Source organism: Pseudarthrobacter leeuwenhoeki, assembly GCF_055412885.1.
On record NZ_JBVAYY010000004.1, the window covers coordinates 169,307 to 225,076 of the forward strand.

General features: G+C 69.2%; 54 protein-coding genes (2 of these 54 only partly in view). 38 read left to right on the forward strand and 16 right to left on the reverse strand.

Translation table 11 applies throughout. The annotated features are described in order from the left end of the window. The 3 genes from miaB to dapF form a co-directional block, all read left to right on the forward strand. On the forward strand, positions 1–223 hold the 3' end of the coding sequence (miaB, locus tag ACZYX4_RS05070) for a tRNA (N6-isopentenyl adenosine(37)-C2)-methylthiotransferase MiaB (protein ID WP_463874176.1). 1,358 nt of this gene lie to the left of the window's left edge; only the last 223 of its 1,581 coding nucleotides appear in the window; the start codon falls outside the window, past its left edge; the stop codon is at positions 221–223. 144 nt (positions 224–367) lie between these two features. After that, on the forward strand, positions 368–1,261 hold the full coding sequence (gene miaA / locus ACZYX4_RS05075) for a tRNA (adenosine(37)-N6)-dimethylallyltransferase MiaA (protein WP_463874266.1): 894 nt from the start codon (positions 368–370) through the stop codon (positions 1,259–1,261). A gap of 127 nt (positions 1,262–1,388) precedes the next feature. Beyond that, entirely contained in the window at positions 1,389–2,345 is a 957-nt protein-coding gene (gene dapF / locus ACZYX4_RS05080) for a diaminopimelate epimerase (protein WP_463874177.1), read from the forward strand. Here dapF and ACZYX4_RS05085 read toward each other — a convergent pair. Next, the gene (locus tag ACZYX4_RS05085; protein WP_463874179.1) at positions 2,326–2,940 is read right to left on the reverse strand and encodes a class I SAM-dependent methyltransferase; all 615 of its coding nucleotides are present in this window, start codon (positions 2,938–2,940) and stop codon (positions 2,326–2,328) included. The genes dapF and ACZYX4_RS05085 overlap by 20 nt on opposite strands. A gap of 501 nt (positions 2,941–3,441) precedes the next feature. Between ACZYX4_RS05085 and hflX the strand changes: the two genes are divergently transcribed. Beyond that, the gene (hflX, locus tag ACZYX4_RS05090) at positions 3,442–5,010 is read left to right on the forward strand and encodes a GTPase HflX (protein ID WP_463874180.1); all 1,569 of its coding nucleotides are present in this window, start codon (positions 3,442–3,444) and stop codon (positions 5,008–5,010) included. Next, on the forward strand, positions 5,003–7,192 hold the full coding sequence (locus tag ACZYX4_RS05095; protein WP_463874181.1) for an ATP-dependent DNA helicase: 2,190 nt from the start codon (positions 5,003–5,005) through the stop codon (positions 7,190–7,192). Before hflX ends, ACZYX4_RS05095 begins: the two co-directional genes overlap by 8 nt. A 79-nt stretch (positions 7,193–7,271) precedes the next feature. Here ACZYX4_RS05095 and lexA read toward each other — a convergent pair whose 3' ends face one another. Continuing rightward, a complete protein-coding gene (gene lexA / locus ACZYX4_RS05100) occupies positions 7,272–8,021 on the reverse strand; it encodes a transcriptional repressor LexA (protein WP_463874182.1) in 750 nt (249 codons plus the stop codon). Between the two features lie 341 nt (positions 8,022–8,362). Between lexA and ACZYX4_RS05105 the strand changes: the two genes are divergently transcribed. From ACZYX4_RS05105 to ACZYX4_RS05140, 8 genes are all read left to right on the forward strand, one after another. Beyond that, positions 8,363–8,908: a LysM peptidoglycan-binding domain-containing protein gene (locus ACZYX4_RS05105; protein ID WP_463874183.1), complete on the forward strand. Its 546-nt coding sequence runs from the start codon at positions 8,363–8,365 to the stop codon at positions 8,906–8,908. Between the two features lie 56 nt (positions 8,909–8,964). Beyond that, on the forward strand, positions 8,965–10,083 hold the full coding sequence (locus ACZYX4_RS05110) for a histidinol-phosphate transaminase (protein ID WP_463874185.1): 1,119 nt from the start codon (positions 8,965–8,967) through the stop codon (positions 10,081–10,083). Between the two features lie 65 nt (positions 10,084–10,148). Next, a complete protein-coding gene (gene hisB, locus ACZYX4_RS05115; RefSeq protein WP_463874187.1) occupies positions 10,149–10,775 on the forward strand; it encodes an imidazoleglycerol-phosphate dehydratase HisB in 627 nt (208 codons plus the stop codon). After that, entirely contained in the window at positions 10,772–11,566 is a 795-nt protein-coding gene (gene hisH, locus ACZYX4_RS05120; protein ID WP_463874188.1) for an imidazole glycerol phosphate synthase subunit HisH, read from the forward strand. The genes hisB and hisH overlap by 4 nt, the downstream gene beginning before the upstream one ends. Next, the gene (locus tag ACZYX4_RS05125) at positions 11,567–11,725 is read left to right on the forward strand and encodes a hypothetical protein (protein WP_463874190.1); all 159 of its coding nucleotides are present in this window, start codon (positions 11,567–11,569) and stop codon (positions 11,723–11,725) included. A 70-nt stretch (positions 11,726–11,795) separates the two neighbouring features. Then, a complete protein-coding gene (priA, locus tag ACZYX4_RS05130; RefSeq protein ID WP_463874192.1) occupies positions 11,796–12,542 on the forward strand; it encodes a bifunctional 1-(5-phosphoribosyl)-5-((5-phosphoribosylamino)methylideneamino)imidazole-4-carboxamide isomerase/phosphoribosylanthranilate isomerase PriA in 747 nt (248 codons plus the stop codon). A gap of 12 nt (positions 12,543–12,554) precedes the next feature. Further along, the gene (locus ACZYX4_RS05135; RefSeq protein ID WP_463874194.1) at positions 12,555–13,454 is read left to right on the forward strand and encodes an SseB family protein; all 900 of its coding nucleotides are present in this window, start codon (positions 12,555–12,557) and stop codon (positions 13,452–13,454) included. A 60-nt stretch (positions 13,455–13,514) separates the two neighbouring features. Then, a complete protein-coding gene (locus ACZYX4_RS05140; protein ID WP_463874195.1) occupies positions 13,515–14,837 on the forward strand; it encodes an MFS transporter in 1,323 nt (440 codons plus the stop codon). A gap of 183 nt (positions 14,838–15,020) precedes the next feature. On the opposite strand, the gene ACZYX4_RS05145 is transcribed toward ACZYX4_RS05140, so the two are convergent. Beyond that, complete coding sequence (locus ACZYX4_RS05145; protein WP_463874197.1) at positions 15,021–15,407, reverse strand: DUF1844 domain-containing protein; 387 nt, start codon at positions 15,405–15,407, stop codon at positions 15,021–15,023. Between the two features lie 459 nt (positions 15,408–15,866). Here ACZYX4_RS05145 and infC point away from each other — a divergent pair, with 459 nt between their 5' ends. The 4 genes from infC to ACZYX4_RS05165 all read left to right on the forward strand — a co-directional run bounded on the left by infC (position 15,867) and on the right by ACZYX4_RS05165 (position 18,859). Next, a complete protein-coding gene (gene infC / locus ACZYX4_RS05150; protein ID WP_463874198.1) occupies positions 15,867–16,964 on the forward strand; it encodes a translation initiation factor IF-3 in 1,098 nt (365 codons plus the stop codon). Between the two features lie 115 nt (positions 16,965–17,079). Continuing rightward, positions 17,080–17,274: a 50S ribosomal protein L35 gene (rpmI, locus tag ACZYX4_RS05155; RefSeq protein WP_009358635.1), complete on the forward strand. Its 195-nt coding sequence runs from the start codon at positions 17,080–17,082 to the stop codon at positions 17,272–17,274. A gap of 119 nt (positions 17,275–17,393) precedes the next feature. Then, positions 17,394–17,879, forward strand: coding sequence for a 50S ribosomal protein L20 (gene rplT / locus ACZYX4_RS05160; protein ID WP_463874200.1), 486 nt, complete (start codon positions 17,394–17,396; stop codon positions 17,877–17,879). Positions 17,880–17,944: 65 nt separating this feature from the next. After that, on the forward strand, positions 17,945–18,859 hold the full coding sequence (locus ACZYX4_RS05165; RefSeq protein ID WP_463874201.1) for a TrmH family RNA methyltransferase: 915 nt from the start codon (positions 17,945–17,947) through the stop codon (positions 18,857–18,859). A gap of 95 nt (positions 18,860–18,954) precedes the next feature. Here ACZYX4_RS05165 and ACZYX4_RS05170 read toward each other — a convergent pair whose 3' ends face one another. Beyond that, a complete protein-coding gene (locus tag ACZYX4_RS05170) occupies positions 18,955–19,221 on the reverse strand; it encodes a GlsB/YeaQ/YmgE family stress response membrane protein (RefSeq protein ID WP_463874203.1) in 267 nt (88 codons plus the stop codon). Between the two features lie 270 nt (positions 19,222–19,491). Here ACZYX4_RS05170 and ACZYX4_RS05175 point away from each other — a divergent pair, with 270 nt between their 5' ends. Beyond that, positions 19,492–20,412, forward strand: coding sequence for a cation diffusion facilitator family transporter (locus ACZYX4_RS05175; RefSeq protein WP_463874205.1), 921 nt, complete (start codon positions 19,492–19,494; stop codon positions 20,410–20,412). A gap of 76 nt (positions 20,413–20,488) precedes the next feature. On the opposite strand, the gene ACZYX4_RS05180 is transcribed toward ACZYX4_RS05175, so the two are convergent. Further along, complete coding sequence (locus ACZYX4_RS05180; protein WP_463874207.1) at positions 20,489–21,697, reverse strand: MFS transporter; 1,209 nt, start codon at positions 21,695–21,697, stop codon at positions 20,489–20,491. Positions 21,698–21,881: 184 nt separating this feature from the next. On the opposite strand from ACZYX4_RS05180, the gene ACZYX4_RS05185 reads away from it, so the two are divergent. The 4 genes from ACZYX4_RS05185 (at position 21,882) to ACZYX4_RS05200 (ending at position 25,256) form a co-directional block, all read left to right on the forward strand. Further along, on the forward strand, positions 21,882–22,337 hold the full coding sequence (locus ACZYX4_RS05185; RefSeq protein ID WP_463874208.1) for a (deoxy)nucleoside triphosphate pyrophosphohydrolase: 456 nt from the start codon (positions 21,882–21,884) through the stop codon (positions 22,335–22,337). Positions 22,338–22,423: 86 nt separating this feature from the next. Continuing rightward, positions 22,424–23,569, forward strand: coding sequence for a Re/Si-specific NAD(P)(+) transhydrogenase subunit alpha (locus ACZYX4_RS05190; protein WP_463874210.1), 1,146 nt, complete (start codon positions 22,424–22,426; stop codon positions 23,567–23,569). After that, entirely contained in the window at positions 23,569–23,886 is a 318-nt protein-coding gene (locus tag ACZYX4_RS05195) for an NAD(P) transhydrogenase subunit alpha part 2 (protein WP_463874268.1), read from the forward strand. Before ACZYX4_RS05190 ends, ACZYX4_RS05195 begins: the two co-directional genes overlap by 1 nt. Further along, positions 23,883–25,256 carry an NAD(P)(+) transhydrogenase (Re/Si-specific) subunit beta gene (locus ACZYX4_RS05200; protein ID WP_463874211.1) on the forward strand — a complete coding sequence of 458 codons (1,374 nt, stop codon included), beginning with the start codon at positions 23,883–23,885 and terminating at the stop codon, positions 25,254–25,256. The genes ACZYX4_RS05195 and ACZYX4_RS05200 overlap by 4 nt, the downstream gene beginning before the upstream one ends. 20 nt (positions 25,257–25,276) lie before the next feature. Here ACZYX4_RS05200 and ACZYX4_RS05205 read toward each other — a convergent pair whose 3' ends face one another. The 3 genes from ACZYX4_RS05205 to ACZYX4_RS05215 all read right to left on the reverse strand — a co-directional run bounded on the left by ACZYX4_RS05205 (position 25,277) and on the right by ACZYX4_RS05215 (position 27,331). Further along, on the reverse strand, positions 25,277–26,467 hold the full coding sequence (locus ACZYX4_RS05205) for an Rv2578c family radical SAM protein (RefSeq protein WP_463874213.1): 1,191 nt from the start codon (positions 26,465–26,467) through the stop codon (positions 25,277–25,279). Positions 26,468–26,558: 91 nt separating this feature from the next. Then, on the reverse strand, positions 26,559–26,765 hold the full coding sequence (locus ACZYX4_RS05210; RefSeq protein WP_463874216.1) for a hypothetical protein: 207 nt from the start codon (positions 26,763–26,765) through the stop codon (positions 26,559–26,561). Next, on the reverse strand, positions 26,747–27,331 hold the full coding sequence (locus ACZYX4_RS05215; RefSeq protein WP_463874217.1) for a hypothetical protein: 585 nt from the start codon (positions 27,329–27,331) through the stop codon (positions 26,747–26,749). Before ACZYX4_RS05215 ends, ACZYX4_RS05210 begins: the two co-directional genes overlap by 19 nt. 141 nt (positions 27,332–27,472) lie before the next feature. Between ACZYX4_RS05215 and pcp the strand changes: the two genes are divergently transcribed. Continuing rightward, positions 27,473–28,114, forward strand: coding sequence for a pyroglutamyl-peptidase I (gene pcp / locus ACZYX4_RS05220; RefSeq protein WP_463874219.1), 642 nt, complete (start codon positions 27,473–27,475; stop codon positions 28,112–28,114). A 29-nt stretch (positions 28,115–28,143) separates the two neighbouring features. Here pcp and ACZYX4_RS05225 read toward each other — a convergent pair whose 3' ends face one another. After that, a complete protein-coding gene (locus ACZYX4_RS05225; RefSeq protein WP_463874221.1) occupies positions 28,144–28,782 on the reverse strand; it encodes an SIMPL domain-containing protein in 639 nt (212 codons plus the stop codon). A gap of 1 nt (position 28,783) precedes the next feature. Then, the gene (locus ACZYX4_RS05230; RefSeq protein ID WP_463874223.1) at positions 28,784–29,245 is read right to left on the reverse strand and encodes a hypothetical protein; all 462 of its coding nucleotides are present in this window, start codon (positions 29,243–29,245) and stop codon (positions 28,784–28,786) included. 262 nt (positions 29,246–29,507) lie between these two features. Between ACZYX4_RS05230 and ACZYX4_RS05235 the strand changes: the two genes are divergently transcribed. From ACZYX4_RS05235 to ACZYX4_RS05255, 5 genes are all read left to right on the forward strand, one after another. Continuing rightward, positions 29,508–29,858, forward strand: a complete 351-nt coding sequence (locus ACZYX4_RS05235; RefSeq protein WP_463874224.1) for a cytoplasmic protein — start codon at positions 29,508–29,510, stop codon at positions 29,856–29,858. Between the two features lie 232 nt (positions 29,859–30,090). Then, positions 30,091–31,152: a phenylalanine--tRNA ligase subunit alpha gene (pheS, locus tag ACZYX4_RS05240; protein WP_463874225.1), complete on the forward strand. Its 1,062-nt coding sequence runs from the start codon at positions 30,091–30,093 to the stop codon at positions 31,150–31,152. A gap of 2 nt (positions 31,153–31,154) precedes the next feature. Next, positions 31,155–33,698, forward strand: coding sequence for a phenylalanine--tRNA ligase subunit beta (gene pheT / locus ACZYX4_RS05245; RefSeq protein WP_463874226.1), 2,544 nt, complete (start codon positions 31,155–31,157; stop codon positions 33,696–33,698). Between the two features lie 203 nt (positions 33,699–33,901). Next, positions 33,902–34,393, forward strand: coding sequence for a 4'-phosphopantetheinyl transferase family protein (locus tag ACZYX4_RS05250; protein ID WP_463874227.1), 492 nt, complete (start codon positions 33,902–33,904; stop codon positions 34,391–34,393). A gap of 77 nt (positions 34,394–34,470) precedes the next feature. Then, positions 34,471–36,030 (forward strand): HNH endonuclease signature motif containing protein, encoded by a 1,560-nt coding sequence (locus ACZYX4_RS05255; protein WP_463874228.1) that lies wholly within the window; start codon positions 34,471–34,473, stop codon positions 36,028–36,030. Positions 36,031–36,131: 101 nt separating this feature from the next. On the opposite strand, the gene ACZYX4_RS05260 is transcribed toward ACZYX4_RS05255, so the two are convergent. From ACZYX4_RS05260 to ACZYX4_RS05275, 4 genes are all read right to left on the reverse strand, one after another. Continuing rightward, positions 36,132–37,517, reverse strand: a complete 1,386-nt coding sequence (locus tag ACZYX4_RS05260) for a M1 family metallopeptidase (protein ID WP_463874230.1) — start codon at positions 37,515–37,517, stop codon at positions 36,132–36,134. A gap of 45 nt (positions 37,518–37,562) precedes the next feature. Continuing rightward, entirely contained in the window at positions 37,563–41,534 is a 3,972-nt protein-coding gene (locus ACZYX4_RS05265; protein WP_463874231.1) for a Pls/PosA family non-ribosomal peptide synthetase, read from the reverse strand. Positions 41,535–41,661: 127 nt separating this feature from the next. After that, positions 41,662–42,624, reverse strand: coding sequence for a quinone oxidoreductase family protein (locus tag ACZYX4_RS05270; RefSeq protein ID WP_463874233.1), 963 nt, complete (start codon positions 42,622–42,624; stop codon positions 41,662–41,664). A gap of 248 nt (positions 42,625–42,872) precedes the next feature. Next, positions 42,873–43,964 (reverse strand): fatty acid desaturase family protein, encoded by a 1,092-nt coding sequence (locus tag ACZYX4_RS05275; protein WP_463874235.1) that lies wholly within the window; start codon positions 43,962–43,964, stop codon positions 42,873–42,875. Between the two features lie 255 nt (positions 43,965–44,219). Here ACZYX4_RS05275 and argC point away from each other — a divergent pair, with 255 nt between their 5' ends. From argC to ACZYX4_RS05325, 10 genes are all read left to right on the forward strand, one after another. Further along, entirely contained in the window at positions 44,220–45,251 is a 1,032-nt protein-coding gene (gene argC / locus ACZYX4_RS05280) for an N-acetyl-gamma-glutamyl-phosphate reductase (RefSeq protein ID WP_463874237.1), read from the forward strand. After that, complete coding sequence (argJ, locus tag ACZYX4_RS05285; protein WP_463874238.1) at positions 45,248–46,414, forward strand: bifunctional glutamate N-acetyltransferase/amino-acid acetyltransferase ArgJ; 1,167 nt, start codon at positions 45,248–45,250, stop codon at positions 46,412–46,414. The genes argC and argJ overlap by 4 nt, the downstream gene beginning before the upstream one ends. Positions 46,415–46,439: 25 nt before the next feature. Further along, positions 46,440–47,396, forward strand: a complete 957-nt coding sequence (gene argB, locus ACZYX4_RS05290; protein WP_463874239.1) for an acetylglutamate kinase — start codon at positions 46,440–46,442, stop codon at positions 47,394–47,396. Next, positions 47,393–48,676, forward strand: coding sequence for an acetylornithine transaminase (locus ACZYX4_RS05295; protein ID WP_463874241.1), 1,284 nt, complete (start codon positions 47,393–47,395; stop codon positions 48,674–48,676). Before argB ends, ACZYX4_RS05295 begins: the two co-directional genes overlap by 4 nt. Continuing rightward, the gene (gene argF / locus ACZYX4_RS05300; protein ID WP_463874242.1) at positions 48,673–49,662 is read left to right on the forward strand and encodes an ornithine carbamoyltransferase; all 990 of its coding nucleotides are present in this window, start codon (positions 48,673–48,675) and stop codon (positions 49,660–49,662) included. The genes ACZYX4_RS05295 and argF overlap by 4 nt, the downstream gene beginning before the upstream one ends. After that, positions 49,662–50,195, forward strand: coding sequence for an arginine repressor (locus tag ACZYX4_RS05305; protein ID WP_463874244.1), 534 nt, complete (start codon positions 49,662–49,664; stop codon positions 50,193–50,195). Before argF ends, ACZYX4_RS05305 begins: the two co-directional genes overlap by 1 nt. 105 nt (positions 50,196–50,300) lie before the next feature. Beyond that, on the forward strand, positions 50,301–51,506 hold the full coding sequence (locus tag ACZYX4_RS05310; protein WP_463874246.1) for an argininosuccinate synthase: 1,206 nt from the start codon (positions 50,301–50,303) through the stop codon (positions 51,504–51,506). A gap of 26 nt (positions 51,507–51,532) precedes the next feature. Continuing rightward, the gene (argH, locus tag ACZYX4_RS05315) at positions 51,533–52,996 is read left to right on the forward strand and encodes an argininosuccinate lyase (RefSeq protein ID WP_463874248.1); all 1,464 of its coding nucleotides are present in this window, start codon (positions 51,533–51,535) and stop codon (positions 52,994–52,996) included. Between the two features lie 77 nt (positions 52,997–53,073). Beyond that, positions 53,074–53,604 carry a pyridoxine/pyridoxamine 5'-phosphate oxidase gene (locus ACZYX4_RS05320; RefSeq protein WP_463874250.1) on the forward strand — a complete coding sequence of 177 codons (531 nt, stop codon included), beginning with the start codon at positions 53,074–53,076 and terminating at the stop codon, positions 53,602–53,604. Positions 53,605–53,654: 50 nt separating this feature from the next. After that, positions 53,655–54,395 (forward strand): maleylpyruvate isomerase family mycothiol-dependent enzyme, encoded by a 741-nt coding sequence (locus ACZYX4_RS05325; RefSeq protein WP_463874251.1) that lies wholly within the window; start codon positions 53,655–53,657, stop codon positions 54,393–54,395. A gap of 76 nt (positions 54,396–54,471) precedes the next feature. Here the strand turns inward: ACZYX4_RS05325 and ACZYX4_RS05330 are convergent, their stop codons facing one another. Further along, entirely contained in the window at positions 54,472–54,984 is a 513-nt protein-coding gene (locus ACZYX4_RS05330; protein WP_463874253.1) for a methylated-DNA--[protein]-cysteine S-methyltransferase, read from the reverse strand. Then, positions 54,981–55,770: the 3' portion of a DNA-3-methyladenine glycosylase 2 family protein gene (locus ACZYX4_RS05335; RefSeq protein ID WP_463874254.1), read on the reverse strand. The gene runs 743 nt beyond the window's last position; 790 of the gene's 1,533 nt are visible here — the last part of the coding sequence; its start codon lies beyond the right edge, outside the window; the stop codon is at positions 54,981–54,983. Before ACZYX4_RS05335 ends, ACZYX4_RS05330 begins: the two co-directional genes overlap by 4 nt.

Here is a 55,770-nt window from a genome sequence, read left to right on the forward strand (position 1 = left end):
CCGCCCCGGCGACCTCGTCACCGTGACCATCACCGAAGCCGCGGCGTTCCACCTCGTGGCCGACCCGGCGTCGGCGGACGACTACAGCCTTCGCCGCTCTCAGGCCGGGGACGCCTGGGACAGGTCCCAGGCGGACTCCTGCGGCGCACCCGTTCCGGGATCCGCCGCCGGCACATCAGGAGTGTCCCTGGGCATGCCCACCCTTCCCGTCCGCGGCCGCTAGTCCGTGGCGGATCCGCAGGACGCCCCGGCGGGCAACGCGCAGGCCGCGGAGGACACTGCAGCCCAGGCCGGCATAGCCAAGGACAGTGCAGCCCAGGCCGGCGCAGCCAAGGACAGTGCAGCCCAGGCCGGCGCAGGACCGGCTTTGCCGGTGATCGCCGTCGTCGGACCCACCGGATCCGGCAAGTCCGACCTTGCCGTCTCGCTGGCGCTGGAGCTCGACGGCGAGGTCATCAACGCGGACTCCATGCAGTTCTACCGCGGCATGGACATCGGTACCGCCAAGATCACCCGGGCCGAGCGCAGGGGAGTGCCGCACCACCTCCTGGACATCCTGGACGTGACCGAGGACGCGAGCGTCTCGGACTTCCAGCAACAGGCCCGTGCGCTCATTGCCGACATCCATGCCCGCGGCAAACGCGCCATCCTGGCCGGAGGCTCCGGGCTCTACGTCCGCGCCGCCCTGGACGTGCTGGAATTCCCGGGCACGGATCCGGCCATCCGGCGCCGGCTCGAGGCGGAACTGGAAACCGGCGGAGCGGCGCCGCTGCGGGCGCGGCTGGAAAGCGTGGACCCGGTCTCGGCCGGCCGGCTCGGCGATGCGCGCCGGATCATCCGCGCCCTCGAAGTGTACGAGCTCACCGGGAGGCCCTTCAGCTCGTTCATGCCCACCCGCGAGTACGTCCGGCCCGCGGTGCAGATCGGGCTTGAGGTGGACCGCGGGCAGCTCCGGGAACGGCTCGCCCTCCGGGTCCACACCATGGTGGACAGCGGGCTGGTGGAGGAAATCCGGACGCTTGACGCCGCCGGACTCCGGCTCGGCCGGACGGCACCGCGCGCCCTGGGCTACGCCCAGTTCCTCAAGGTCCTCGACGGCGACTCCGACGCGGCGCAGGCTGCGGAGGAGACCATCGTGGCGACCCGGCAGTTCGCCCGCCGCCAGCTGACCTGGTTCCGGGCCGACCCCCGGATCCACTGGCTCGACTGGCAGGACCCGGACCTCGTGGCCAAGGCCGCCGCCCTCTGCCCGGCAGGCTGAACGTCCCGCGTCAGTCCCGCGTCAGTCCCGCGTCAGTCCCGCGTCAGTCCCGCGTCAGTCCCGCACCAAGAGGGTGGTTGCCGGGGCGGTCCGCCGGCGGACCGGACCGGAACGGTAACCTTGGAGCATGAACGAAACCCTGGCCGTGGCCGCTGACCGCAACTCCACCGGTGACACTGCAGCCCTGAGCGGACTCAAGTTTTCCAAAGGCCACGGGACGGGCAACGACTTTGTGCTCCTGGCGGACCCCAACGGCACCCTGGCAGTGACGCCGGAGCAGGTTGCGGCACTCTGTGACCGGCACCGCGGCATCGGTGGCGACGGACTGATCCGGGCCGTTCCGTCCCGGCTGCTCGCGGAGGGCCAGGAGCTGCTGACGCAGCACCCGGACGCCGAATGGTTCATGGACTACCGCAATGGCGACGGCTCGCTCTCGGAGATGTGCGGCAATGGCGTCCGGGTCTTCGTGCACTTCCTGATCGCCGAGGGCCTTCTCGATCTGCCCGCCGGCGAATCGCTGACCATCGGCACCCGGGGCGGCGCCAAAACGATCGTCCGCACCGCGGCCGGCTACGCCGTCGACATGGGCCCCTGGGAGTTCATCTTCCCGGGCGAGGCCACCGGACGGGCCATGGATTCGCTGGTCAGCGCGACGGGGCTCGAGGTGCCGCGGCCCGCCCTGTCCGTCAGCATGGGGAACCCGCATACCGTCGTGGCGCTGGCCGAACTGGCCGAGCTGGAAGCCACGCAGCTGTTCACGGCACCCCACGTGGATCCCGTGCCGCCCCGCGGCACCAACGTCGAGTTCGTCGTTCCGTCCGAGCCGCTGGTCCACGACGGCGTCGGAACCATCACCATGCGCGTGCATGAGCGGGGAGTGGGGGAAACGCAGTCCTGCGGCACCGGAGCCTGCGCGGCCGCCGTCGCAATCCGCCACTGGGCCGGCCAGGGCGCCCCGGACGTGTGGAACGTCCACGTCCCGGGCGGCACCGTCGGAGTGAAGTTCTTCCTCGGCGCGGAGGGCCACGAGCACGTGGAGCTCAGCGGCCCTGCGGTGATCGTCGCTAGTGGGACGCTTTCCTGACCCGAAGGATGCGAAACGACTTCGAGGTGCTCTCGCGCGTCACCGCAAAGCTGCTGTCCAGCTCCGCGGCCAGCCAGCGCTGCAGGGAATCCGAGCCCAGGTTCTTCTGCACCACCAGCCATGCGGAGCCGCCGGGCGCCAGCCGCGGCAGCCACAGCAGCAGCAGGGCATGAAGCTCGTCCTTGCCGACCCGGATGGGCGGGTTGGACCAGATCGTGTCGAAGCGGAGCCCGGGGTCGACGGCGCCGGGCGTGCTGGCCGTGACATTGCGCAGCCCCAGCAGCGCGGCGTTTTCGTTGGTCAGGCTCACGCACCGCTCGTTGACGTCCACGGCGTAGACCTGGGCGTGCGGTGCCCGCAGGGCCAGGGTCAGCGCGATCGGACCCCAGCCGCAGCCGATGTCCAGCAGCGTTCCCTGCGGGGCCGGGGCGGGAGCCTCGGCCAGCAGCACGGCCGTGCCCTTGTCGATGTTGTCCGGGCTGAAGATGCCCGAGGACGTCTGCAGGTGCCGGGTTTCACCGGCAAGCTCCACGGTCAGTGGCTTGCGGGTGAACGGCCCGGCCGGCTGGGCGCTGAAATAGTGTGCAGACTCCATAACTGCCCAGATTAGTTGGCCCCCGGCCCGTAGGCGAAACCGCGGCATCGGGCCGGAGGCAGCTGGACCGTCTGCTAGTGTTAAATGCATGTTCTTGAACTTCAAATAGCCGGCGCGGGTTAAGTCTGGCACGGGTTAAATCCGGCACTGGTTAAATCCGGCCCGTCCCCGTCCCCGCAGCGACGCAGGTAGCTACCTTCCGCTCAGTGCGCCCCCCGCGATGATCCTGCCAAGGACCCCGCCGCCGGTGCCCGGTCCGCGTGGAGTCCGGCAGTGCTCATGGAGCCGGGCCGGGCGGAAAGCTCCTCCCCTCGAGGCCAACCACGCCTGTCTCCTCTCCTTCCCGCCGCTCCCACGCGGAGCCCACACTGTCCCGGCACCGCTTGCCGCGGGCACTCCAGGAGCCCCCCTTTGACGAATAGTCGTCAGCCCAGCGCGAATACCGCCCCCGACACCACCGATCGGCACTATTCTGGAACTGCCGAACCTCTGAAGGAGACCATGACCAGTCAGCCCAACACCGGACCCGATTCAGCAGCCCAGGACATGAGTCCTGCGGAAATCCAGGCTGTCATCGACCGGATCCTCTCCAAGGACACCCCTGCCCGGAAGGCAGCCCCGGCTGCCGGCGAGCCCACGTCGGTGCTCGGCAAAGCGCAGGCGATCTCCCGGAAGGACGAGGAACACAGCAACTACGACGGCGACCAGCAGGACCTCGAGGAACGGCACGCCCTGCGCCGTACCGCCGGGCTGTCCACCGAACTCGAAGACGTCACCGAAGTCGAATACCGGCAGTTGCGCCTCGAGCGCGTCGTACTGGCCGGCCTCTGGACCGAAGGCACCCTCGCCGACGCCGAGAACTCGCTCCGAGAACTCGCCGCCCTCGCCGAGACCGCCGGCTCGGAGGTCCTCGACGGGATTGTGCAGCGCCGCGCCAAGCCCGACCCCGGAACCTTCCTCGGCTCCGGCAAGGCCCAGGAGCTCAAGGACATCGTGATGTCCACCGGCGCCGACACTGTCGTCGTCGACGCCGAACTGGCACCGTCCCAGCGCCGCAGCCTCGAAGACATCGTCAAGGTCAAGGTCATCGACCGCACGGCCCTGATCCTGGACATCTTCGCCCAGCACGCCAAGAGCCGCGAGGGCAAGGCCCAGGTGGAACTGGCCCAGCTCGAATACCTGCTCCCGCGCCTGCGCGGTTGGGGTGACTCGATGTCCCGCCAGGCCGGTGGCCAGGTGGGCGGTGCCGGTGCCGGCATGGGCTCGCGCGGTCCCGGTGAAACCAAGATCGAACTGGACCGCCGCCGGATCCGCACCCGGATGGCCAAACTGCGCCGGGAAATCGCCGCGATGAAGCCGGCCCGGGAAACCAAACGCGCCAACCGCCGTCGTAATTCCGTGCCGTCCGTTGCAATCGCCGGGTACACCAACGCCGGCAAGTCCTCGCTGCTGAACCGGCTGACCGACGCCGGTGTCCTGGTCGAGAACGCCCTGTTCGCCACGCTGGACCCGACGGTCCGCAAGGCTGAAACCTCGGACGGGCTGGGCTACACCCTGGCCGATACCGTGGGATTCGTGAGGTCGCTCCCCACCCAGCTCGTGGAGGCTTTCCGCTCCACCCTGGAGGAAGTCGCGGACGCGGATCTGATCCTGCACGTCGTGGACGTCTCCCACCCGGATCCGGAAGGCCAGATCGCCGCCGTCCGCAAGGTGTTCAGCGAAGTCGACGCCCGCAAGGTGCCGGAAATCATCGTCCTGAACAAGGCCGACGCCGCGGATCCCTTCGTGATCGAACGGCTCAAGCAGCGCGAACCGCGCCACGTGGTGGTGTCGGCACGCACCGGCGAGGGCATCCCGGAACTGCTCAAGGCCATCAGTGAAGGCATCCCGCGGCCCAGCGTGAAGCTCGAACTGATGATCCCGTACAACCGGGGGGACCTGCTCAGCAAGCTGCACGAGACCGACGCCGAGATCCTCAGCCTCGACCACGAGGAAGCGGGCACCCGCGCCGTCGTGATGGTCCGCGAAGGATTCGCCGCTGAACTGGATTCGTTCATCAGCAATGACTAAGGCAGCGGTGACCGGGGCGGACACCGGCGCGGGCGATCCGGCGGGGGCGGCCCCCGCAACGGAGGATCCCGCAACAGCGGATCCCGCAGGGACGAACGCTGCAGGGACCGAAGCCGCCGGAAAAAACCCGGCAGGAACACGCGGCCCGGCCGGCGGGGAGTTCGTCATCGAACTGCTCGACCGTGCCGTCGCCGGCATGGGCGGCCAGAGCCGGGACGGCCAGCACGAGATGGCCCGGCAGGTGGCGCACGCGATTGACAGCGGCGACCACCTGCTGGTCCAGGCCGGCACCGGAACCGGCAAGTCCCTCGCGTACCTGATCCCGCTGATCGCCCATTCGCTCGTCAGCGACAAGCCCACCCTGGTCTCCACGGCCACGCTGGCCCTGCAGACCCAGATCGTCGGCCGGGACCTGCCCCGGCTGCTGAAGGCCATCACCCCGGCGCTGGAACGGCCCGTCAAAATCGCGCTGGTGAAGGGCCGCTCCAACTATGTGTGCCGCCACAAGCTCGACGGCGGCTTCCCCTCCGAGGAGCCCTCCGAAGGCCAGCTCTTCTCACTCGGCGAGGACACGTCCGTGCCGCATTTCGCCGCGGCGATGGGCGGCCCGTCGTCGCAGCTCGGCAAGGAAGTCGTCCGGCTGCGCGACTGGGCCGAGGATACCGTGACGGGTGACCGGGACGAACTCCTGCCCGGGGTCACGGACCGTGCCTGGCGGCAGGTGTCCGTCACCTCCATGGAGTGTCTGGGCGCGCAGAAGTGCCCCCTCGCGGCCGAATGCTTCAGCGAACTGGCCCGGCAGAACGCCGCGGACGCCGACGTCGTCGTCACCAACCACGCCATGCTGGCCGTCAGCGCCTTCGAAGGCCTTGCGGTCCTGCCCGAATACGACGTTGTGGTGGTCGATGAAGCCCACGAGCTCCAGGACCGTGTGACGGGCGCCGTGTCCGGTCAGCTCTCCGTCGCGATGGTGCACGTCGCCGCGTCCGGGGCCCGGAAAAACACGGGCATCACCGTGGACGCCCTGAACAACGCCGCATCCAACCTCGAACTTGCCATTGAAGGGGTCCCCAGCGGACTCATGCCCAACGGCCTGAACAGCGAACAACTGGACTGTGTGGACCAGTTGCGGGACGCCTGCCGTGCGGCGCTCTCCGACTCCAAGGGGGACAGCGCCAACACCGCAGACGGCGGGCGCCAGCTCGCGCGCTCCCGCCTCATGGTGATCCTGGAGCTCTGCGAACGGCTGCTCGCCGCCCGCGAAAACCGCGAGGTGGTCTGGTTTTCCCGCAACAGCACCTTCGACCCGCAGCAGGGGTACTCCCAGCCCGACGAGTCCGCGCCGGCCCTGATCAACATCGCCCCGCTCAGCGTCGCCGGGCGGCTTCGCGAGGGCCTGTTCGCGGACCACACCGTCATCCTGACCTCGGCGACCCTGGCGATCGGGTCCGCCTTCGAACCGGCCGCCGGCGGCCTGGGCCTGGTCGGACCGGGTGCCCCGAGCTGGACCGGGGTCGACGTCGGCTCGCCCTTCGAATATCCGAAACAGGGCATCCTCTACGTTGCCCGGCATCTGCCCAAACCCGGCCGCGGCACGTCACCGGAGGCCCTCGACGAGCTGGAGAAGCTGATCCGGGCCTCCGGCGGCGGGGCCCTGTGCCTGTTCTCCTCCCGGCGCGCCGCCGAGGACGCCGCTGAGGCCATGCGGCCGCGGCTGGACATGAGCATCCTTTGCCAGGGGGATTCGACCATGACCGCGCTGGTGAAGCAGTTTGCCGACGAACCGGACACCTGCCTCTTCGGAACCATGTCGCTGTGGCAGGGTGTCGACGTGCCGGGGGCCTCGTGCCGCCTCGTGGTGATCGACAGGATTCCGTTCCCGCGGCCCGACGATCCGCTGATGACCGCACGGTCCCGTGCGGTGGCCCAGGCCGGCGGCAACGGGTTCATGAGCGTCTCCGCGACCCACGCCGCCATCCGCCTGGCCCAGGGCGCCGGCCGGCTGATCCGCACGACGACGGACAGGGGAGTGGTGGCAGTGCTGGACTCACGGCTCTCCACCGAGCGCTACGGGGGATTCCTCCGCGCCGCCCTGCCGCCGTTCTGGCCCACCACGGACCCAGCGGTCGCCCTTGCTGCCCTGGAGCGGCTGGCGAAGGAACCCGGGCAGCCGGCCACGTAGTCCTTCAGGGAACGGACAGGGCCCCGTCCGTTGCCGGCGGGGCCCTGTTCGCAGCTGGTGACGTGCCGCCTGACCGGCTCTAGAGGGAGCGCAGCACCGAGACGACTTTGCCCATGATGACCGCGTGGTCGCCGAGGATGGGCTCGTACTGGGTGTTCTGCGGCAGCAGCCAGGTGTGGCCGTCGCGCTGGCGGAACGTCTTGACCGTCGCCTCGTCGTCCAGCAGTGCGGCGACGATGTCACCGTTGATAGCGTCGCCCTGCTGGCGCACCACCACCCAGTCACCGTCGCAGATGGCGGCGTCGATCATCGAGTCCCCCGAGACCTTGAGCATAAAGAGCTCGCCGTGGCCCACGAGCTGGCGGGGCAGCGGCATCACGTCCTCGACGACCTGGTCGGCCAGGATCGGCCCGCCGGCGGCGATGCGGCCCACCAGCGGCACCATGGCGGTGTCGGTGGCGCTGGCCAGTTCGGACACGGACAATCCGCCGACAGTGCGCAGGCCGCCGGGCTTCCCGGCCCCAGGGGCCTTCGTGCTTGCCTCGTCGAGGGTCAGCGGCATCAGCACCTCCATGGCGCGGGGACGCTTGGGGTCGCGCCGCAGGTAGCCCAGCTTCTCCAGCTGTGAGAGCTGGTGGGTGACGCTGGAGAGGCTGGCCAGGCCAACGGTGTCACCGATCTCGCGCATGGACGGCGGATAGCCGTTGTCCGTGACCGAGCGCTGAATGGTTTCCAGGATCTTCTTTTGCCGGACGGTGAGGCTCTTGGGTGGCCGGGCTGCCTGCGGGCCCCGCTGGGTGGCCCTGCCGCCAGTGGCTTGTGCTGCCATGTTCGCCAACGCCTTTCCGTTCCGCCCGGCCGCCGTGGCTGCGGCTGCCGGGAACTTCCGGCCTGAAATGTCAGACCCTGCTGATCAACTGCAGAAGTGGTTGTTCTTTGACTCAAACGTAGGCCAGCCACAGGGCTTTTTCAAACATTTGTTCTAGCGAGTCTCGACAATGTTCGTCAGTAAGTGCTAAAACAGAACAAGCATAATTCGAATATGTGTTCTAGTCGGGCACTGTTCGGACACAGCATGACGTTCGGTTCTTTGTTCGAAGGTTAGGCCGGTTGGCGGCAGGTACGTGGAGTACGCCGGGCGGCACAGTATGGTCCAGGAGGGCTCAGTTCATGTCAGCATCAAGCGCGTTTCACGACACTTTCGGCCGCGGCGCATTCGGCGACTGCCGCCGGCCCGACGGCGGTGCGCCCGCCGGCCAGCGGGGCTTCCTCAGGAAGCAGGGCCACGTTAGCCGGCAGGGCTCCCTTGGCCGGCGGGGCTCCCTTGGCCGGCAGGGCTCCCTTGGCCGGCGCAGCCCGGCTGGCGGGAACGGTGCTTCAGGGCTCGGGCAACGGGTCAGGCAGGCGCCGCTGCGGCTCACCCGGCGGGGGCGTTTTGTCTTCATCGGGGTGCCGCTGATCCTGCTGGCCGCGCTCCTGCTCTCCTTCAGCGGCTTCCTCAACGCCCCGGCCAAGGCGGCGGAGTCCGCTGCCGGGCTGTCGCTGACCCCCGCCGTGACCGTTACGGTGCAGCCCGGCGAGTCCCTCTGGGCCATCGCCGAAGCCGTGGCACCGGAGCGCGACCCCCGCGACGTCGTCACCGATATCATCCAGCTGAACAACCTCGAAGCTGCCCGTGTCGTGCCCGGCCAGGCGCTCTTTCTCCCGTCCAAGTAGCGCGTCGGACCCGTCACAGTTTCAGGGCCTGCCGCAATCTCACTTAAACTGGTGAAGTGACTGACCAGCTAGAGCGACTGAACCGACTTCCCCTCCGGACCAACCTGCGCGGCCTGACGCCGTACGGCGCGCCGCAGCTGGACGTCCCCATCCTGCTCAACGTCAATGAGAACACCCATGGTGTCCCGGCCGACGTGCGCGCCGCCATCTCCGAGGCCGTCACGATTGCCGCGGCCGGCCTGAACCGCTATCCGGACCGCGAATTCACGGAACTGCGCGAAGCACTCGCGGAATACCTTGGGCACGGACTGGGTGCTGAGAACATCTGGGCCGCAAACGGCTCCAACGAGGTCCTCCAGCAGATCCTTCAGGCCTTCGGCGGCCCGGGGCGCACGGCCCTCGGCTTCCCTCCCACCTACTCCATGTACCCGCTGCTGGCCTCCGGCACGGACACCGGGTACATCGTCGGGGTCCGTGCCGACGACTATGGACTCAGTGCCGCATCGGCCGCCCGCCAGGTCCGCGAACTTGCGCCGAACATCGTCTTCCTGTGCTCCCCGAACAACCCCACCGGCACCGGGCTGGGCCTGGACGTCGTGGAGGCCGTCTACGAGGCCGGTGAAGCCAGCCAGACCATCGTGATCGTCGACGAGGCGTACCACGAGTTCGCCCACGACGGCACGCCCAGCGCCCTCGCGCTGCTGCCGGGCCGGGAACGGCTGATCGTCTCGCGCACCATGAGCAAGGCCTTCGCCCTCGCCGGCGCCCGGATTGGCTACATGGCGGCAGCACCCGAGGTGACGGACGCCCTGCGCCTGGTCCGGCTCCCGTACCACCTCTCGGCCATCACCCAGGCGACAGCCCTGGCCGCCCTGCAGCACCGGGTCGCGCTGATGGCCGACGTTGAGGACATCAAGCGCCAGCGCGACAGGATCGTGTCCGAGCTGCAGCGCATGGGCCTCAAGCCGGCGCCCTCCGACTCGAACTACGTCTTCTTCGGCGGCCTGGATAATTCCCACGAGGTCTGGCAGGGCCTGCTCGATGCCGGTGTGCTGATCCGCGACGTTGGCATTCCCGGGCACCTGCGCGTCACCGCCGGAACTGAGACGGAAACCACAGCGTTCCTCGAAGCCCTCGAACGGATCCTGGCCGGCCGGGCCGTGCAGCCCGCCTAGACTTAACACAGGACATCCACCCTGCCTGATCGCCGGGCACCGTCGTCATCCAAAGGACACCCACAATGAGCAACACCGGATCAACAGCTGGCGAGGGCCGGACCGCACGCATGGAACGGACCACCAGCGAATCATCCGTGCTGGTCGAGATTAACCTGGACGGCACGGGCGTCTCGGACATCAGCACCTCGGTCCCGTTCTACGACCACATGCTGACGGCGCTGAGCAAGCACTCCCTGATCGACATGACGATCAAGGCCACCGGCGATACGCACATTGATGTCCACCACACGGTCGAGGATGTGGCCATCACCTTCGGCGAGGTCCTGCGCACCGCGCTCGGCAACAAGGCCGGTATCCGCCGCTTCGGGGAAGCCACGGTTCCCCTCGACGAGGCCCTCGCGCAGGCCGTCGTCGACGTCTCCGGCCGCCCGTACCTCGTGCACGGCGGCGAGCCTGCCGGCCAGGAATACCACCTGATCGGCGGACACTTCACCGGTTCCCTGACCCGCCACGTCTTCGAGGCGATCACCCTGCACGCCGGAATCTGCCTGCACATGAACGTCACCGCCGGACGGGACCCGCACCACATTGTCGAGGCCCAGTTCAAGGCCTTCGCCCGCGCCCTTCGCGCCGCCGTCGAGCCGGATCCCCGCGTCAAGGGCATCCCGTCAACCAAGGGTGCGCTGTGACCGGCAAGGTCCTGAAAGACGGCGCCATCATCAACCCCGACGCCGGCAGGAAGCCGGCGTCGGCCGCCGGCAAGCCCACCGTTACGGTCCTCGACTACGGCTCCGGCAACGTCCGTTCCGCCGTGCGCGCCCTCGAACGCGCCGGTGCCGAGGTGATCCTCAGCTCCAGGCCGGAGGATGTGCTCAACGCCGATGGCCTCGTGGTCCCCGGCGTCGGAGCGTTCGAAACGGTGATGCGCGAGCTCAAAGCCGTCGACGCCATCCGCATGATCGGCCGCCGCGTCGCCGGAGGCCGCCCCGTGCTGGCCATCTGCGTGGGCCTCCAGGTCCTCTTCGAGGCCGGCGTCGAGCACGGCACCGAAGCCGAAGGCATGGGGGAGTGGCCCGGAAAGGTCGAGCTCCTTCCCGCCGACGTTGTCCCGCACATGGGCTGGAACACCGTGTCCGTCCCGGCGGGGTCCAGGCTGTTCGCCGGTGTCGAGGAGGAGCGTTTCTACTTCGTGCACTCCTACGGGGTCCAGCAGTGGGACTTCGACGTCATCCAGCCCCGGATGACGGCGCCGCTGGTCACCTGGTCGGAGCACGGTGCCCCGTTCATCGCGGCCGTCGAAAACGGCCCGCTGTGCGCCACGCAGTTCCACCCCGAGAAGTCCGGCGACGCCGGCGCGCGCCTGCTGCGCAACTGGGTGGAGGGCCTGCGGGACCGTTCCGGGACAGCGGCAGCCCAAAGTTCAGAAGACACTGCAGCCGCCGCCGGCACTCCCGCCGCCCCGGAAGCCGGGACCGCCTAGATGTGGTCCATCGTGCTGATGGGGCTCGCCGGCCTGCTGGTCGGCGGAGCGCTGTCCTTCCGCCAGCAGAAGAGCCCCCGCTGGGTCCAGGTCGTGTTCTACGTCCTGGCCGGGATGGCGCTGCTCGCCGCCTACCTCCTGACGCTTTCCACTTCCTGACGCTTCCCGCCGCCTGACGCCCGGCTGCGCCCCCGACCACCTGCCGACCCTGTAAAGCTGAGGATCCACGATGACCCCCGAAACCCCGCTGCCTGTGCTGGAGCTGCTGCCCGCCGTCGACGTCGTCAACGGCCAGGCGGTCCGCCTCGTCCAGGGCGAGGCCGGCAGCGAAACAAGCTACGGCACCCCCCTGGAAGCCGCGCTGAACTGGCAGCAGCAGGGGGCGGAATGGGTCCACCTCGTCGACCTCGACGCCGCCTTCGGCCGGGGCTCCAACGCCGAACTGCTCCGCGAAGTGGTCGGCCGGCTCGACATCAAGGTGGAACTCTCCGGCGGCCTGCGCGACGACGAGTCGCTCGAGAAGGCCCTCGAGCTCGGCGTCGCCCGCGTGAACCTCGGCACCGCGGCCCTGGAAAACCCGGAGTGGACGGCCCGGGTGATCGAGCGCTTCGGCGACAGGATCGCCGTCGGGCTGGACGTCCGGGGCACCACACTGGCCGGCCGCGGATGGACCAAGGAGGGCGGTGACCTCTGGGACGTCCTCGGACGCCTCGAGGAGGCAGGCTGTGCCCGCTACGTCGTCACCGACGTCACCAAGGACGGCACCCTCCAGGGTCCCAACGTCGAACTGCTGCGCCAGATGGTGGAGAAAACCGGCAAACCGGTGGTCGCCTCCGGGGGGATCTCGAGCCTGGAGGACCTCTTGGTCCTGCGCTCCCTCGTGCCGCTCGGGGTCGAGGGCGCCATCGTCGGCAAGGCCCTCTACAACGGCAACTTCACGCTGCCCGAGGCCCTCGACGTCGCCGGCCGGCGCTAGCGGACCGCCAGCATGGAGCACCGGCCCGCGGGCGAGCCCGCAGCTGACCTTCCCGCCCCGTCACGGCCGCTGCCCGGGCACATCGCGGCTGCCCTGGCCGGCGCGGGCGGAGCGACGGACTCGGCGGGCCAGCCCTGGGCCGGGCGCAGCCTGTCCGGCGACAGCGCCAGGATCCACAATTTCGAGGACGACGACGGCGCGGCGGACCCCGGCTACCTCGCGGCGCTGGCGGCCCTCGCTGCCGGCGACGGCGACGAGGCCGCGGTGGTGGCCGCCCTGGCGACGGCGCGGGTCTTTGTGCCGATCCTGGCCACCCTCGCCGACGAAGGCGACGGTGCCGGCGGCCTGCACGCCGACAAACAGGCGGACATGGCCCTCGTGACGCTCAAGGCCCCGGACGGGCGGACGGCGATGCCCGTGTTCACCTCGGCCGCTTCGCTGCAGGCCTGGCACCCGCAGGCCCGCCCGGTCGCCGTTTACGCTGCCCGCGCGGCACTCTCCGCGGTCGCCGAGAACGCCGAACTGCTCGTGCTGGACCCGGGCTCCGCGGTGACCTTCGTGGTGCGCCGGCCCGCCGTGTGGGCCCTTGCCCGGCAGCGGGACTGGACGCCGTCGTACGCTGACCCCGAGCTCGCCCGGAGCCTCGGCGAGGCCGCGGTTGGCTTTCCCGCGGTCCGCCGTGTTGAAATTCATCCAGGCGGCGGAGTTGCCTCGCGTGCGGCCGACGGGACGACGCTCCCGGGCGGGGGCTCCGGCCCGGAACTGCGTGTCATGCTCTACCTTGAAGACGGGCTCGACGCCGCCGGCGTCCAGTCCATCGTGTCCGGCCTCAACAGTGCCTGGGCGCGGAATGAAGTATTTGCTGAGCGGGTTGACTCGATCGAAGTCAAATTGCAGCGCGCAGCACAGTAGCTGACGGCCAGCGGGGGAGATCCTGGTGCTGCCGGGGGCAGTATCAGAAGGAGGTAGTCCGTGAACTTCGCTCTCTACCGGGAGCTGCTCGCCGTCCGGCCGATCAGGCGGCTCCTGCTGGTCGGGATGGTTGCCCGCATACCGCACTCCGCGGCCGGGGTCCTGCTGACCCTGCACATCGTCCTCACCCTCGGGCAGGGCTACGCCGCGGCCGGGGCGGCGGCTGCCGTGATGACCATCGGCATTGCCGTCGGCGCACCCTGGCGCGGCCGGCGCGTTGATACCGTCGGGCTGCGGCGGGCCCTCATTCCCTCGGTCATTTCAGAGGCTGTCATCTGGTCGGTGGTGCCGCACGTCTCCTACGAGCTGCTCCTGCCGCTGGTCTTTGTCGGCGGCCTGCTGACCCTGCCGATCTTCAGCGTTGTCCGCCAGTCCCTCGGCGTCCTGGCCACGGGGGAGCAGCGGCGCACTGCGTTTGCCCTGGACGCCATTTCCACCGAACTGGTCTTTATGATCGGCCCCGCGGCGGGGGCCCTCGTGGCGACCGCCGGACTCTCGGTGCTCGGGCTGACCATTGTCGGGGTCGCCACGTCGGTGTCCGGGCTCTTCCTGATGTGGTTCAACCCGCCGACCCGCAGCGCCGAGTCCGACGCCCAGTCCGGCGCCGCGTTCGAGGCAAGCCAGCAGGAAGCCGCCGAGGTAGCCGTTGTCGCCGCTGCCCCGGCCCATCTGCAGGAGGCTGCCGCGGAGTTCGCCCCACTGGCCGCCGCCGGGGACAGGCGGCTGGAGCGGGCCGGGCTGCGGCATAAAGTCATCCACAATTTCCTCTGGTTCACCCCCGCGGTGGCCGCCGTCTTCGCGGTCGCCGCCGGGGCCGGCATGGTCCTCAGCGGCACCGACGTCGGGATCGTTGCGGCTCTCGAAACCGGCGGCCACCAGGCCGAGATCGGTCTGGTCTTCCTCTTCTGGTGCGGGGCCTCGGTGGTCGGCGGCGTCATCTACGGCGCCATGCACCGGCCCATCTCGCCGATCCTGCTGCTGCTGGGAATGTCCGCGCTGAGCATTCCGATGGCTTTCGCCCGGGATACCTGGACTCTCAGCCTGCTCGCGCTTTTGCCGGGGCTGCTGTGCGCCCCGGTGCTGTCGGCAGCCTCGGAGAAGGTCGCCGAACTCGTCGACGAGCGCCGCCGCGGCGAGGCCATGGGCTGGTACGGTTCGGCGCTCACCGGCGGCGTCGCGCTCGGCGCGCCGCTCGCCGGCGTGTTCATCGACGGCGTTGGTCCCTCGGCCGGGTTCGTGGCCGTGGGGGTGGGCGGCGTCGCGCTGTGCCTGCTGGGGCTGGTGCTGCAGCACCGCCGCCGGCGGCGCCTCGCCGCAGCCTGAGGCGGCCGGCTCCGCACCGGCGCGGGCATAAGCACCGGCGTGACACCTGGGCCCCGCACGTACAGGCCCCAAACGACGGGCCTCAAACGACAGCGGCGGGCGGACCGATGTGGTCCGCCCGCCGCCGCGTTGCCGCTGGAATGCTCTGTACTTAGATGAGCTCTGTGCTCAGTTGAACGGTGCCTAGTTGACCGGGCCGGTGTACTTCTCGCCCGGGCCCTTGCCCGGCGCGTCCGGGATGATGGATTCCTCGCGGAAGGCCAGCTGCAGGGACCGCAGCCCGTCGCGCAACGGTCCGGCGTGCTGAGAGCCAATCTCCGGAGCGGCTGCGGTGACCAGGCCGGCGAGGGCCGTGATCAGCTTGCGGGCCTCGTCCAGGTCCTTGAGCTCCTCGGCGTTCTCCTCGGCTGCGAGGCCAAGCTTCACGGCGGCGGCGCTCATCAGGTGGACGGCGGCGGTGGTGATGACCTCGATTGCGGGCACCTCGGAGATGTCGCGGATCTGCTGTGAGACGTCGCCCTCGGCGCTGGCTGGCTCGTAAACGTGTGAATTACTGTCTGAAGTGCTCATGCTGGTAAGCTTGTCACAGACCGACTGATTGTCGTTATTTCGCTCCAGTTCTACTGTGTTTCAGTTTCCACTGACTTCCAGTAATCCTGCAGCGGCATGGCAGCCGAAGCCCGTCCGCAACCGACATGCCCGTCATGCAGGTGCGCCGGACGGGATTTCTTCTGTAGAATCGACTTTCAGTTTGCAAGCGGAGTTCTCTCCCACCCGCGTCAACCGCTCTCCTTCGGGAAGCTTCGCAAGAAGCCAGGTTGCCGGGTACCTGGTCGGGCATTCGTCCCGGGCGTCAGCCCTGGCGGAATGCATGCCGCCTCACACGAGGCAGGCAGTTCCGATCTTCGAGGCCTTCGATTGCTCCGGCAATTGGGGGCCTTCTCTTTTTGCCGGTGGAAGACCCTTCACGAACACAGGAGCCTTAACATTAGCGAGCCAAGAATCAATGAGCGTATCCGCGTCCCCGAGGTGCGGCTGGTCGGCCCTGCAGGCGAGCAAGTAGGCGTTGTCCGAATTGAGGATGCCCTGCGTTTGGCTGCCGAGTCCGATCTTGATCTCGTTGAAGTTGCACCGCAGGCCAAGCCTCCGGTGTGCAAGCTGATGGACTTCGGCAAGTACAAGTACGAAGCCGCAGTCAAGGCGCGCGAAGCCCGGAAGAACCAGACCAACACGGTCCTGAAGGAAATCCGCTTCCGCCTGAAGATCGACACCCACGACTACGAGACGAAGCGCGGCCATGCGCTCCGCTTCCTCGGCGCCGGTGACAAGGTCAAGGCCATGATCCAGTTCCGCGGCCGTGAGCAGCAGCGCCCCGAGATGGGCATCCGCCTGCTCCAGCGCTTCGCGGACGACGTCGCCGAAGTTGGCGTCGTGGAGTCCAGCCCGCGGATCGATGGCCGCAACATGGTCATGGTGGTCGGCCCCCTGAAGAACAAGGCCGAAGCCAAGGCGGAGGCCCGCCGCGCATCGCAGCGTGCGGATGCCAAGGCCGAAAACGAGGCCAAGGCGTCGGGTGACTTCCGCGTCGAGACGTCCGGCCCCGAGGCGCCCCTGACGCAGTCGCTCGCCGATCTGCTGCCGGAGGGCTACCAGGTCCGGACCGAGGCACCCAAGGCTGAGGTAACCGCAACCGAGGCTCCGGCTGAGGAAGCCGCTCCCGCCGTCGAGGCTCCGGCTGAAAAGGCCGGGAAGGTTGACGTTGCGGAGGCCCCGGCCGCCGAGACCAAGGTCGAGGAAGCCCCGGCAGAGAAGGCTCCCGTCCGGGAAGCGCCGAAGCAGGAGGCCCCCAAGGCTCCCAGGGCCGCTCCGAAGCGCGAGGCCCCGAAGGCTGAGGTTCCCAGGGCCGCCGCCAGGCCGGCAGCAGCCAAGGCGCCCGCAGCGCCCGGGCCCGCCGCCAAGGCTCCGGAAGCCGTGAAGGCTCCCGAGGCTGACAAGGCCGCTCCGGCGGCAGCACCGAAGCCGGTTGCTGCACCGAAGCCGGTGCCGCGTCCCGCGGCGCCGAAGCCCGCTGCACGGCCGGCTGCCCCGAAGGCCGCCGCCAAGCCGGGCACCAAGAAGACCACCTAGTTCAGGGCTGCCGGGCAGTAACGTCCGGCAGCAAGCAACCAGCATGCCGCCCGCAGGGGCGGCTGCACGAAAGACTGCAGACCCTGTCTGCGGATACGTAAGGAGATCGGTTCCCATGCCGAAGATGAAGACCCACAGTGGTGCTAAGAAGCGCTTCAAGCTGACCGGCAGCGGCAAGCTGCGCCGCCAGCAGGCCAACCGCCGCCACTACCTCGAGCACAAGTCCTCCAGGCTGACCCGCCGCCTCGCCGGCGACAAGATCGTCTTCAAGGGCGACGCCAAGGTCATCCGGAAGATGCTCGGCATCTAAGTTCCAAGTTCTCTGACTGCAGCCACCTGGCAGCAGTCAACTACCAATAAGGCTTCTCAGGCCAGCCGGTTGTTCCGGCAGTAGACGCTTGGGATCAGAATTTTCGAAGGAGTACGCACGTGGCACGTGTGAAGAGGGCGGTCAACGCCCACAAGAAGCGCCGGGTTATCCTTGAGCGCGCTAAGGGCTACCGTGGACAGCGTTCACGCCTGTACCGCAAGGCCAAAGAGCAGCTGCTGCACTCGTTTGTGTACAGCTACGGCGACCGCAAGAAGAAGAAGGGCGACTTCCGTCGCCTGTGGATCCAGCGCATCAACGCTGCATCCCGCGCCAACGGCCTGACCTACAACCGTCTGATCCAGGGCCTGAAGGCCGCTGAGATCGAGGTTGACCGCCGTATGCTGGCCGAGCTGGCCGTCTCCGACGCCAACGCGTTCGCCGCGCTGGTCAAGATCGCCAAGGACTCGCTGCCCGCCGACACGTCCGCTCCTGCTGTTCAGGCCGTTCAGGCTGAAGCTGCACCGGCCGCCGAGAAGCCGGCTGCCAAGAAGGCCGCCGCCAAGAAGCCGGCTGCCAAGAAGGTTGCCGACAAGGCTGCAGAGTAGTACCTGTCGTCGTTCGCTAACGACGTCGTTCAAGAACCGGCTGAAAAAGCTACTAAGGTTCTTATATGAACGAAACCGGGCGCCCGCAAGATGAGACACTCTCCAACCCCCGAGCCGATCGGGTCAGGAAGGTGGCACAACTTGCCGGGCGCCCGGCCCGTTTAAAGCGCAGCGAGTTCCTGGCGGAGGGCCCGCAGGCCGTCCGGGAGGCCCTGGTCCTGCACCGGAAGAGGATTGCCGCGGGGGAGCCCGGCATCGTCTATGAGGTCTACGCGAGCGAGTCCTGCCTCGACCGGCACCCGGACCTGGAGACACTTGCGGAGGGCACCACCGCCTTCCTCGCCACCGACGAAGTGCTGGCCGCGATGGCCGACACCGTCAACCCGCAGGGCATTCTCGCCGTCTGCGGTTTCCTGGACGTGAGCCTTGAGCAGGTTCTCGACGCCGGCCCCCGGCTGATCGCCGTGCTGTGCCAGGTCCGGGACCCCGGCAACGCCGGCACCGTGTTGAGGGCAGCCGACGCGGCGGGCGCGGACGCCGTGATCCTGACCGCGTCCAGTGTGGACATCTATAACCCCAAGGCAGTGCGGTCGACGGCGGGGTCCCTCTTCCATCTGCCCGTGGTGCTCGGCGCCGAAGCCGAGGAGATCGTGGCCCGCTGCAAAGAACGCGGCATCGGGGTCCTCGCCGCCGACGGGAACGGGGAACTCAACCTGGACCGGCTGCAGGACCAGAATGCCGCCCGCCGGCTGGGCGCAGCGCCCCTCGAGTCCGGGTACGCGCTGGAGAACCCGACGGCCTGGCTCTTCGGCAACGAGGCCCAGGGCCTTGCCGGGGAAGAACTCGCCCTGGCGGACCACCGGGTGGCCGTGCCCGTTTACGGGGCTGCTGAGAGCCTCAACCTCGGCACCGCGGCGACGGTCTGCCTCTACGCCAGCGCCCGCTCCCAGCAGGACGGCGCAACAAACCCGCCCGGATGATCTGCGCGCTGGTCCGCGGCTTGCGCCCGGCACCAGGGACAAAAGTACGGCGGGGGTCCACCGAAAGGTGGGCCCCCGCCGTCGTACCTGTGCAGTTACCTGGTCTTGTTGCGTCCTGTGATGGCGCCGTAGACAAGGGCAACCAGCAGGCCGCCGGCAATGGCCAGGAGCCAGGAACCGAGATTCCAGAATTCCATTTTGCCGCCGCCGAACAGCAGGTCGCCGATCCATCCGCCGATAACCGCACCGACAACACCGAGCACGAGGCTGGTCACCCAGCCGCCGCCGACCCTGCCAGGCATAACTGCCTTGACGATTGCACCTACTATGAGTCCGAGAATGATCCAGCCAAGAAAGCCCATTACTCCTCCTACATATCGTCGGCATCCAAATGGTGAATCCCGATTATGGCTTCAAGCTAACATAGGCGTGTTTGCTTGTCAGCAGGATCACACCCAATCGTTATCTCCCCCGGTGGCCTGCGGTGTTGCGGGTCGTCCAGGCCGCCCGGCGCGTCGGAGCGGTGCCGGGTGCGGTGATCCGGCGGGTCGACAGCGGGTACGGTATTTCAGGTGGGCGCAGGCAACGGCCGGTGTCCACCCCCCCGGTCGAACCCCTAAGGAGAAGCTCTTTTGGCTGCAAATGGCGGTACCAAGGCGATTGTTGCGGCGCTTGCTGCCAACCTGACCATCGCCGTCCTGAAATTCGTCGCGTATTTCCTGACGTTTTCCTCATCCATGCTGGCCGAGGCGATCCACTCGCTCGCTGACTCCGGCAACCAGATCCTGCTGCTCGTCGGGGGCAAGCGCGCCAAGCGGGCGGCGAGCCCGGAGCATCCCTTCGGTTACGGACGCGAGCGTTACATTTACGCCTTCATCGTCTCGATCGTGCTGTTCAGCGTGGGCGGCCTCTTTGCCCTGTACGAAGCGTGGGGCAAGCTCCAGCACCCGCACGCCATCGAAGGTGCGTTCTGGTGGGTCCCGCTCGCCGTGCTCGTCGGCGCCATCGTCGCCGAGTCCTTCTCGTTCCGGACCGCGATCATCGAATCCAACCACGTCCGCGGCAAGCAGAGCTGGGTGAAGTTCATCCGCAGCGCCAAGCAGCCGGAGCTGCCGGTCATTCTCCTCGAAGACTTCGGCGCCCTGGTCGGCCTGGTCTTCGCGCTCTTCGGCGTGAGCGTGACCCTGATCACCGGCAACGGCATCTGGGATGCCCTGGGTACGGCCATGATCGGCTTCCTGCTCGTGGCCATCGCCGCCGTGCTGGCCGTGGAAACCAAGTCCCTGTTGCTCGGCGAATCAGCCACCAGGGACGACGTCGCCAAGATCCGGGCGGCCATCGAGTCCGACGGCACCTCGATCATCCACCTCAAAACCCTGCACCTGGGCCCGGAGGAACTGCTGGTCGCAGCCAAGATCAGCATCGGCCGCTCAGAGACGGGCCAGGACATCGCCACAGCGATCGACGGCGCCGAGTCCCGGATCCGCGAGGCGGTGCCGATCGCACGGGTCATCTACCTCGAACCGGACGTTCAGCACGTCAGAACCCCATAGCAGACGCCAATTCTGCACCACCACGGTTTTCAGGGGCCGCTGGATTTCAGGCCGCTGGGCGGTAGCCGCACAGCGGCTACCGGACCAGCGGCCTCTTGCGTTCCACCAGTCCGCTGATGAGCGCGACGCCGAGGCCCAGAACGGCCAGCACGGCCCCGACCAGGGCCGGTGCGACGTAGCCCCACCCCCAGGCGATGACGAGGCCGCCGAGGAAGGCGCCCAACGCGTTGGCGACGTTCAGGGCCGCGTGGTTGAGCGAGGAGGCCAGGGAGGGGGCGTCCGGGGACGCATCCAGCAGCCGGGTCTGCAGCGCCGGGACCAGCAGGGCGCCGGCGGCACCGACGACGAAAACCATCACGTAGGCGGACCACGGCCAGTGCACGGCCACGGCGTAGACCACGAGCGCCACGGCAATGCCCGGCAGCACCCAGTAGATCGTTCCCATCACGGACCTGTCCGCGATCCGGCCGCCGACGATGTTGCCGGCCACCATGCCCAGCCCGTAGAGGGCCACGACCATCGGGAGCCAGGCCGCGGGAATGCCCGCAACGGAGGTCATGGTGTGGGCGATGTAGGTGTAAGTGGCGAAGAAACCGCCGAAACCGACGATGCCGATCAGGATCGCCAGCCAGACCTGGAGCCGTTTGAGGGCACCCAGTTCGCGCCGGAAGCTCGCATCGGCGTGCGGCTTCTGGAACGGCAGGAACTTCCAAAGCATCACCAGGGTGATGATGCCGATAACGCCCACCAGCAGGAACAGCAGCCGCCAGCCATACGTCTGTCCGAGCCAGGTGCCAAAAGGAACGCCGATAACGTTGGAGACGGTCAGTCCGGCCATGACCATCGAAATGGCCCAGCCCCGCCTGGTCGGTGCGACCAGGGACGCCGCGATCACGGCCGCAACGCCGAAGAAGGCCCCGTGGGGCAGTCCGGCGGCGAAGCGCGACACCAGCATGGTGCCGTAGTCGGGGGCGATGAAGGAGGTCAGGTTCGCGATGCTGAAGAACAGCATGAGTCCCAGGGCCAGGTGCTTCCGCGGCATCTTCGCACCGACGGCGGCCAGCAGCGGGGCCCCGATCACCACGCCGAGGGCGTAGGCCGAGATCAGGTGGCCTGCCTCCGGGGTGCTGATGTCCAGACCTTGCTCCACTTCCTTGAGCAGGCCCATCATGGTGAACTCTGTGGTGCCGATGCCGAATCCGCCCATGGCAAGGGAAACGATGGCAAGGGCAACATGGCGGGTGCCGGTTCTGGGCGACGGCGGGGCTTGTGTGGTGGTAGTCATTCGTCTGCTTTTCGGGAACGTTCCCAGCGGGAGCCAGGAGATGCGGCAAATTAAATCTGATGTGTGAGCTGATGGGTGTAACGGGGCAGGCACGCCCGGTATTCCGGTTACCCGCCGAAGGCGGACCCCTCCATTCTCCCCGAAGGCGGCGACGCCCGGTACTTGGCGCCCTAGACTGGGGGGCGTGACTGGACTTATCAGCGTCGTCGGCGGCGCCGTACTGGACTCCCTGGCCGAACCCGGCCGGCTGCTCGTGGCGCGGCGGACGGCGCCCCCGCACTTCGCGGGGATGTGGGAGTTTCCCGGCGGCAAGGTCGAACCCGGCGAGACGGGCGAGCAGGCCCTGCACCGTGAGCTCCTCGAGGAACTTGGCGTGAGGATCCGGCTCGGCGCCGAGCTGGAGAGCGGATCCGCCGACGGCTGGCCGCTTAACGAGCGCGCGGCGATGCGGGTGTGGTTCGCGGAACTGCTCGACGGCGTCCCCCACCCCCTCCAGGACCACGATGAGCTGCGCTGGATCAACCTCCGGGACCGCGACGAGGTGCTGGACCTGCCCTGGATCCCGGCTGACCTGCCGATCGTCAAGGCGCTGCTGGACAGGTTGCCGGCGTCGGATTCCCCGGCCGTTTCCGCGAACTGAGCTGAGCTTGGGGGCCGCCGGCGCCCCGACTCTCGCCAAAGCGTGAAGCATGGATCTACGCTGAAGCGAATCGAGAGGAGCAGCCCATGCAGGTTGGTGTCAGACGGGAGCGACGTGCAGGGGAGCGCCGGGTTGCCGCCACACCGGAGACGGTGCAGCAGCTCAGGGCCCTCGGCCTGGACGTAGCGGTAGAAAGCGGGGCGGGCGCCGAGGCCGGGTACGGGGACGCAGCCTTCGCCGCGGCGGGAGCATCCATCGTTCCGGAGCTGACCGCCGCATCACTGGATGTCCTGCTGCACGTCCGGCCGCTCGAGCCGGAGACCGCCGGCCGGCTCCGGCCCGGCACCATCACCATCGGCTTCGCCTCCCCGGGCTCGGAACTTCCCGGCGTTGGCGCCCTCGCCGCCGCAGGTGTCACCTCCTTCGCGCTGGAGCTGGTGCCGCGCATCTCCCGGGCCCAGTCCATGGACGCGCTCAGTTCCCAATCGCTGGTTTCCGGGTACCGCGCGGTCCTGGAGGCGGCCCTGCGCTACCCGCGGTTCTTCCCGCTCTTTATGACGGCCGCCGGAACGATCCCGCCCGCACGCGTGCTCATCCTGGGTGCCGGCGTCGCTGGGCTGCAGGCAATCGGCACCGCGAAACGCCTGGGGGCGCGGGTCTCCGCCAATGACATCCGCGCGGCCTCCGCCGACGAGGTCGCCTCGATGGGCGGCACGTTCATCCACCTGGATCTCGACGCTCGAACGGCGGAGGGCAGCGGCGGCTACGCCCGTGAGCTTGGCGAGGACCGGGCCAAACGCCAGCGCGCCCTGCTGGCCCCGCATGTCGCGGCGGCGGATGTCCTCATCACCACCGCGGCCATCCCCGGCCGGGCGGCACCCCTGCTGGTGACGACGGACATGGTGGCCGGCATGCGCGCCGGTTCGGTCGTCGTCGACCTGGCCGCGGAATCCGGCGGAAACGTCGAAGGAGTTCTCGCGGGCCGGGATCTCCAGGTCCCGGTGGACGGCGGATCCGTGACCCTGGTGGGCCTGCAGGACGCCGCCTCCGCGATGCCCTCCGATGCTTCCCGGCTGTTCGCCAAGAACGTCGCCAACCTGCTGGCCCTGATGACCACCGACGCCAACGTCGTTCCGGACTTCGACGACGAAGTTGTCGCCGGCGCCTGCCTGACCCACGGCGGCTCCGTGCGGCATGCCGCCACCGCCGAAGCACTGGAGGCCCTCAAATGATGGATCCGATCACGCTGCTGACCGTGGTGGTGCTCGCGGTTTTCGTAGGATTCGAGGTCGTCTCCAAGGTGACCAGCAAGCTGCATACCCCGCTGATGTCCGGTGCCAACGCCATCCACGGCATCATCCTGGTGGGCGCCATCATCGTGGCCGGGCAGGCCAGTGACCCGTGGTTGCTGACGATCGCCCTCATCGCCGTGGTGCTGGCAACCGCCAACCTGGTCGGCGGTTTCGTCGTCACGGACCGGATGCTGGAGATGTTCGGCAGCCGCAGGCCTGCCCGGCCACGCGCCGGCGAGGGTGAGGACGGCACATGAGCGTCCTCGGCCCCGGATGGACTGCCCTGTTCTACCTTGTCGCCGCCGTGTGCTTCATCCTCGCGCTGAAGGGCCTGAGCTCTCCCCGGACCGCCCGACGGGGCAATGCCATTGGAGCGGCAGGCGCCCTCGTGGCCGTGGCCACGGTGTTCCTGTCCGCGGAACTGGAGAACATCCCGCTGATTATCGCCGCGATCGCCGTCGGGTCCGCCGTGGCCGTACCGGTGGCCCGGCGCGTGCAGATGACCCAGATGCCGCAACTGGTCGCCCTGTTCAACGGGGTAGGCGGCGGCGCCGCAGCGCTGGTGGCGGTGCTGGAACTCGGCCAGAGCGAGGATCCCTGGGTGCGGCTGGCCGTGGTGTTCACCATGCTGGTCGGCGCGGTGTCCTTTGCCGGTTCGGCCGTGACGGTCGCCAAGTTGCAGGAGCTGATCAGCACCCGGCCCCTGCTTTTCCCCGGCATGCCCGTTCTGATGGGCGCCGTGGTGCTGGGGGCCGCCGCCGCCGGAGGCATCGTGGTGGCCACGGGTTCAGTCGTCTGGGCTGTGGCGCTGTTGGTGCTGGGCCTTGGGGCGGGGCTCCTGCTGGTGCTGCCCGTCGGCGGGGCCGACGTGCCGATCGTGATCTCCCTGCTCAACGCGTTCACCGGCCTCGCGGTCGCGGCGTCCGGCATTGTGCTGGGCAATGTGCTCCTGGTGGTGGCCGGCACGCTGGTCGGGGCCAGCGGCACGATCCTGACCAAGGTGATGGCGGCCGCCATGGGCCGCGGCGTGACGGGCATCATGTTCGGCGCCTTCCGGGGCGGCTCGACGGCGGGATCCACCGTGCAGAGCGACCGGCCGGTGCGCTCCGCCTCGCCCGAGGACGTCGCCGTCCAGCTCGGCTATGCGCAGCGGGTGGTGATCGTCCCCGGGTACGGACTCGCCGTGGCCCAGGGCCAGCACACCATCGCAGAGCTCGCCACGGCCCTGGCGGCCCGCGGCGTCGAGGTGGTGTTCGCCATCCACCCGGTGGCCGGGCGGATGCCGGGCCACATGAACGTCCTCCTCGCGGAAGCCAACGTTCCCTATGAGGCGCTGAAGGAGCTCGAGGAAGCCAACCCGGAGTTCCCGAACACCGACGTGGCCCTTGTGGTGGGCGCCAATGACGTGGTCAATCCTGCCGCCAAGTCCACGCCCGGGGCGCCGATCTACGGGATGCCGATCCTGGAGGTGGCCCAGGCCGGCCAGGTGGTCTTCCTCAAGCGCTCCATGCGGCCGGGTTTCGCCGGGATCGAGAACGAGCTGCTCTTTGATCCCAAGACCACGCTCCTGTTTGGTGACGCCAAGGATTCGCTCACCCGAATCCTGGGCGCAGTGAAGGCCCTGTAGAAACCGCTCTGGGAAGCACGCTAGAACAGGGTGGGCTGCGCGGCCGCGGTTGCGGACCCCGCGCTGTGGGGGAGTGCTGCCGCCTCGGGGATGCTGCCGGCCGGGTACTGCGCTTCCTCGTCCCGGGGATCACTGCTGCCGGGACCGTCGTTGAGGCCGCTGTGGCTGAAGCCCTGCGAGCCGGAGAAGCCGTGGCGGGCCTTGAAGTAGCGGATGCGTCCGGACAGCCAGGCCCGGTACTCCGTGGAGGCGTAGGAGCCGGTGCCGTACAGCCGCCGGTACTTGCCGGCGAGCTGGGGATGTTCCCGGGCGATCCACTGCATGAACCATTCCCGGGTTCCGGGCTTGAGGTACAGGGCGCCCGCCGTGACGCCGGTGGCGCCGGCCGCGGCCAGGGAGCCGAACAGGGAATCCAGGGCCTCGTCGCTGTCCGAGAGCCACGGCAGGATGGGCATGGCCATCACCCCGCACGGCAGCCCCGCTTCCCGTAGCCGGGTGATCAGCTTGAGGCGTGCTCGCGGACCGGGTGTGCCGGGCTCCACGGCTTCGGAGAGGTGCTCGTCCGTCATCGCCAGCGAGATGCCCACCCCGACGGGCACCTGGGCGGCGGCATGCTTCAGGAGCGGGATGTCCCGGGCCAGCAGCGTGCCCTTGGTCAGGATCGACAGCGGAGTGCCGGAATCGGCCAGGGCCCCGATGATGCCCGGCATGAGCTGGTAGCGGCCCTCGGCGCGCTGGTAGGGATCCGTGTTGGTGCCAAGGGCCACATGCTGCCGTTCCCAGGAGGGCTTGGCCAGTTCCCGGCGCAGGACCTCGGCGGCGTTGATCTTCACCACCACCTGGCTGTCAAAGTCCAGCCCGGCGTCGAAGTCGAGGTAGGTGTGGCTCTTCCGGGCGAAGCAGTAGACGCAGGCATGGCTGCAGCCGCGGTAAGGGTTGATGGTCCACTCGAACGGCATCCGCGAACCGGCGGCCACTTTGTTGAGCACCGATTTGGCGGTGACCTCATGAAAAGTGACGCCGGCAAACTCGGGGGTGGTCACGGAACGCACCAGCCCGATCAGGGGCAGCAGGGGATCGGTAGTCGGGGCGGACGGGGACGCGGTCCCGGCCGCAGGCGTGGTGACAGCCGCTGTGCGGCGTCCCGGGGCCTTGTCCACGGGGGCCGTGTCTGCGGGCGCCGGTTTAAGTGCTTGTGCGTCCCATCTCATGGCTCTATTCGAATGTATGTTCGATTTTAAGTCAAGGAACCGCGCCGACTTGGCGGAGTTGCACTTGTCCGAACCCCCACGGACGGCAATGTCAGAAGGCGGACAGGCTGACGAAGTATTCCTGCTGGACCGGCGCGCGGCCCAGCTTTTGCGCAGTGCGCAGCGAGGGCAGGTTTCCCGCGTGGATGTGGCCCCAGCCGGTGTCCGCCCCCGAGCGTTGACCGGCCAGGAACGATGACTGCACCGCCGGAGCCAAGCCCTTGCCACGCAGACGTTCCGTCAGGAACATCTCCAGCATGCAGACGGCACGCCTTCCATGCAGACGGCACGCCTTCCAAAGAGTGGTGAGATTGTGGCAGCCGCCAATCCTGCAAAGCCGTGGTTGTCCCGAGGCGACATCAGCAGGCCCTGGTCCGCCGCGTCCTGGAGGCCCTCCTGATCGGACTCTGACACGAACGGGGCAAGCTCCGGTGTATTGGACCGCCACCCTTGATGTTCGTGCTGGTAATCGGCGAACACTTCAGACGCCGCTTCCGGCCAGGAGATCGTCAGAGCCCCGGTCAGGTCCCGCTCGTCAGCTTGTGCTGCCACGCTAAGGGACCCGGCCATGACTGTTGCCCAGTTTTCTGCGGGGGACAGATCAGGGCCTGGCTGCTCCCAGAAGGTGAAGCCACGCACTCCAGCGCTGCGGTAGGCCTCGGCCCTGGCCTCAACGACGTCCGGTGAGGCTAGAGCGGCGAGGGATCCGACGTCGTCGATCTCTGCCTGATCTGCGTCCTCAGCGCCGTACCCGGCAGGAAGGTATTCGAGTACCGGGCAGGCGAAGGCGGCGAGCTGGTGGGCCCGCAGCCCAAAAGGGTTCATTGGTCCCCAGGCTACCCGAGCTGGTCGTTGGAGATATTCGTGCAAAAGCTCCGCCGCAAACTACAGACAGCACCCGCCGGACCCGGTGTGCCCGCGGGTATGTCCCCGGGTGCTCTCCCGCGGCCTTGTTAGGCTGGGGCGATGATTCTCCTGACAGGTTTCGAGCCCTTCGGCGGCGAAAGCACCAACCCGTCGTGGTCGGCAGCGGGGGAAGCTGCGGCCCGGCTGCGGGCCGGGGGACTCGATGCGCACGCCGTGGAGCTGCCCTGCGTCTTTGGGGACGCGGTCCGGGCGCTGGAAGCAGCGCTGGAGCAGTACCGCCCGGACCTGGTGGTCTGCGCGGGCCAGGCCGGAGGACGGTCCCGGGTCTCGCTGGAACGGATCGCGATCAACTGCGACGACGCGCGGATCCCGGACAATGCCGGCAACGCCCCCGTGGACCAGCCGGTGGTCAGCGGGGGACCGGCCGCGTACTTCAGTACCCTTCCGGTCAAGGCGGCGCTCGCGGCCCTCCTGGCGGCCGGGATCCCCGCCGAGGTATCCCAGACCGCCGGCACCTACGTCTGCAACCACCTCTTCTACGGGCTGATGCACGCCCTGCGGCTTCGGCCCGGAACCCGGGGCGGCTTCGTCCACGTTCCTTACGAGCAGGCCCAGCTGCCGCCCGGGAGCACGGAACCGGCGCTGCCGCGGGAACAGCTGGCGGAGGCGCTCGCCGTCGTCGTCCGCACCGCCCTGGCGACGACAACAGACCTCAGAATCGCCGCCGGCGCCACGCACTAGCGGCCCCGGACCCTGGCGCCCCCGGCGCCTCAGCCGAGCAGTTCCCACACGACGTTGACGGTGGCGCTGACGCTGGATTCGCCGGCTTCCACGGTGAGCGACTCCACGGCGGCGGCCCGCTGCATTTTCGCTGCCGGGATCGGTGCCGGGTAACCGGTCTGTTGCGTGAGCGAAACAACCTTGCCCAGCGAGGCCCCGGCGAGGGACGCAAAGTGCCCGGCCGTGGTGACGGCATCCTGCCAGGCGGTCTCTCGGGCCCGGGCAGTGACGGCCGCTGGATCGGCGAAACCGAGCTCCAGACCGTTGAGCCGGACATCGTTGCCGCCGGCCGCGACCGCGGCGGCGATGACGTCGGACGATGCCCCCAGCTCCCTGATCCGGACACTCAGCACGCTGGATGCCAGGTAGCCGGAGACAACCTGGCCCCGGCCCTCCTGCCAGTTCACCTCGGCGCGGACGTTCAGTCCCGACGTCGTGATGTCCTGGCCCGCCACACCGTAGCCGCGGAGTGCCGCCGTGACCGCCGCGGAGACCCGGCCCGCCTCGGCGTACGCCGCCCCGACGTCCTCCCGGCGGCACTCGACGCCGATCGAAAGGGTCAGCAGGTCCGGTGCGGCTTCCGCGCTGCCGGATCCGGTGACGGAGATGGTCCTGGGGCTGTCCCTCATGTTATGCCTCGTTCCGCTCGCGGACGGGCGGGCCCGCCCTTCCGGTGTGGTCGTCGCCGCTGTCCAGCTCCGGGTAGCCGCCGGCCTGCAGCCCGGCATGGCGTTCGAAGACGTTGCGGGTGCCCGGGTTGCCGGTCCGGGCCAGGGACCAGCCTGCCGCGAGGAAATACAGCGGCAGGAACGGCAGGCCCAGACACCAGGCGTACTGGGTGCAGTGGCGCTCCTCGTGCCCCAGCAGCACCGGGTTGGCCAGGGCTTCCGCGGGCCCGGCCCGGAAGATCACCACATTGCCGACCGTGAAGGCACCCGCGAAGGGCAGCCGCCAGCGGTACCCGGTGGCAACCAGCAGTCCCCGGGGACCGCGGCGGACGGGGGCGCGGGCGCAGCCGGCCAGCAGCAACCCCAGCGGAGTTGTTGCATTGAGTACGTTGGCCAGCTGCCGCAGCCGTTGTCCCGGCGTCATGAGGCCATGCTAGCCGGGGACCAGCCGGCGGGATACGAAGCACGAAGGATGGAGGAGGATGGGCAGAGGGGCAGGGCCCCGGATGGAGGGGGGCGGGGGTGCCCCTATGTCTTTCGTCAACTGGAACGGTCCGTTCGGGGACGCGTTCGGGCAGTTTCGGATGGTCTGCTCTCTCCCGGCAGTGAATTCCCGGGGTGGCCCTTGTGAACCGGGCAGCACCTGCCCTCTGGCGCAGTGGAGCGTGTCGGCGTAGATTCCGGCCATGGCAAAGGATCCTGTGGAGACGAATCCGGAGAATTACCGCGTGGTATTTGAGAACGATCGGGTACGTGTGCTCGAGTACACGGACAGCCCCGGTCACACGACGACGGAGCACCATCATCCCGACAGTGTGATGATTACGGCCAGCGCTTTCCGGCGCCGGCTTTCCTCGAACGGGAAGACCATTGAGGTGGACTTGCCGGCCGGCGCGGCCCGGTGGATGCCGCACCAGGACCATTCCGGAGAAAACATCGGAGAGACGGACACCCACACGTTTTTCGTTGAGCTCAAGGAAGCCGCTCCGGGTTCGTCCCGCGAACGGGTTGATCATCTGGGGCCCACCGAACCCTAGAACGCGTCGCGGAGCATGGCACAGAGGGTGTCGCAGCGACGGTGCGATGGAGGGAACCCCGAGGGAGGGGAACACCGTCACGTTCGGGCACCTGAGCCCGTTCAACTAGACTGGAGGGGAGTGCCCGCCGGAGCCATTTTGGCGAGCCCTGCCCTTTGTCAACGCGCCGGTCCCTGCACCTCCAAGGTCCTGTCCGCGGTGGCATGAACCGACTCGTAGCTAAGAACAGTAGATGACTGAAACTTTGCCGGGCGCCGGCGTCCCGAATCCCCTGGATGAAGCCGCCATCACCGCCGCCGTAGACCAGGCCGTTGCCGCCATTGCCGCCGCCTCCACGCTCGATGAACTCAAGGCAGTGCGCCTCGCGCACACCGGCGAGAAGTCCGCGCTGAGCCTCGCCAACCGTGAAATCGGCGGGTTGCCGAAGGACCAGAAGGCCGCCGCCGGCAAGCTCATGGGCTCGTCCCGCGGACGCGTCAACAAGGCGCTCGCGGACCGCACGGCCGAGCTCGAAGCCGAGAATGACGCGCGCATCCTCATCGAGGAAACCGTCGACGTCACCGCCGCCCCGCGCCGCCGTCGTGCCGGTGCACGCCACCCGCTGTCCACCCTGCAGGAACGCGTCGCGGACATCTTCGTCGGCATGGGCTGGGAGATCGCCGAAGGCCCCGAAGTCGAGTCCGAGTGGTTCAACTTCGACGCGCTGAACTTCAAGCCCGACCACCCTGCCCGCGAAATGCAGGACACCTTCTTCGTCGAGCCGCCCGAGGCCCACCTGCTGATGCGCACCCACACCTCCCCGGTGCAGGTCCGCTCCATGCTGGAACGCGACGTGCCCATCTACGTGCTGTGCCCCGGCAAGGTCTTCCGCACCGATGAGCTCGACGCCACCCACACTCCGGTGTTCCACCAGTTCGAGGGCCTGGCCATCGACAAGAAGCTCAGCATGGCGGACCTCCGCGGCACCCTGGAGCACTTCGCGCGCCAGATGTTCGGTGACGAGGCCCAGATCCGGCTGCGCCCCAACTATTTTCCGTTCACCGAGCCGTCCGCCGAGCTGGACATCTGGCACCCGGGCGCCAAGGGCGGTCCCGGCTGGATCGAATGGGGCGGCTGCGGCATGGTCAACCCCAATGTGCTCCGCGCCGCGGGCATCGATCCGGACATCTATTCAGGTTTTGCCTTCGGTATGGGCATCGAGCGGACCCTTATGTTCCGCAACGAGGTCGGCGACATGCGCGACATGATCGAGGGCGACGTACGTTTCAGCGAGCACTTCGGGATGGAGATCTAACAGTGCGTATCCCACTTTCCTGGCTGCGTGAATTCGCGCAGGTACCGGCCGGAGCAACGGCCGAAGACGTGATGGCAGACCTGGTCAAGGTCGGCTTTGAAGAAGAAGAAGTCCACCGGCCCACGGACACCCTCCAGGGACCCATCGTGGTGGGCCAGGTCCTGAGCATCGTCAAGGAACCCCAGACCAACGGCAAAACCATCAACTGGTGCCAGGTCCGGGTGGTCCCCGAAGGAGCGCAACAGAGCCTCACCGGGGAGGGCATCGACCCCTCCGGTGTCCAGGGCATCATCTGCGGCGCCCACAACTTCGTGGAAGGCGACAAGGTGGTGGTCACTCTCCCCGGCGCCGTGCTGCCCGGCGACTTCCGCATCTCCGCGCGGAAGACCTACGGCCACCTCTCCGCCGGCATGATCGCCTCCGTGCGCGAGCTCGGGATCGGCGAGGACCACGACGGCATCCTGGTGCTGTCCCGGATCGGGCTGGACCCGGAAATCGGCACCGACGCCATGGAGCTGCTCGGCCTCTACGACCAGGCCGCTGAAATCAATGTCACCCCGGACCGCGGCTACGCATTCTCCATCCGCGGTGTGGCCCGTGAATACGCCCACGCCACCGGCACGTCCTTCACGGACCCGGCGTCGAAGGTCCAGGCACCCGCGGAACTGGCCGGCGGCTACGGCGTCAAGCTCAACGACGACGCCCCGATCTACGGCAAGCCCGGCTGCGACCGCTTTGTGGCCCGCACCGTCCGCGGCGTCGACGCCACGAAGCCGACACCCCCGTGGATGACCTCCCGGCTGCGGCTCGCCGGCATCCGCTCGATCTCGCTGCCCGTGGACATCTCGAACTACGTCATGCTCGAACTCGGCCAGCCCATCCACTGCTACGACCTGGACACGCTGTCCGGCGACATCGTGGTCCGCCGCGCCGTGGCCGGGGAAAAGATCACCACGCTGGACGCCAGGGAACGCGTGCTCGACGTCGAGGACCTCCTCATCACCGACGGTTCCGGTGCGATCGGCATTGCCGGCGTGATGGGCGGCGCCGCCACCGAGGTCTCGGACGCCACCACGAACGTCCTTGTTGAGGCCGCGCACTTCGACGAAGTGTCCATCGCGCGCTCCCGCCGCCGCCACAAGCTCCCGTCCGAGGCTTCCAAGCGCTTCGAACGCGGCGTCGACTGGCAGGTGGCCGGCGTGGCCGCCCAGCGGGTCGTGGACCTCCTGGTCGAGCTCGCCGGCGGCACCGCCGTGGCCGAGGGGACCGACGCCGGAACAGCACCGGACGCCGTCACGGTCGAACTGCCCGCAGGCTTCGCCGCGGAACGGATTGGCATCGACTTCACCGAGGCCCAGATCCTCACCTCGCTCGAGGACCTGGGCGCCGTCGTCGCGAAGAACGACGGCGGGTACCTCGTGACGGCCCCGAGCTGGCGCAACGACCTGGAAACCAAGGAAGACCTCTCCGAGGAGATCGCCCGGCTGGTCGGCTACGACCAGATCCCCGCATCCCTTCCGGTGGCGCCGCCGGGCCGCGGGCTGACCCGCGTCCAGCAGCAGCGCCGCCGCCTGGTGCAGGCCCTGGCCGCGTCAGGCCTCACCGAGGTCCTCGCGTACCCGTTCGTCTCCAAGGCCGCCAATGACGCCTTCGGCGTGCCCACGGAAGGATCGCCGCGCAAGGCGCTCAAACTCGCCAACCCGATCAGCGAGGAGCAGGGCTACCTGCGCACCTCGATCCTGCCGGGCCTGATCGAGGTCGCCAAGCGCAACCACTCGCGCGGTTTCCGCGACCTGGCCCTGTTCGAGGCCGGGCTGGTATTCCTGCCGGGCGACACCCTCGGCACCGCCTCGATTCCGCCGCTTGGCATCAGGCCCAGCGACGAGGTGCTGGACGGCCTGTACGACGGCGTCCCGGACCAGCCGCTGTACCTTGCCGCCGTGCTCACCGGACATGATGCACCGGCCGCCGCCGGCCACGCGCCCCGGGCATGGGACTGGGCGGATGCCCTGGACATCGCCCGGATCGCCGGCGAGGTGCTCGGCGTCGAGATCGTCATCAGCCAGGGCCGGCACCAGGCCTTCCACCCGGGACGGACCGCGCAGCTGGCGCTCCGCACCGGCGAGGTCCTGGGCCATGCCGGCGAGCTGCACCCGAAGCTGCTGGCCGCCCACGATATGCCGGCACGGTCCGTGGCGCTCGAATTCAACGCCGATGCCCTCTTCGGGGCCGCCGCCGACGTGATCGTCGCCCGGCACATCTCCACCTACCCGGTGGCCACCCAGGACGTCGCCCTGGTGGTGCCCCGGGAGGTTCCGGCGGATGAGGTGCTCAGTGCCCTGCGCGAAGGCGCCGGAGAGCTGCTCGAAGACGTCGCACTCTTCGACGAGTACGCGGGCAAGGGTATCGAGGACGGCAAAAAGTCGCTGGCCTTCAGCCTGCGCTTCCGGGCCACAGACCGGACGCTGACCGCCGACGAGGCATCCGCCGCCCGCGAAGGCGCCGTGGCGGTCGCCCACGAGCGCTTCGGAGCAGTCCAACGCTAGAACACGGGGGGCACAGCGGAACACTCGCCGTCGCCGGAATCACCGTCCGGTCCGTTCGTCTTGCCGACGTCGGACCGGACGGTGAGGCGTTCCTTGCTCCGGCGGAACGCGCACGCGCCGCAGGCATCACGGACCCGGCAACCCGGCGGGACTTCCTGGCCGCCCGGATCGCGCTGCGGGATTTCGCTGCCGGGATTCTGGACGTGCGACCCGGGGACCTGACGGCCGCCTACTCCTGCCCGGACTGCGGAACGGGACCGGGGCTTGACCACGGCCGGCCCGGCTATCTGCTGCACGATGCGCCAGCCGGCCTCATCCTGAGCCTGTCCCGCAGCCGCGGCTGGGCCCTGCTGGCCGCAGGCTCGGTCCGGGCCCACGGGGCAGCGGTCGGCATCGACCTGGAGCACAGCTCCGGCGTCGTGTTCCCCGGGTTCGACGACGTGGCCCTCACCCCCGCGGAACGGCAGCTGCTCGCGGCCCTGGCGCCGGACCAGGCGACGCACTGGCGGACAGCCGCCTGGGCCCGCAAGGAAGCACTGCTCAAGGCCCGCGGCACCGGACTGCGGATCGAGCCGGCCTCGGTGGAGGCGTTCCCGGAGCCCGGTGGCATCGACGTCCTCACCGACCTGGACACCGCTGCCCTCGGCCTGCCCGCAGGCTTCGCCGCCGCACTGGCCGTCTTTGGCGCTGCATAGCGGCTGCCGCCCCGCGGTCACTGAGCCATTGAGCCGGTATCGATATTTTTGTCGTAGCCTCCCGATATTCTGCGGGTATGGAAAGCACGGCCTGGAGTGTGGAGAGCAGGGAGGCCCTGGCGGCTGTCGCGGCGTCCGCTGCTGAGTTGGCGGCCTTCACCGGTGCTGACCACGCTGATTCTCCCGGCGCCGATCCGTTGCGGGACGCCGAAGCTGGTCCGCCGTGGGCTGATCCGTTGCGGGATCTGGCGGATGCTTGCCTGGACGGGCTCGCCGGGGTGGCGCGGCTGGAGGCCCGGACCGCGGCACTGAAGGTGCGGCTCGCCGCCGAGTACGTGCAGGCAACCACGGCACTGGCGCCGCCGGCAGTCTCCGCGCAGGACCACACGGTCCAGGAGCTGGCCGTGACCGCGGAGGTCGCCTGTGTCCTGACCGTCAGCGAACGCACCGCCAGCGCCCTGCTGTGCGAGTGCCAGGCACTGACGACTTCGCTGCCGCTGACCCTGGCGGCGCTGCAGGCCGGGACGATCTCCTGGGCCCATGCCCGGATCATCGTGGACGAATCCACGAACCTGGATCCGGCCGGGGCGGCGGCGCTGGAGGCGCACTTCCTGGACCCCGGCGCACCGAACCCGGCCCGCGGGTGCCCGGCCGGGGACCTCGTCCCGGGACGGTTCCGCACCAAGGCACGCACCTGGCGCGAACGCCATCACCCGGTCAGTATCGAGACACGCCACACCAAGTGTGCCGCGGACCGGCGGGTGGAGTTCGTTCCGGACCGGGACGGCATGGCCTGGCTCAACACCTACCTCCCGGCCGGCACCGCCGCGGGGATCTGGGAACGGAGCACCGCCGCCGCCCGTGCCCTCCAGGGCCCGGACGAGGCCCGGACCCTGTCCCAGCTCCGCGCCGATGTTGCCGCCACCTGGCTCCTCACCGGTGGGACCGGCACTGGGGGAGAGGGCGTGTACGGGGGTGTGCCGTCGCCGCGGGCGCAGGTCCTGATCACCGTCCCGGTGATGTCGCTGCTCGGCGCCGGGGAGGAACCGGCCGTCCTGGACGGGCACGGGCCGATCCCGCCGTCCATGGCCCGCCGACTGGTCGCCGGCGGCGCCGGGTCCTTTTACCGGGTCCTGACCGACCCCCGCGACGGGGCGCCGCTGGAAATCGGCCGGACCAGCTACCGCCTCACCACGGCTATGCGCCGCTGGCTGAGCCTGCGCGACGGCCGATGTCCCTTCCCTGGCTGCAGCAACCACTCGTTGGACAACGACGCGGACCATCTCCTGGCCTGGGCCGACGGCGGCACCACCGGGATCTCCAACCTCGGACAGCCGTGCCCGAAACACCACCGGCTCAAACACGGCTCGGCCTGGACACCGGCCGGGGCCAGCAACGACAAACCGCCCGGGTGGACCTCCCCGACGGGGCGGTACTATCCCAGCGAACAGCAGGACTGGGAACCACCCGACTGGCCGCACCATTTCCCGGCCACCGGCACACGTACTGACCCGGGCCTGCCCGCGGATTCAGTGTGGGATCCCAACCTGGAACTGCGCCCGGACCCCGGCCGGGATCCCAACCTGGAACTGCGCCCGGACCCCTTCCCCGTCTGGTACGACTTCACGGCCGCGTGATCGATTCCGCGCAGAAAGGACCCATCCGTCGGGACGGCACTGCGCAGCGTGGTCCCAGCATGCCAAATCCGTCAGGAACCGTTCAGGGGAGCACCTGCTTATCAGCCGCTGAGCGGCAGCGGCGGCAGGGCCTCCTGGTACAGCCACGGGTGCAGCAGTGCCTCCGTGTCGAGGCCGGTCGCGTGGTCCGCGGTGAGGATGAACTGCGGCGTCGAGACGGAGCCATACCGGTTCTGGCTGGTCCATTCATGCAGCAGGGAGAAGAACGCCAGGTCGCCGCAGCGCAGCCGCAGGGCATGCAGCGCCAGGGCGCCGCGCTTGTACACCCGGTCATCGAACATCAGCTCCGGCCCGGGGTCGCCCACAAGCAGGTCCTGCCTGCCGATGTTCAGCTTCCGCCACGCGCTGGCGGCCCGGCGCGCGATCGTCATCACGCCGGCCTCCTCGGACCAGATCCATTCCGCGTAGCAGGCAAATCCCTCGTGCAGCCAGATGTCTTTCCACGAGGCCACCGTCAGCGAGTTGCCAAACCACTGGTGGGACAACTCGTGGGCGATGAGCCGCTGGGACTCCCAGTCCTGCTTCAGATGGTTGGGGCCGAAGATGGACAGGCTCTGCGCCTCCAGCGGGATCTCCAGCTCGTCGCCCGCCACCACGGCCGTGTACTCAGCGAAAGGGTACGGGCCGAAGCAGTCGATGAAAGTGCGCATCATCCGGGGCTGCCGCGCCAGTCCCGCCCGGGCCGCGTCCGCCAGCGCAGACGGGACGGCCGCGTACTGGGGCACCTGCGTGGCAGCGCTGACGGGGTTGAGGGCCAGGAGTTCGTAGCGGCCGATCTGGACGGTGGCGAGGTACGTGGCCATGGGCTCGGATTGCTCATAGACCCAGGTCTCGCGGCTGGACCGGCTGGTGCGGGCGATCAGGATCCCGTTGCATACGGCCCGGTAGTTCGCATCCGTGGTCACCGAGATCCGGTAACTGGCTTTGTCGAGCGGGTGGTCATTGCAGGGAAACCAGGACGGTGCACCGTTCGGCTGGCCCGCCACGAGGACACCGTCGGTCAGCTCCTCCCAGCCCACTTCGCCCCATAAGCCGCGGCGGGGAGTGGGGTTGCCCTCGTAGCGGATGTCCAGGGTGAATTCCTCACCGGGCAGCAGGGCGGCATCGGGGACGATGACGAGCTGGTCGGCGCGCTGGCTGAACTTCCGCACCCGCCGCCCGCTGAGCTGTACCTTGGTGGCACGGAGCCCGGTCAGGTCCAGTACGATGGCCGACGTCGGGCGTTGCGTCACGGCATGCACCAAAGCACGCCCGTTCAGGCGGTTGCTGCTGAGCTTGTAATCCAGCTCGAGTTCATAGCGGGTCACCCTATAGGCATCCGTGCCATGACCCGGCAGGTAAGGATCGGGGGAGACTGCCGCTTCGTCCGCGGACAGGCCGCTGCCGGCGCCCGCGGCGGCCGCCGAACTCAGGGGAATGGAACTCATCAAACCGGCTCTCGGGATTGCAGGTGCAGGACGAACGGTGCGGGGCTACTTCGGCTTTGGGGCCGGCACCGCCGGCCCGCCCCACGGGCTCACCGGATTCCCCATCCAGTAGCTCGCGGCGGGCACTGTCTCACCCCGCATCACCAGTGATGCCGGTCCCACGGTGCCGCCCGTGCCAATCCGGGCCTGCGGGAGGATGACTCCGTGCGGTCCCATCGTTGCCCCGTCATCGAGCGTAACAGTGTCGATGCTCATGACGCGGTCGTGGAAGAGATGGGTCTGGACCACGCAGCCGCGGTTGACCGTGGAATTCCGGCCCAGGGTCACAAGGTCCGCCTCAGGAAGCCAGTAGCTTTCGCACCACGTGCCCGTGCCGATCTTTGCGCCGAGGGCCCGCAGCCACCAGACCAGGGCCGGGGTCCCGGTGGCCGAGCGTGCGAACCAGGGCGCGCTGACCATTTCGATGAACGTGTCCACGACCTCGTTGCGCCAGATGAAGGAGCTCCACAGCGGATGTTCTCCGGGCCGGATGCGCCCTACCAGCAGCCATTTCGCCATCACGGCGCTGCCCGCCGCCGCGGCGCCGGCGAACAGGATCACGACGCCGCCCAGAAGTGCCGCGATGCCGTAGTTGAACACCGTAGCGAGCCAGTCGAAGGCAAGGAGGACGCCGGCGGCGACCGCGACCGTCGCCACGACGGGGACAAAGCGGCAGATCTCCCACAGCGCGCGGGCAATCTTGAGCTTCAGCGGCGGCTCGTAGGTCCTCGTGTCGTCGGAGGCGATGGCGGTGCGCCGAAGCCGGACCGGCGGGCTGCCCAGCCAGGACGTCCCGGACTTCGCCTTCGAGGGGGTCGCCGAGAGCACCGCCACGAGGGAGTTCTTGGGCACGCTGCGGCCGGCCGCGGTCATGCCGGAGTTGCCCAGGAAGGAGCGTTTGCCGATCTTGGCAGGGGCGATCCGCAACCAGCCGCCGTCGAGCTCGTAGGAGGCCACCATCGTGTCGTCGGCCAGGAAGGCGCCTTCGCCCACGGTGGTCATCTTGGGGATCAGCAGGACCGTGGAAGCCTCCACGTTCTTGCCGATCCTGGCGCCCAGCAGGCGCAGCCAGACGGGCGTGAAGAGACTGGCGTAAATGGGGAAGAGCAGGTCACGGGCCAGGTCCAGGACCCGTTCGGTGGCCCAGACCTGCCAGCCGATCCGGCTCCGCACCCGGTAGTACCCTTCCGCCAGCCCCAGCCCGAGGAGCCGGGTGGTGAGCAGGATCAGCACGAGGTTGGACAGGAACCAGACCAGGGCCGCCAGCGGCAGGGACAGCAGGAGCTGCGGCAGCGCGGCGGTCAGCGAGGCGCTGCCCCGGATGAAGACAAAGACCACGAGGGTCGCGGCGGCGGCCGAAAAGTAGGGAATCATGGCCAGGGCGGCCGAAGCGGTGGCGAAGCCGGCAAACCAGAGCCGGCCGATCAGCCGGTTTTCCGGGGGAGTTTCCGGCAAGGTGTGTTTGGCCTTGCCGCGCCGCTCGGCCGGGGACCCGGCAACGAGTTGCCCGGCCTTCACCTTGCCCAGCACGGCCGAGCCGGGTTCCACCCTGGCTCCGGCGCCGATCGTGGCGCCGGGCATCAGGGTGCTGCGGGCGCCGACAGTTGCGCCGGGCCCGATACGGATGGCACCGATGTGGACGATGTCGCCGTCGATCCACCAGCCGGACAGATCGACCTCGGGCTCGACGTTGCAGCCGCTGCCGAGAGAGAGCAGGCCGGTGACGGGCGGCAGCGAGTGGAGCTGGACGTCGTCGCCGATCTTCGCCCCGAGGGCCCGGGCGTAGTACGGCACCCACGGGGCGCTGGCCAGGCTCACCGCGCCGGCCAGGTCCTGGATCTGCTCCGCCAGCCAGAGGCGCAGGTGCACCCGGCCGGACCGCGGGTACGTACCCGGCACCACCTTGCGCAGCAGCAGCCGCGCGGCGGCGATGGAGATCAGCATCCGGCCCGCAGGACTGACGAACACGAGCCAGGAGACGCCCACCCACCACCACGAGACCGTGGGCGCCGCCGTGAAGCCGGCAAGGGATGCGAGCAGGTTGTTCCCCGCCATCAGGTACGTCAGCCAGCGCATGCCGACCAGGATGTGCAGCGGAACGCCCATCAGGGTCTGGAAGACCTGTGACTTGCGGGCCGTGGGCCGGACCGTGCGTTCCGGGGCCGGGCCCGCCCCGCCCTCGGGCAGCGACTGGCGTGCGGTGTCGATGAGCGCCCCGACCCGGGGAGTGGCGTAGATGTCGGCCACCGTGATGGTGGGGTAGCGCACGCGCAGGGCGGAGACGAGCTGCGCGGCGGCGAGGGACCCGCCGCCGTAAGCGAAGAAATCAGCATCCAGGTTGGACACGGCGCTGCCGAGCACCGCGCTCCACTGCTCCACGATCCAGGCCGCATCGTCCGGGAGGTTCAGCGGGGCGGCAGCGGAGTCGGCGGCGCCGGCCCCCGCCAGCGGCCACGGCAGGGCGAGCCGGTCGACTTTTCCGCTGGTCTTGGTGGGCAGCGAATCGACCACGGTCAGGAGCGGGATCAGGGCAGCCGGCAGGCTTCCGCCGAGGAGCCCGCGGGCGGCCGCCAGGTCGAGATCCCGGCCGCCGGCGGGGGACAGGTAACCGACGAGGATCTGGTTTCCGGCCGCCGTCGTCTGCACGGTTGCGGCCGCGCCGGCCACATCGGGCAGTGCCTGCAGGGCGGCGTCGATCTCGCCCAGCTCGATCCGGCGCCCGCCCAGCTTGATCTGTTCGTCGGCGCGGCCCTGGAAGATCAGCCCCGCGGCCTCGTATCTGACCAGGTCGCCGGAGCGGTAGGCGCGCGTCCAGCCGAGTGACGGCATGGGGGCAAATTTCTCGGCGTCCTTGGCCGGGTCCAGGTACCGGGCCAGGCCGACGCCGCCGATGATCAGTTCGCCGATTTCCCCTTCGGCGACCGGCAGGGAGTCGGCGTCCACGACCGCGAGGTCCCAGCCGTCCAGCGGCAGGCCGATCCGGACCGGTCCGGGACCGCCCAGCGGCGCAGCGCAGGCGACGACGGTGGCCTCGGTGGGGCCGTAGGTGTTCCAGACCTCGCGGCCTTCGACGGCGAGCCGTTCGGCGAGGTCCGGCGGGCACGCCTCGCCACCGAAAATCAGCAGCCGGACGCTCTCCAGGGACTCCGCCGGCCACAGCGCGGCCAGGGTGGGAACGGTGGACACAATGGTGATGCCGTGGCTGATCAGCCAGGGGCCGAGGTCCATGCCGGTCCGGACCAGGGCCCGCGGCGCCGGGACCAGGCAGGCGCCGTGCCGCCAGGCAAGCCACATCTCCTCGCAGGAGGCGTCGAAGGCCACCGACAGCCCGGCCAGGACACGGTCCTGCGGGCCAGCCGGTTCGTCCTGGAGGAAGATCCGGGCCTCGGCGTCGACGAAGGCCGCCGAGGAACGGTGCTGCACTGCGACGCCCTTGGGGGTTCCGGTGGAGCCGGAGGTGAAGATGACCCAGGCGTCGTCGTCCGGGCCGGGCAGCCGCGGAGCCGGGAACGGGCGGGGCCGCTGGCCCTCCGTCACGATCTCCCCGGAGCCGCGCAACGTGCCGGCGACGCGGGCTTCGCCGAACACCAGCCTGGCGCGCTCTTCCGGGTCGTCGGCGTCCACCGGGACGTATGCCGCCCCGATGAGGAGCACCGCCAGGATGGCGATGTAGAGCTGGTTGGTGCCGGAGGGAATCCGGACGCCGATCTTGTCCCCGGCCCCCAGCCCGGCGCGGTGCAGCTCCCGCGCCTTGGCCCGGACCGCCGTCAGCAGTTGGGCATAGCTGAGCGACTGGTGGCCGTCGTCGAGGGCGGAGGCATCCGGGAAGCGCGCGGCCGTGTCCTGCAGGATGTCAACGAGCGTCCGCTCCGGCGGTGCGGCCGGCGACCCTGGAAGTTGCGCCTGGAAGACCGGGCTGACGGTGGCGAGCGCCTGCGGGAGGCCGCTGCGTTGGGGTTGCTGTTGTTGCTCAGTCACAAGGGAATCTTCTTCGGCCTAGGTGAACGGATGGTGTCCGGCGTCGCTTTGTGTTAATACTCCGCTTCTGTCCGGTCATTCGCACGCTATTTCCCCGGCGTGGTCACTGCTGCCGGGAAACAGGGATCTACGGAACCAGGATGACCTTGCCGGTGGTGCGCCGCTGCTCCAGGGCGTCGTGGGCCTGGGCCGCCTCGGCCAGGTCGTAGCGCGCGCCAATCCGGACCTTGAGGCTTCCGTTGGCCACCGCCGCGAAGAGTTCGTCCGAGCGCCAGCGGCGCTCTTGGGCGTTGCGCAGGAAATGGACGATTGTTGGCCGGGTCAGGTACAGCGAGCCCCCGGCGTTGAGCCGCTGCGGGTCGACCGGCGGCACCGGCCCGGACGCGGCACCGAAGAGCACCAGCGTGCCGCGGATGCGCAGGGCGTCGAGGGAACCGTCGAAGGTATCCTTCCCGACGCCGTCGTACACGACGTCCGCGCCGGCCCCGTCCGTCAGTTCACGCACCCTGGCGGCGAAACCGTCGTAGCGCAGCACATGGTCGGCGCCGGCCCCGCGGGCCAGCTGCTCCTTGTCGTCGGAGGAGACGGTGGTGATGACGCGCGCGCCCCGGGCCTTGAGCAGCTGGATCAGCAGGAGCCCGACTCCGCCGGCTCCGGCATGCAGCAGCACGGTGTGGCCGGGCTCGACTTTGAAGGAGGAATTGATCAGGTAGTGCGCGGTGATGCCCTGCAGCGGCAGCGCAGCGGCCGTGAAGTCGTCCACGCCGGAGGGGACCGGCAGCGCTTTGTCCTCATCGATCAGGGCGTAGCCGGCATAGCAGTTGACGCCTTCAGCCGTGGCGACCCGGTCGCCCCGGGAAAAGCCGGACACGCCGTCGCCGAGTTCCTCCACGGTGCCCGAGGCCTCCGAGCCGGGGGTGAAGGGGTATCCCACCGTGTAGCTGCCGCTGCGCTTGTAGGTGTCGATGAAGTTCACTCCGATGGCGGCGACCTTCACCAGCAGCTGGCCGGGACCCGGAACCGGGCGCTCCACCTGGGCTAGTGTGAGGACCTCGGGGCCCCCGGCCTCGCGGGCGACGATTGCATGCATCCTGTGTCTCCTTGCCTGGGCAGGAGGATCCGCCATGAATCTCCTGGCTGGATTTCCGGCCGTATGTTTCGGACTGAATATTTCCGGACTGAGTACGTCCGGGCCCGGACTTCCCGGCCCGCATCCTGCACCCATCCTAGGGACACTGGCGCCAACGATGAAGTGACGGCCGGTATCCGGCCGTCACTTCGGGTCAAACAGGAAAGTCACGGCCCGGGCGGGAGGCCTCCGCGGAACCGCGCCGCCGCTTAGTAGCGGCGGGTGACGGTGGCCATCGGGCACTCGAAGTGGCGCCCGGCCGAGAGGCCGACGTCGTTGAGGTAGCGGACGATGATGCCGTAGGACTGCATCAGCGTGGTTTCGGTGTAGGGAACCTGGTGCTTCGCGCAGAACTCGCGGACGATCACGGCGGCCTTGTCGAGCTGCGGCCGGGCCATGTCCGGGAAGAGGTGGTGCTCGGCCTGGCGGTTGAGGCCGCCGAGCAGGATGTCCATAAAGCGGCCGCCGGAGATGTTCCGGGACGTCAGGACCTGGCGGCTGAAGAAGTCCACACGGCTGTCGGCCGGCAGGACCGGCATGCCCTTGTGGTTCGGGGCGAAGGAGGCTCCCATGTAGAAACCGAAGACGGCGAGCTGGACCGCGATGAACGCGAGTGCCATGCCCCAGGGCAGGAAGGTGAAGGCGAGCACCGGGAGCAGGCTCAGGCGGACCACGAGGATCGGGATCTCAACCCAGCGGTGCGTGACCTTGGCGCGCTGGAAGATGAACTTAATCGAATCGATCTGCAGGCCCAGGCCCACGAGGAACAGGAGCGGGAAGAAGAACCAGCCCTGCTTGCGGGTGAGGAACGAAAGCCGGCCCTGCCGGGTGGCGGCGGCTTCCGGGAAGAAGGCGATGGCGCCGGTGGCGATATCCGGGTCCTTGGAGATGACATTCGGGTGGTTGTGGTGTGCGCCGTGCTTCTGCTCCCACCAGGAGTAGCTGATCCCGGCGACCGAGGTGGCCAGCAGCCGCGCGGCCCAGTCGTTGGCGCGGCGGGAGGCGAAGATCTGGCGGTGTCCGGCCTCGTGGGCCAGGAAGCTCAACTGGGTGCAAAGGATGCCCAGGGCGGCGGCGATGAGGAGCTGGAACCAGCTGTCGCCGATCACGGCGAAGCCGAACCAGGTGGCCGTCATCAGGAGGACCAGAACAAAGAACACCGTGATGTAGAAGCCGACGCGGCGTTCCAGCAGGCCTGCGGCCTTGACGGTCTTCAGGAGTTCCGAGTAGCTCAGGACAACGGCGTTGGGCTGGCGGACGCGCGATTTCGGTCGCTCCGGCATGGCAGTGGTGGGGGTCATGGAGCGCATGCCTCGTAACTGTTGCGGGCAACGCTGCGTCCGACACTCGGACTGCACGGTCTGGATCACCCTTTTGCCAAGCATACGCCTGGGCTGCGCTGCCCTCCCGAATCAGAAGGGCCTTCCGCGGGCGGAAGGTCCGGTGGAAGGCGGGGCGGAAGGTCCGTCGGGATCTTTCGGGGCCCCGTCCGGACACGAAACAGTGGATGCATAAATATCGGCATCTATGCATACTCTTGCTGTATAGTCGGTGCTATGACTATTTCTGTTGCCGTCTCCGGCGCAAGCGGTTATGCCGGCGGCGAGGTGCTGCGGCTCCTCGCCGGCCACCCTGGCGTCACGATCGGCGCCATCACGGCCCACAGCAACGCCGGTTCCAGACTAGGGGAATTGCAGCCCCATCTCCACGGTCTGGCCAGCCGCATCCTCGAAGACACGACGGTGGCGAACCTGTCCGGGCACGACGTCGTGTTCCTGGCCCTGCCGCACGGTGCCTCCGCGGAGATCGCGGCGCAACTGCCGGCCCGCACCCTCGTCATCGACGCCGGCGCCGACCACCGGCTGGAGGATGCCGCCGCCTGGGAGAAGTTCTACGGCTCCCCGCACGCAGGGACCTGGCCGTACGGGCTGCCGGAGTTTCCCGGCCAGCGCGAGGCGCTCCGCGGCGCGAAACGGATCGCCGTCCCGGGCTGCTACCCGACGTCGGCCCTGCTGGCCCTCACCCCGGGCTTCAGCAACCACCTGTTGCAGGCGGACGACGTCGTTATCGTTTCCGCCTCCGGCACCTCCGGGGCCGGCAAGGCCGCCAAAGTAAACCTGATCGGCGCCGAGGTCATGGGCTCGATGAGCCCGTACGGCGTCGGCGGCGGACACCGGCACACCCCCGAGATCGAACAGGGACTGTCCAAGGCCCTGAACGCGCCGGTCACCGTGTCCTTCACGCCCACGCTGGCCCCCATGAGCCGGGGAATCCTCACCACCGCCACGGCGAAGGTGCGGCCGGGCGTCACCGGGGAGGAACTCCGCCGCGCCTGGATGGAGGCCTACGACGACGAGCCGTTCGTGCACCTGCTGCCCGAAGGCCGCTGGCCCTCCACGAAGTCCGTGCAGGGGTCCAACCACGCCGTGATGCAGCTGGCGCTCGACGCGCACACCGGCCGCGTGATCGTCACGTGCGCCATCGACAACCTGACCAAGGGGACCGCCGGCGGAGCCGTGCAGTCCATGAACATTGCCCTCGGCCTGGCGGAAACCGCCGGCCTCGATCTGCAGGGAGTCGCACCATGAGCATCACCGTCCCCCAGGGATTCCGCGCCGCCGGAGTCACCGCCGGCCTCAAGACCTCCGGCAACCCGGACCTGGCCCTCGTGGTCAACGACGGCCCCGGGAAGGCCGCCGCGGCCGTGTTTACCTCCAACCGGGTGGCCGCAGCCCCCGTGCACTGGTCCCGCGAGGTCATCAAGGACGGACGCGTGGACGCCGTCATCCTGAACTCCGGCGGAGCCAACGCCTGCACCGGCCCGGAGGGTTTCCAGAACACGCACACCACCGCCGAGAAGACCGCCGAGGCGCTCGGCGCCTCCGCCACCGACGTCTTCGTCTGCTCCACCGGCCTGATCGGCGAGCAGCTCCCGATGGACAAGATCCTCGCCGGGATCGGCGCCGCCACGGCAGCGCTCAGCACCGACGGCGGACCCGACGCTGCCACCGCGATCATGACCACGGACTCGGTGCCCAAGCAGGCGGTCTTCACCGGTACCGATGCCGACGGCAAGGAGTTCACCATCGGCGGCATGGCCAAGGGCGCCGGCATGCTCGCACCCGGGCTCGCCACCATGCTGGTGGTCCTCACCACGGACGCGGATGTCCCGCCGGAGATGCTCGACGTTGTGCTCCGCGACGCCACCCGGGTCACCTTTGACCGGGCGGACTCGGATGGCTGCATGTCCACGAATGACACCGTGGTGCTGCTCGCCTCCGCGGCCTCCGGCGCCGTGCCCTCCGCCGGCGACTTCGGCAAGGGACTGACGCAGGTCTGTGCGGAACTGGCCCGCAAGCTGATCGGCGACGCCGAGGGCGCCAGCCACGACATCGCGATCCGCACGTTCAACGCCGCCAGCGAAAAGGACGCCGAAGTGGTCAGCCGCGCCGTCGCCCGCTCCAATCTTTTCAAGGCCGCGATCTTCGGCAAGGACCCCAACTGGGGCCGGGTGCTCTCCGCCGTCGGAACCACCGACGCCGCCTTCGAACCCGACCAGCTCAACGTGTCCATGAACGGCGTGCAGATCTGCCGCAACGGCAGCATCGGCGACGACCGCGGCCTCGTGGACCTGGAACCCCGCGAGGTCCTGGTCGACATCGACCTCCAGGCCGGCGACGCCGAGGCCACGATCTGGACCAACGACCTCACCCACGAGTACGTCCAGGAAAACAGCGCCTACTCCAGCTAGGCAGTTCCGGAAGGGACGAACGAACATGAACACCCAGACCCGCGAGACCACCTCCACGTCCGATGCCCAGGGCAAAGCCGGCACCCTGATCGAGGCCCTGCCCTGGATCCAGCGCTTTGCCGGCACCACCATGGTGATCAAGTACGGTGGCAACGCCATGGTCAATGACGAGCTCCGCCGCGCTTTCGCCGAAGACGTCGTCTTCCTGCACCACGTCGGGATCCACCCCGTGGTGGTGCACGGCGGGGGCCCGCAGATCAACGCCATGCTCAGCCGGCTCGGCATCGAATCGGAGTTCAAGGGCGGGCTGCGGGTCACCACGCCCGAGGCCATGGACGTGGTCCGCATGGTCCTCACCGGCCAGGTCGGCCGCGAGCTCGTCGGCCTGATCAACTCCCACGGCCCCTACGCCGTGGGGATGTCCGGCGAGGACGGCGGCCTGCTCCGCGCGGTCCGGACCGGCACCGTCGTGGACGGCGAAGAGGTGGACCTGGGCCTGGTCGGCGAAGTGATCGGCGTGAATCCCGAGGGAATCCTGGACATCGTCGCGGCCGGGCGGATCCCGGTGATCTCCACGGTGGCCCCGGAAATCTTCGAGGACGGCAGCGGGGATCCGGGGGCAAAGCAGGCGCAGACCACCGGCCAGGTGCTGAACGTCAACGCGGACACCGCCGCCGCGGCACTGGCCGAAGCCCTCGGCGCCTCGAAGCTGGTGATCCTCACTGACGTCGAGGGGCTCTTCGCCAACTGGCCGGACCGCTCCTCGCTGGTTTCCTCGCTCACCGTGTCGGAACTGCGGGAACTGCTGCCGCGCCTGGAGTCGGGGATGATCCCGAAGATGGAGGCCTGCCTCAAGGCCGTGGAGGGCGGCGTCGAACGCGCGCACATTGTCGACGGCAGGCTGCCGCACTCGATGCTCCTGGAAACCTTCACGACGGCGGGCATCGGCACCCAGGTCGTCCCGGACGAGGACAACAAATGAACCAGCTGGAAAAGTCCCCCGAACTCAGCGAAATCGTCGGGAACAGCGGCCCCGGCACGGGAGCCGACTGGCTCTCCCGCTACTCGTCCTCGCTGCTGGGCGTCTTCGGCACCCCGCAGCGGGTCCTGGTCCGCGGCGCCGGCTGCCTCGTCTGGGACGCCGACGGCAAGGAATACCTGGACCTCCTCGGCGGGATCGCGGTCAACGCCCTGGGCCACGCGCATCCCTTTGTCACCTCGGTGATCTCCAGCCAGCTCGCCACCCTGGGCCACGTTTCGAATTTCTTCACGAGCCCCACCCAGATCGCGCTGGCCGAGAAGCTGCTGGAGATCACCAGGGCCCCGGCCGGGTCCAAGGTGTTTTTCGCCAACTCCGGCACCGAAGCCGTCGAGGCCGCCTTCAAGCTGGCGCGGCGCAACAACGGCGCCGGCCATGCCGGAGCCGGGGAGGGTACAGCCAAGCCGCGGAACCGGATCATCGCACTTGAAGGCGCCTTCCACGGCCGCACGATGGGCGCCCTGGCGCTCACCTCGAAGGAAGCCTACCGGGCGCCGTTCGCCCCGCTGCCCGGCGGCGTCGAACACATACCCTTCGGCGACATCGATGCCCTCCGCGCCGCGGTGGACGACACCGTCGCCGCGGTCTTCCTCGAACCGATCCAGGGCGAGGCCGGGGTCCGGCCGCTGCCCGCCGGCTACTTGCGGGCGGCCCGGGAGGCCACCAGCGCGGCCGGTGCCCTGCTGATCCTGGACGAGGTCCAGACCGGCATCGGCCGCACCGGCAAGTGGCTCGCGAGCGGGGACGCCGGGATTGTCCCCGACGCCGTGACCCTCGCCAAGGGCCTCGGCGGCGGCTTCCCGATCGGCGCCCTCGTCACCTACGGCCCGGACACGTCCGCCCTGCTGACCGCCGGCCAGCACGGGACCACGTTCGGCGGCAACCCTGTCGCCACCGCCGCGGCGCTGGCCACCCTGCACGTGCTGGAAAACCAGCAGGTCCTGGGCCACGTCCGGGAGGTGGGGGAGCACCTGCGGGCCGGCCTCGCCACGGTCGACGGCGTCACCGAGGTCCGTGGCGAAGGGCTCCTGATCGGCTTCGATCTGGACGCCGACGTCGCCCCGGCCGTCGTGACCGCCGGCCTGACGGCGGGCTTCATCGTCAATAGCCCCGGCCCGCACACCATCCGCCTCGCACCGCCGCTGATCCTCACCACCGAACAGGCCGACCGCTTCCTCGCGGCCCTGCCCGCCCTGCTCCAGACCGCAAAGGACGCCCAGTGACAGCCCCTGAATTTTCGACGAGCCGGACCCGCCACTTCCTCAAGGACACGGACCTCACCCCGGCCGAGCAGGCCGAGGTCCTGGACCTCGCCGTGCGGATGAAGGCCGCCCCCTACAGCGTGCAGCCCTTCGCCGCGGAAGGCAGCGGGCGCAAGACCGTCGCCGTGATCTTCGACAAGACCTCCACCCGGACGCGGGTGTCCTTCGCCGCCGGCGTCGCCGCCATGGGCGGCAACGCGCTGATCATCAACCCGGGCGAGGCACAGATCGGCCACAAGGAATCGGTGGAGGATTCTGCCAAGGTCCTGGAGCGCATGGTGTCCACCATCGTCTGGCGCACCGGTGCCCACTCCGGGCTCGTGGCCATGGCCGAAAACTCCCGCGTGCCGGTCATCAACGCCCTGTGCGATGACTACCACCCCTGCCAGCTCCTCGCGGACCTGCTCACCGTCAAGGAACACAAGGGCGACCTGGCGGGCCTGACCATGAGCTACCTCGGCGACTCCGCCAACAACATGGCCAACTCCTACCTGCTGGCCGGCGTCACCGCCGGCATGCATGTCCGCATCGCCGGCCCGGACGGCTACCTGCCGTCCCCGGCCATCATCGCGGCGGCCGAAGACCGTGCAGCGGAGACCGGCGGCTCGGTGCTCGTCACCGTGGACGCCGTCGAGGCGTTGCTCGGCGCCGACGTCGTCGCCACCGACACCTGGGTGTCCATGGGCCAGGAGGACGAGAAGGAAGCCCGGCTGCAGCTGTTCCGCAGCTATGCCGTGGACGAGGCCGCGATGAAACTCGCGGCGCCGGACGCCGTCGTGCTGCACTGCCTGCCCGCCTACCGCGGCTACGAGATCGCGGCGGCCGTGATCGACGGCCCGCAGTCCGTCGTCTGGGACGAGGCCGAGAACCGGCTGCACGCCCAGAAGGCCCTCATGGCGTGGCTGATGCACCGCTCCGGCCTCGCCGTTGTTGAAGGACTCGGATAGTGTCCGTCCACCCCGCCCCGGCGGGGGCCAGTCCGGCCACCAAAACGGCCCGGCAGGCGCGGATCACCGCGATCCTCACCGGTGAGTCGGTCCGCTCGCAGGCCGAACTGGCGGCGCTGCTCGCGGACGACGGCGTCCAGGTCACCCAGGCCACGCTGTCCCGGGACCTGGTGGAGCTGGGCGCGGTGCGGGTGCGCGGCAAGGACGGCGTGCTCGTCTACGCGGTGCCGGGGGAGGGCGGGGAACGCGCGGCCAAGAGCGGCGTCACCCAGGAGATCCTCGACGCGCGGCTGGCCCGGCTCTGCGGGGAACTGCTGGTCAGCGCCGAAGCGTCCGCGAACATTGTGGTGCTCCGGACGCCGCCCGGTGCGGCCAACTTCCTCGCCCTGTCCATCGACCACTCCGTGATGCCCTCGATCCTCGGCACCATCGCCGGGGACGACACCGTGCTGCTGGTCACCCGCGATCCGCTCGGCGGGGCCGGCGTGGCCGCCCGCTTCCTGCAGCTCGCCGAGGAAGCCGGCACCGGCTGAGAGCGCCCGGCCTGAAGATTGGGCCTGCCACCGGGATGTGACAGGCTTTCAGTAGACAAGCTTTTACCCCGAATATTTTCCCCAAACAACTAAGGAGCATAACAAGTGACTGAGCGTATTGTGCTGGCCTACTCCGGTGGCCTGGATACTTCCGTAGCCATCGGCTGGATCGGTGAAGCGACCGGCGCCGAGGTTATCGCCGTGGCGGTCGACGTCGGACAGGGCGGCGAGTCGCTGGAGACGATCCGCCAGCGTGCCCTGGGCTGCGGCGCCGTCGAGGCCTACGTGGCCGACGCGTCCGACGAATTCGCCGAGGAATACTGCATGCCCGCGCTGAAGGCCAACGCCCTCTACCAGGGCCACTACCCGCTGGTCTCCGCGATCTCGCGCCCGGTGATCGTCAAGCACCTCGTCAAGGCCGCCCGCGAGTTCGGCGCCACCACGGTGGCCCACGGCTGCACCGGCAAGGGCAACGACCAGGTCCGCTTCGAAGTCGGGATCCAGACCCTCGGCCCGGACCTGAAGTGCATCGCCCCGGTCCGCGACCTCGCCCTGACCCGTGACAAGGCCATCGCCTTCGCCGAGGAAAAGGGGCTGCCGATCGAGACCACCAAGAAGAACCCGTACTCGATTGACCAGAACGTCTGGGGCCGCGCCGTCGAGACCGGCTACCTCGAGGACATCTGGAACGCCCCCACCAAGGACATCTACGACTACACCGCGACCCCGGAATTTCCCCCGGCCCCGGACGAGGTCACCATCTCCTTCGAGGCCGGCATCCCGGTCGCGATCGACGGCGTCAGGGTCACCCCGCTGCAGGCCATCAAGGAACTCAACCGCCGCGCCGGCGCCCAGGGCGTCGGCCGCATCGACGTCGTCGAGGACCGCCTCGTCGGCATCAAGTCCCGCGAGGTCTACGAGGCACCGGGAGCCATGGCGCTCATCACCGCGCACAAGCACCTCGAGGACATCACGGTGGAGCGCGAGCAGGCCCGCTTCAAGGCCACCGTCGGCCAGCGCTGGTCCGAGCTGGTCTACGACGGCCAGTGGTTCTCGCCGCTCAAGCGCTCCCTCGATGCCTTCATCGAGGACACGCAGCGCTACGTCACCGGTGACATCCGCATGATGCTGCACGGCGGCCAGGCGGTCGTCAACGGACGCCGCTCCGGGACCTCGCTCTACGACTTCGACCTCGCCACCTACGACACCGGCGACACCTTCGACCAGTCGATGGCGCGCGGCTTCATCGAGCTGTGGGGGATGTCCGCCAAGGTGGCCTCCGGCCGCGACATCCGCGTCGCCGGAAAGTAGCCCGCGTGGTTGAGAAGACTCCGAAGATGGGCCCACGAGCGCAGGGGTCCCCGGCCGAGCGAAGCGAGGCCGGGGGGCGCTCGGGGACGAATGCGGGTGCACTGTGGGGCGGCCGGTTCGCCGGCGGCCCCGCGGACGCCCTCGCCGCACTGAGCAAGTCCACGCACTTTGACTGGCGGCTGGCCCGCTACGACATCGCCGGGTCCATGGCGCATGCCCGTGTGCTGCACAAGGCCGGGCTGCTCGACGACGCCGAGCTCGAGGGCATGCTGGACGCCCTGGGCCGGCTGGATACGGACGTCGCTTCCGGAGCCTACCTGCCGGCGGAGTCCGATGAGGACGTGCACGGCTCGCTGGAACGCGGACTGATCGAGCGCGCCGGCACCCAGCTCGGCGGCAAGCTCCGCGCGGGCCGCTCCCGCAACGACCAGGTGGCCACGCTGGGCCGGATGTTCCTGCGCGACCACGCCCGGATCATCGCCCGCGGCGTGCTCGCCACGATCGATGCGCTCGTGGAGCAGGCCAAGGCGCACCAGGGGGTGGCCATGCCCGGCCGCACCCACCTGCAGCACGCCCAGCCGGTGCTGCTCAGCCACCACCTGCTGGCCCACGCCTGGGCGCTGCTGCGTGATGTGCAGCGGTTTGCGGACTGGGACAAGCGCGCCGGCGTCTCGCCGTACGGCTCCGGTGCCCTCGCGGGCTCCTCGCTGGGCCTGGACCCGGAGGCGGTGGCCGCGGAACTGGGCTTCTTCTCCGCCACGCACAACTCGATCGACGGCACCGCCTCCCGCGATGTCTTCGCCGAGTTCGCGTGGATCACGGCCATGATCGGCGTGGATCTCTCCCGCGTGTCGGAGGAAGTCATCCTGTGGGCCACCAAGGAGTTCTCCTTCGTCACCCTGCACGATTCCTACTCCACCGGCTCCTCGATCATGCCGCAGAAAAAGAACCCGGACGTGGCGGAGCTGGCACGCGGAAAGGCCGGCCGGCTGATCGGCAACCTGACCGGGCTGCTGGCGACCCTGAAGGGGCTGCCGCTCGCGTACAACCGCGACCTCCAGGAGGACAAGGAACCGGTCTTCGACGCCGCCGACACGCTGGAGGTCCTGCTCCCGGCAGTCTCCGGCATGATCTCGACGTTGACGTTCAACACCGAACGGATGGAGTCCCTGGCTCCGCAGGGCTTCGCACTGGCCACGGACATTGCCGAATGGCTGGTCCGCCAGGGCGTTCCGTTCCGCGAGGCGCACGAGCTCTCCGGTGCCGCGGTCAAGCAGGCCGAAAGCCGCGGCGTCGAACTCTGGGACCTCAAGGATGAGGAATACGCCGCGATCTCGGAGCACCTGACGCCGGAGGTCCGCACGGTCCTGTCCACCGAAGGCTCGCTGAACAGCCGGAACTCCCAGGGCGGCACCGCACCGGCCGCCGTCGAGCGCCAGCTGCTGGCCCTCGAGGGCGAGCTCGCCGCCGCCCGCGGGTACGCGGGGTAGCCTTTCGCCGGGCGGTCCCGGCAGGCCCGGCCACCAATGGCCGGGCCTGCCGGGACTTTCTTCGTTAAGGTGGGAACATGAGCGAAACGTTCCGCCAGCTGCTGCGCGCCCTGCCCGATTTCCCCGAACTGCTCCCGGACTTCGACCCGGACGCCGCGCCCGCGGACGCGGCCGGACTCTTCCGGCTCTGGTTCGATGAGGCGCTGGCCGCCGGTGTCCCGCAGCCCAACGCCTGCAGCCTGGCCACAGCGGATGAGCTCGGGCGGCCTTCCTCCCGGATGCTGATCCTCAAGGACATCGACGACGACGGCTGGCACTTCGCTACGTCCCGCGCCTCCCGGAAGGGCCGGGAACTCTCGGCGAATCCCCACGCCGCGCTGAACTTCTTCTGGCAGCAGCAGGGCCGGCAGGTCCGCGTCGCCGGCGCGGTGGCGGAGCTGTCCGCCGAGGCCTCGGCTGCGGACTGGCATGCCCGGCCCGGCGCGGACGGCAGTGACAACCCGGACTGGCAGCTGTACGCCCTTCAGCCCCGGGAGATCGAGTTCTGGCAGGCCCGGCACGACCGCCGGCACCTCCGGCACCGCTACGGCCCGGAGTCCTTCAGTTAACCGGCCTTTATTCAGGCCGTTCGCAAGGCGTTCGTATTAGGATGATCGCCATGACCACCATCACCCCGGAAAAACTCCTGGAAGAACTCCGCCGCGCAGCCGGCACTGTGGCTGGAATCGCCGCCGGCTTTTCCGACGAGGACGTCAAGGCCGCCTCGGAACTGCCGGGCTGGACCCGCGGCCACGTGCTGGCCCACGTCTGCGGGATCGCCAATGCGATGGCCCGTCAGCTGGAATACGCCGCCCAGTCCGACACCATCGAGCTCTACGACGGCGGCTACGACGGCCGGACCCGTGCCATCGAGATGGCCGCCGGGCACACCATTGCGGAACACCGGGCCGACCTGGACGCCGCCCTGGGCAGGGCGCTGCAAGCTTTTGAAGCACTGGCCGATGTCGGCTGGCGGGCGCCCATCAGCTTCCGCGGGGGAGTCGTTCTCGACGGCGGACTGGCGCTCTGGCGCGAGCTCGTCATCCACGCCACCGACCTCGGCACCGGCGGCGGCCCGGAAACCTGGAGCCGGCCGTTCTGCGAGCACCTTTTCGATTTCCTGGCCGCCCGGGTGCCGGACGGGCAGCGGTTTGTCCTCCAGCCGCTTGGCCTGCCGGCAGTGTCAATCGGTACCCCGGGCGGCCAGGCGACCGCCATCAACGGGATGCTGACCGATATCGCTGCCTGGCTCGCGGGACGCACGCCGACCCTCGGCAGCCTGCGCGCCACCGCGGCGGCCGACGGCGTGGACCTCCCCGAGCTCCTGCCCTGGCCGGCCGGGGTGCCTGTCACCCCCTAGGACGTCCGCCGAGGTGAGACTAGGCGCCCATGATCCGCCGCGACATGGGCGCGAAGTCTCACCCCGGCGGCCGGCGCTAGGCCACGCCGGCGGCCTGACGGCGCTCCCGGTCCAGCAGGCTTTCCTTGATGGCCAGCCCCCAGCGGAAGCCGCCCAGGCTTCCGTCGGTCCGGATCACCCGGTGGCACGGGACAAACAGCGCCGCCGCGTTGAATGCGCAGGCGCTGGCCGCAGCGCGCACGGCTTTGACGTTGCCGGAGAGCTCCGCGTACTCCGTGTAGGTCACGGGGTGTCCCGGCGCGACGGTCCGGAGGACATCCCAGGCATGGCCCCGGAACGGCCCGGATTTCTGCAGCACCGGCACCGCCATGGCGGGCGTGGGGTTCCCGGCATAGAACTCCGCCACGGCGTCGGAGATGGCACTCAGCCCGGTGACGGCCTCGTAGTCCCCGGGGAGCAGCTCAGGATGGATCTGCCCGGTCAGCTCGCCGGGAACGGCAGTCCACCCCGAGGCCAGCACGGCCCCGTCCCGGGCAATGATGGTGAACGGACCGTCCGGGGTGGACATGGTCAGCAACTGGGCTTTCATGGCATCACTTTCTTCTGGGGCTGGGTACGTGTGCGGGCCGCGGCCCGGGCCCCCGCCGCGCGCCACAGGTGCATGGTGGCGTAGGAACGCCAGGGGCTGAGCTCCCGGAAATCAGGACTCAGGCGGGCGTCGGGGGCGACTGCCACGCCGTCCGGGTCCCGGGCGAGGGAACGGATGCCGTTTCGCACCGCTGCGTCGTTGGCCAGGAAGACATCCGGGGCGCCGATCACGCGCATCGCCACATAACCAACCGTCCACGGCCCAATGCCGGCGAGGGGCAGCAGTTTGGACTCCAGGCCGGGCAGGTCGTCGCCGTAGCCGAAGTCGAGCTCACCCGAGGCCATCGCCGCCGCGGCCGCGCGGACGGAATCGATGCGGCGCTGCGGCCCGCGGAGCAGCCCGAAACCGTGCCCGGCAATCTGCTCCGCCGTCGGGAACAGCCTTTGCAGGCCGTCCGCCGGCACCAGGCTCGCGCTGCCGGCCGCGGACAGGTGGATGAGGGCGGTGCGGGCGGCGGCGACGGTGATCTGCTGGCCGATCATGGCCCGGACCAGCAGCTCCTGCGGGTCAACGGCGCCCGGCATCCGCATCCCGGCGGTGGCGGCGACGCTGGCCGACAGCCGCGGATCGGCCCCCAGTGCACCGTCGATGGCGACCGGGTCGGAGTCGAGGTCCAGCAACCGGCGGACCCGGCTGAGCAGGGGCGGCAGGTCCCGCAGGTCGACGGCGCCGATTCTCAGCACCAGCGGACGGCCAGGGGAACCGGCGTCGTAGTCCACCCGGAAA

What these genes read in the sequence shown, in the direction of transcription:
- dapF (WP_463874177.1), top strand. Translation starts at nt 1,389, where the DNA reads ATGAACGAAACCCTGGCCGTGGCCGCTGACCGCAACTCCACCGGTGAC.
- ACZYX4_RS05085 (WP_463874179.1), bottom strand. Translation starts at nt 2,940, where the DNA reads ATGGAGTCTGCACACTATTTCAGCGCCCAGCCGGCCGGGCCGTTCACC.
- hflX (WP_463874180.1), top strand. Translation starts at nt 3,442, where the DNA reads ATGACCAGTCAGCCCAACACCGGACCCGATTCAGCAGCCCAGGACATG.
- ACZYX4_RS05095 (WP_463874181.1), top strand. Translation starts at nt 5,003, where the DNA reads ATGACTAAGGCAGCGGTGACCGGGGCGGACACCGGCGCGGGCGATCCG.
- lexA (WP_463874182.1), bottom strand. Translation starts at nt 8,021, where the DNA reads ATGGCAGCACAAGCCACTGGCGGCAGGGCCACCCAGCGGGGCCCGCAG.
- ACZYX4_RS05105 (WP_463874183.1), top strand. Translation starts at nt 8,363, where the DNA reads ATGTCAGCATCAAGCGCGTTTCACGACACTTTCGGCCGCGGCGCATTC.
- hisB (WP_463874187.1), top strand. Translation starts at nt 10,149, where the DNA reads ATGAGCAACACCGGATCAACAGCTGGCGAGGGCCGGACCGCACGCATG.
- ACZYX4_RS05125 (WP_463874190.1), top strand. Translation starts at nt 11,567, where the DNA reads ATGTGGTCCATCGTGCTGATGGGGCTCGCCGGCCTGCTGGTCGGCGGA.
- priA (WP_463874192.1), top strand. Translation starts at nt 11,796, where the DNA reads ATGACCCCCGAAACCCCGCTGCCTGTGCTGGAGCTGCTGCCCGCCGTC.
- ACZYX4_RS05135 (WP_463874194.1), top strand. Translation starts at nt 12,555, where the DNA reads ATGGAGCACCGGCCCGCGGGCGAGCCCGCAGCTGACCTTCCCGCCCCG.
- ACZYX4_RS05145 (WP_463874197.1), bottom strand. Translation starts at nt 15,407, where the DNA reads ATGAGCACTTCAGACAGTAATTCACACGTTTACGAGCCAGCCAGCGCC.
- rpmI (WP_009358635.1), top strand. Translation starts at nt 17,080, where the DNA reads ATGCCGAAGATGAAGACCCACAGTGGTGCTAAGAAGCGCTTCAAGCTG.
- ACZYX4_RS05165 (WP_463874201.1), top strand. Translation starts at nt 17,945, where the DNA reads ATGAACGAAACCGGGCGCCCGCAAGATGAGACACTCTCCAACCCCCGA.
- ACZYX4_RS05170 (WP_463874203.1), bottom strand. Translation starts at nt 19,221, where the DNA reads ATGGGCTTTCTTGGCTGGATCATTCTCGGACTCATAGTAGGTGCAATC.
- ACZYX4_RS05180 (WP_463874207.1), bottom strand. Translation starts at nt 21,697, where the DNA reads ATGACTACCACCACACAAGCCCCGCCGTCGCCCAGAACCGGCACCCGC.
- ACZYX4_RS05190 (WP_463874210.1), top strand. Translation starts at nt 22,424, where the DNA reads ATGCAGGTTGGTGTCAGACGGGAGCGACGTGCAGGGGAGCGCCGGGTT.
- ACZYX4_RS05195 (WP_463874268.1), top strand. Translation starts at nt 23,569, where the DNA reads ATGGATCCGATCACGCTGCTGACCGTGGTGGTGCTCGCGGTTTTCGTA.
- ACZYX4_RS05200 (WP_463874211.1), top strand. Translation starts at nt 23,883, where the DNA reads ATGAGCGTCCTCGGCCCCGGATGGACTGCCCTGTTCTACCTTGTCGCC.
- ACZYX4_RS05205 (WP_463874213.1), bottom strand. Translation starts at nt 26,467, where the DNA reads ATGAGATGGGACGCACAAGCACTTAAACCGGCGCCCGCAGACACGGCC.
- ACZYX4_RS05210 (WP_463874216.1), bottom strand. Translation starts at nt 26,765, where the DNA reads ATGCTGGAGATGTTCCTGACGGAACGTCTGCGTGGCAAGGGCTTGGCT.
- ACZYX4_RS05215 (WP_463874217.1), bottom strand. Translation starts at nt 27,331, where the DNA reads ATGAACCCTTTTGGGCTGCGGGCCCACCAGCTCGCCGCCTTCGCCTGC.
- pcp (WP_463874219.1), top strand. Translation starts at nt 27,473, where the DNA reads ATGATTCTCCTGACAGGTTTCGAGCCCTTCGGCGGCGAAAGCACCAAC.
- ACZYX4_RS05225 (WP_463874221.1), bottom strand. Translation starts at nt 28,782, where the DNA reads ATGAGGGACAGCCCCAGGACCATCTCCGTCACCGGATCCGGCAGCGCG.
- ACZYX4_RS05230 (WP_463874223.1), bottom strand. Translation starts at nt 29,245, where the DNA reads ATGACGCCGGGACAACGGCTGCGGCAGCTGGCCAACGTACTCAATGCA.
- ACZYX4_RS05235 (WP_463874224.1), top strand. Translation starts at nt 29,508, where the DNA reads ATGGCAAAGGATCCTGTGGAGACGAATCCGGAGAATTACCGCGTGGTA.
- pheS (WP_463874225.1), top strand. Translation starts at nt 30,091, where the DNA reads ATGACTGAAACTTTGCCGGGCGCCGGCGTCCCGAATCCCCTGGATGAA.
- ACZYX4_RS05255 (WP_463874228.1), top strand. Translation starts at nt 34,471, where the DNA reads ATGGAAAGCACGGCCTGGAGTGTGGAGAGCAGGGAGGCCCTGGCGGCT.
- ACZYX4_RS05260 (WP_463874230.1), bottom strand. Translation starts at nt 37,517, where the DNA reads ATGAGTTCCATTCCCCTGAGTTCGGCGGCCGCCGCGGGCGCCGGCAGC.
- ACZYX4_RS05270 (WP_463874233.1), bottom strand. Translation starts at nt 42,624, where the DNA reads ATGCATGCAATCGTCGCCCGCGAGGCCGGGGGCCCCGAGGTCCTCACA.
- ACZYX4_RS05275 (WP_463874235.1), bottom strand. Translation starts at nt 43,964, where the DNA reads ATGACCCCCACCACTGCCATGCCGGAGCGACCGAAATCGCGCGTCCGC.
- argC (WP_463874237.1), top strand. Translation starts at nt 44,220, where the DNA reads ATGACTATTTCTGTTGCCGTCTCCGGCGCAAGCGGTTATGCCGGCGGC.
- argJ (WP_463874238.1), top strand. Translation starts at nt 45,248, where the DNA reads ATGAGCATCACCGTCCCCCAGGGATTCCGCGCCGCCGGAGTCACCGCC.
- argB (WP_463874239.1), top strand. Translation starts at nt 46,440, where the DNA reads ATGAACACCCAGACCCGCGAGACCACCTCCACGTCCGATGCCCAGGGC.
- ACZYX4_RS05295 (WP_463874241.1), top strand. Translation starts at nt 47,393, where the DNA reads ATGAACCAGCTGGAAAAGTCCCCCGAACTCAGCGAAATCGTCGGGAAC.
- argH (WP_463874248.1), top strand. Translation starts at nt 51,533, where the DNA reads ATGGGCCCACGAGCGCAGGGGTCCCCGGCCGAGCGAAGCGAGGCCGGG.
- ACZYX4_RS05320 (WP_463874250.1), top strand. Translation starts at nt 53,074, where the DNA reads ATGAGCGAAACGTTCCGCCAGCTGCTGCGCGCCCTGCCCGATTTCCCC.
- ACZYX4_RS05325 (WP_463874251.1), top strand. Translation starts at nt 53,655, where the DNA reads ATGACCACCATCACCCCGGAAAAACTCCTGGAAGAACTCCGCCGCGCA.
- ACZYX4_RS05330 (WP_463874253.1), bottom strand. Translation starts at nt 54,984, where the DNA reads ATGAAAGCCCAGTTGCTGACCATGTCCACCCCGGACGGTCCGTTCACC.